57 protein-coding genes, 3 tRNA genes and 1 other RNA gene (1 of these 61 running past the window's edge) are annotated in these 55,864 nt (G+C 67.6%); 38 read left to right on the plus strand and 23 right to left on the minus strand.

Annotated features, from left to right (window positions below):
• From C0012_RS08725 to recO, 12 genes are all read left to right on the plus strand, one after another.
• Positions 1 to 172, plus strand: the 3' end of a protein-coding gene (locus tag C0012_RS08725; protein ID WP_110589004.1) for a DUF1990 family protein. 470 nt of this gene lie to the left of the window's left edge; only the last 172 of its 642 coding nucleotides appear in the window; its start codon lies off the left edge, out of view; its stop codon occupies positions 170 to 172.
• Positions 173 to 185: 13 nt separating this feature from the next.
• On the plus strand, positions 186 to 1,406 hold the full coding sequence (gene hemW / locus C0012_RS08730; RefSeq protein WP_110589003.1) for a radical SAM family heme chaperone HemW: 1,221 nt from the start codon (positions 186 to 188) through the stop codon (positions 1,404 to 1,406).
• Between the two features lie 67 nt (positions 1,407 to 1,473).
• Positions 1,474 to 2,517 (plus strand): heat-inducible transcriptional repressor HrcA, encoded by a 1,044-nt coding sequence (hrcA, locus tag C0012_RS08735; RefSeq protein ID WP_110589002.1) that lies wholly within the window; start codon positions 1,474 to 1,476, stop codon positions 2,515 to 2,517.
• A 60-nt stretch (positions 2,518 to 2,577) separates the two neighbouring features.
• Positions 2,578 to 3,690: a molecular chaperone DnaJ gene (gene dnaJ, locus C0012_RS08740; protein WP_110589001.1), complete on the plus strand. Its 1,113-nt coding sequence runs from the start codon at positions 2,578 to 2,580 to the stop codon at positions 3,688 to 3,690.
• Positions 3,691 to 3,698: 8 nt separating this feature from the next.
• Positions 3,699 to 4,430, plus strand: coding sequence for a 16S rRNA (uracil(1498)-N(3))-methyltransferase (locus C0012_RS08745; protein ID WP_110589000.1), 732 nt, complete (start codon positions 3,699 to 3,701; stop codon positions 4,428 to 4,430).
• A gap of 28 nt (positions 4,431 to 4,458) precedes the next feature.
• Positions 4,459 to 4,806: an HIT domain-containing protein gene (locus C0012_RS08750; RefSeq protein ID WP_110588999.1), complete on the plus strand. Its 348-nt coding sequence runs from the start codon at positions 4,459 to 4,461 to the stop codon at positions 4,804 to 4,806.
• Positions 4,807 to 4,849: 43 nt separating this feature from the next.
• Positions 4,850 to 5,866, plus strand: coding sequence for a PhoH family protein (locus C0012_RS08755; protein ID WP_110588998.1), 1,017 nt, complete (start codon positions 4,850 to 4,852; stop codon positions 5,864 to 5,866).
• Entirely contained in the window at positions 5,863 to 6,330 is a 468-nt protein-coding gene (ybeY, locus tag C0012_RS08760) for an rRNA maturation RNase YbeY (RefSeq protein WP_110588997.1), read from the plus strand. The genes C0012_RS08755 and ybeY overlap by 4 nt, the downstream gene beginning before the upstream one ends.
• Positions 6,327 to 7,718 carry a hemolysin family protein gene (locus tag C0012_RS08765; protein ID WP_110588996.1) on the plus strand — a complete coding sequence of 464 codons (1,392 nt, stop codon included), beginning with the start codon at positions 6,327 to 6,329 and terminating at the stop codon, positions 7,716 to 7,718. The genes ybeY and C0012_RS08765 overlap by 4 nt, the downstream gene beginning before the upstream one ends.
• A complete protein-coding gene (gene era / locus C0012_RS08770) occupies positions 7,711 to 8,610 on the plus strand; it encodes a GTPase Era (protein ID WP_110588995.1) in 900 nt (299 codons plus the stop codon). Before C0012_RS08765 ends, era begins: the two co-directional genes overlap by 8 nt.
• A 210-nt stretch (positions 8,611 to 8,820) precedes the next feature.
• A complete protein-coding gene (gene leuA / locus C0012_RS08775; RefSeq protein ID WP_110588994.1) occupies positions 8,821 to 10,575 on the plus strand; it encodes a 2-isopropylmalate synthase in 1,755 nt (584 codons plus the stop codon).
• A gap of 46 nt (positions 10,576 to 10,621) precedes the next feature.
• Positions 10,622 to 11,341 carry a DNA repair protein RecO gene (gene recO / locus C0012_RS08780; RefSeq protein ID WP_110588993.1) on the plus strand — a complete coding sequence of 240 codons (720 nt, stop codon included), beginning with the start codon at positions 10,622 to 10,624 and terminating at the stop codon, positions 11,339 to 11,341.
• A gap of 96 nt (positions 11,342 to 11,437) precedes the next feature.
• On the opposite strand, the gene C0012_RS08785 is transcribed toward recO, so the two are convergent.
• The gene (locus C0012_RS08785; RefSeq protein ID WP_110588992.1) at positions 11,438 to 12,229 is read right to left on the minus strand and encodes an isoprenyl transferase; all 792 of its coding nucleotides are present in this window, start codon (positions 12,227 to 12,229) and stop codon (positions 11,438 to 11,440) included.
• 18 nt (positions 12,230 to 12,247) lie between these two features.
• The gene (locus C0012_RS08790; protein WP_110589392.1) at positions 12,248 to 12,745 is read right to left on the minus strand and encodes a glutathione peroxidase; all 498 of its coding nucleotides are present in this window, start codon (positions 12,743 to 12,745) and stop codon (positions 12,248 to 12,250) included.
• Between the two features lie 104 nt (positions 12,746 to 12,849).
• On the opposite strand from C0012_RS08790, the gene dusB reads away from it, so the two are divergent.
• From dusB to C0012_RS08825, 7 genes are all read left to right on the plus strand, one after another.
• Positions 12,850 to 13,983 (plus strand): tRNA dihydrouridine synthase DusB, encoded by a 1,134-nt coding sequence (gene dusB / locus C0012_RS08795; RefSeq protein ID WP_110589391.1) that lies wholly within the window; start codon positions 12,850 to 12,852, stop codon positions 13,981 to 13,983.
• Between the two features lie 4 nt (positions 13,984 to 13,987).
• Positions 13,988 to 15,316, plus strand: coding sequence for a deoxyguanosinetriphosphate triphosphohydrolase (locus tag C0012_RS08800; protein WP_232527839.1), 1,329 nt, complete (start codon positions 13,988 to 13,990; stop codon positions 15,314 to 15,316).
• The gene (dnaG, locus tag C0012_RS08805; RefSeq protein ID WP_110588990.1) at positions 15,316 to 17,160 is read left to right on the plus strand and encodes a DNA primase; all 1,845 of its coding nucleotides are present in this window, start codon (positions 15,316 to 15,318) and stop codon (positions 17,158 to 17,160) included. Before C0012_RS08800 ends, dnaG begins: the two co-directional genes overlap by 1 nt.
• Positions 17,161 to 17,175: 15 nt before the next feature.
• Positions 17,176 to 17,958 (plus strand): ATP-binding cassette domain-containing protein, encoded by a 783-nt coding sequence (locus C0012_RS08810; protein WP_110588989.1) that lies wholly within the window; start codon positions 17,176 to 17,178, stop codon positions 17,956 to 17,958.
• 93 nt (positions 17,959 to 18,051) lie between these two features.
• Positions 18,052 to 18,123, plus strand: a tRNA-Asn gene (locus C0012_RS08815).
• Positions 18,124 to 18,269: 146 nt separating this feature from the next.
• Positions 18,270 to 19,529 (plus strand): MFS transporter, encoded by a 1,260-nt coding sequence (locus tag C0012_RS08820; RefSeq protein ID WP_110588988.1) that lies wholly within the window; start codon positions 18,270 to 18,272, stop codon positions 19,527 to 19,529.
• A complete protein-coding gene (locus tag C0012_RS08825) occupies positions 19,522 to 20,325 on the plus strand; it encodes a MerR family transcriptional regulator (RefSeq protein WP_110588987.1) in 804 nt (267 codons plus the stop codon). Before C0012_RS08820 ends, C0012_RS08825 begins: the two co-directional genes overlap by 8 nt.
• 199 nt (positions 20,326 to 20,524) lie before the next feature.
• Here the strand turns inward: C0012_RS08825 and C0012_RS08830 are convergent, their stop codons facing one another.
• Both C0012_RS08830 and def read right to left on the minus strand, forming a co-directional pair.
• Entirely contained in the window at positions 20,525 to 21,061 is a 537-nt protein-coding gene (locus C0012_RS08830) for a septum formation family protein (RefSeq protein ID WP_110588986.1), read from the minus strand.
• Between the two features lie 108 nt (positions 21,062 to 21,169).
• A complete protein-coding gene (gene def, locus C0012_RS08835) occupies positions 21,170 to 21,736 on the minus strand; it encodes a peptide deformylase (RefSeq protein ID WP_110588985.1) in 567 nt (188 codons plus the stop codon).
• Positions 21,737 to 21,864: 128 nt separating this feature from the next.
• Between def and C0012_RS08840 the strand changes: the two genes are divergently transcribed.
• The 3 genes from C0012_RS08840 (at position 21,865) to C0012_RS08850 (ending at position 23,610) form a co-directional block, all read left to right on the plus strand.
• Positions 21,865 to 22,878, plus strand: a complete 1,014-nt coding sequence (locus C0012_RS08840; RefSeq protein ID WP_232527840.1) for a DMT family transporter — start codon at positions 21,865 to 21,867, stop codon at positions 22,876 to 22,878.
• Positions 22,879 to 22,891: 13 nt separating this feature from the next.
• Positions 22,892 to 22,966: transfer RNA gene (locus C0012_RS08845), tRNA-Ile, on the plus strand.
• A 146-nt stretch (positions 22,967 to 23,112) separates the two neighbouring features.
• A complete protein-coding gene (locus tag C0012_RS08850) occupies positions 23,113 to 23,610 on the plus strand; it encodes a DUF3145 domain-containing protein (protein WP_110588984.1) in 498 nt (165 codons plus the stop codon).
• A 58-nt stretch (positions 23,611 to 23,668) separates the two neighbouring features.
• Here the strand turns inward: C0012_RS08850 and C0012_RS08855 are convergent, their stop codons facing one another.
• From C0012_RS08855 to aceE, 6 genes are all read right to left on the minus strand, one after another.
• Positions 23,669 to 24,910: a beta-ketoacyl-[acyl-carrier-protein] synthase family protein gene (locus C0012_RS08855; RefSeq protein WP_111466944.1), complete on the minus strand. Its 1,242-nt coding sequence runs from the start codon at positions 24,908 to 24,910 to the stop codon at positions 23,669 to 23,671.
• A 76-nt stretch (positions 24,911 to 24,986) separates the two neighbouring features.
• Positions 24,987 to 25,235 (minus strand): acyl carrier protein, encoded by a 249-nt coding sequence (locus C0012_RS08860; RefSeq protein WP_110588982.1) that lies wholly within the window; start codon positions 25,233 to 25,235, stop codon positions 24,987 to 24,989.
• A gap of 81 nt (positions 25,236 to 25,316) precedes the next feature.
• Positions 25,317 to 26,318: a beta-ketoacyl-ACP synthase III gene (locus C0012_RS08865; protein ID WP_110588981.1), complete on the minus strand. Its 1,002-nt coding sequence runs from the start codon at positions 26,316 to 26,318 to the stop codon at positions 25,317 to 25,319.
• Positions 26,319 to 26,340: 22 nt separating this feature from the next.
• A complete protein-coding gene (locus tag C0012_RS08870; protein WP_110589390.1) occupies positions 26,341 to 27,264 on the minus strand; it encodes an ACP S-malonyltransferase in 924 nt (307 codons plus the stop codon).
• 93 nt (positions 27,265 to 27,357) lie between these two features.
• The gene (locus tag C0012_RS08875; RefSeq protein ID WP_232527841.1) at positions 27,358 to 28,587 is read right to left on the minus strand and encodes a PucR family transcriptional regulator; all 1,230 of its coding nucleotides are present in this window, start codon (positions 28,585 to 28,587) and stop codon (positions 27,358 to 27,360) included.
• Positions 28,588 to 28,657: 70 nt separating this feature from the next.
• Complete coding sequence (aceE, locus tag C0012_RS08880; protein ID WP_110588979.1) at positions 28,658 to 31,387, minus strand: pyruvate dehydrogenase (acetyl-transferring), homodimeric type; 2,730 nt, start codon at positions 31,385 to 31,387, stop codon at positions 28,658 to 28,660.
• Positions 31,388 to 31,559: 172 nt separating this feature from the next.
• Here aceE and C0012_RS08885 point away from each other — a divergent pair.
• The 5 genes from C0012_RS08885 (at position 31,560) to rnpB (ending at position 34,892) form a co-directional block, all read left to right on the plus strand.
• Positions 31,560 to 31,632 (plus strand) — tRNA-Val (locus C0012_RS08885).
• A gap of 1 nt (position 31,633) precedes the next feature.
• Positions 31,634 to 32,365: a zinc ribbon domain-containing protein gene (locus C0012_RS08890; protein ID WP_110588978.1), complete on the plus strand. Its 732-nt coding sequence runs from the start codon at positions 31,634 to 31,636 to the stop codon at positions 32,363 to 32,365.
• On the plus strand, positions 32,362 to 32,835 hold the full coding sequence (locus tag C0012_RS08895; RefSeq protein WP_232527842.1) for a reverse transcriptase-like protein: 474 nt from the start codon (positions 32,362 to 32,364) through the stop codon (positions 32,833 to 32,835). Before C0012_RS08890 ends, C0012_RS08895 begins: the two co-directional genes overlap by 4 nt.
• The gene (locus C0012_RS08900; protein ID WP_232527843.1) at positions 32,819 to 34,516 is read left to right on the plus strand and encodes a bifunctional 3'-5' exonuclease/DNA polymerase; all 1,698 of its coding nucleotides are present in this window, start codon (positions 32,819 to 32,821) and stop codon (positions 34,514 to 34,516) included. The genes C0012_RS08895 and C0012_RS08900 overlap by 17 nt, the downstream gene beginning before the upstream one ends.
• A 23-nt stretch (positions 34,517 to 34,539) precedes the next feature.
• Positions 34,540 to 34,892, plus strand: an RNA gene (rnpB, locus tag C0012_RS08905) — RNase P RNA component class A.
• Positions 34,893 to 34,923: 31 nt separating this feature from the next.
• On the opposite strand, the gene ppgK is transcribed toward rnpB, so the two are convergent.
• From ppgK to C0012_RS08920, 3 genes are all read right to left on the minus strand, one after another.
• Positions 34,924 to 35,679: a polyphosphate--glucose phosphotransferase gene (ppgK, locus tag C0012_RS08910; protein ID WP_110588976.1), complete on the minus strand. Its 756-nt coding sequence runs from the start codon at positions 35,677 to 35,679 to the stop codon at positions 34,924 to 34,926.
• Between the two features lie 91 nt (positions 35,680 to 35,770).
• A complete protein-coding gene (locus C0012_RS08915) occupies positions 35,771 to 36,172 on the minus strand; it encodes an RNA polymerase-binding protein RbpA (RefSeq protein WP_110588975.1) in 402 nt (133 codons plus the stop codon).
• A 195-nt stretch (positions 36,173 to 36,367) separates the two neighbouring features.
• Positions 36,368 to 37,150, minus strand: coding sequence for a glycerophosphodiester phosphodiesterase family protein (locus tag C0012_RS08920; protein WP_110588974.1), 783 nt, complete (start codon positions 37,148 to 37,150; stop codon positions 36,368 to 36,370).
• Between the two features lie 113 nt (positions 37,151 to 37,263).
• Between C0012_RS08920 and C0012_RS08925 the strand changes: the two genes are divergently transcribed.
• A complete protein-coding gene (locus C0012_RS08925) occupies positions 37,264 to 38,034 on the plus strand; it encodes an SDR family oxidoreductase (protein WP_110588973.1) in 771 nt (256 codons plus the stop codon).
• A 30-nt stretch (positions 38,035 to 38,064) separates the two neighbouring features.
• Here C0012_RS08925 and C0012_RS08930 read toward each other — a convergent pair whose 3' ends face one another.
• Complete coding sequence (locus C0012_RS08930; protein ID WP_110588972.1) at positions 38,065 to 38,988, minus strand: AEC family transporter; 924 nt, start codon at positions 38,986 to 38,988, stop codon at positions 38,065 to 38,067.
• Between the two features lie 74 nt (positions 38,989 to 39,062).
• Between C0012_RS08930 and C0012_RS08935 the strand changes: the two genes are divergently transcribed.
• Positions 39,063 to 41,429 carry an ATP-binding cassette domain-containing protein gene (locus tag C0012_RS08935; protein WP_110589388.1) on the plus strand — a complete coding sequence of 789 codons (2,367 nt, stop codon included), beginning with the start codon at positions 39,063 to 39,065 and terminating at the stop codon, positions 41,427 to 41,429.
• A 40-nt stretch (positions 41,430 to 41,469) separates the two neighbouring features.
• Here the strand turns inward: C0012_RS08935 and C0012_RS08940 are convergent, their stop codons facing one another.
• Positions 41,470 to 41,913: a MarR family winged helix-turn-helix transcriptional regulator gene (locus C0012_RS08940; RefSeq protein ID WP_162621837.1), complete on the minus strand. Its 444-nt coding sequence runs from the start codon at positions 41,911 to 41,913 to the stop codon at positions 41,470 to 41,472.
• A 48-nt stretch (positions 41,914 to 41,961) separates the two neighbouring features.
• Between C0012_RS08940 and C0012_RS08945 the strand changes: the two genes are divergently transcribed.
• Complete coding sequence (locus tag C0012_RS08945; RefSeq protein WP_110589387.1) at positions 41,962 to 42,444, plus strand: DUF1990 family protein; 483 nt, start codon at positions 41,962 to 41,964, stop codon at positions 42,442 to 42,444.
• 217 nt (positions 42,445 to 42,661) lie between these two features.
• The gene (locus C0012_RS08950) at positions 42,662 to 43,060 is read left to right on the plus strand and encodes an MOSC domain-containing protein (protein ID WP_332835680.1); all 399 of its coding nucleotides are present in this window, start codon (positions 42,662 to 42,664) and stop codon (positions 43,058 to 43,060) included.
• A gap of 108 nt (positions 43,061 to 43,168) precedes the next feature.
• Here C0012_RS08950 and C0012_RS08955 read toward each other — a convergent pair whose 3' ends face one another.
• From C0012_RS08955 to C0012_RS08965, 3 genes are all read right to left on the minus strand, one after another.
• Positions 43,169 to 43,804 (minus strand): GNAT family N-acetyltransferase, encoded by a 636-nt coding sequence (locus C0012_RS08955; RefSeq protein ID WP_232527844.1) that lies wholly within the window; start codon positions 43,802 to 43,804, stop codon positions 43,169 to 43,171.
• A 118-nt stretch (positions 43,805 to 43,922) separates the two neighbouring features.
• A complete protein-coding gene (locus C0012_RS08960; protein ID WP_110589385.1) occupies positions 43,923 to 44,366 on the minus strand; it encodes a GNAT family N-acetyltransferase in 444 nt (147 codons plus the stop codon).
• A gap of 109 nt (positions 44,367 to 44,475) precedes the next feature.
• The gene (locus C0012_RS08965) at positions 44,476 to 44,976 is read right to left on the minus strand and encodes a GNAT family N-acetyltransferase (protein WP_110588969.1); all 501 of its coding nucleotides are present in this window, start codon (positions 44,974 to 44,976) and stop codon (positions 44,476 to 44,478) included.
• 523 nt (positions 44,977 to 45,499) lie between these two features.
• Here C0012_RS08965 and trpS point away from each other — a divergent pair.
• Positions 45,500 to 46,555, plus strand: coding sequence for a tryptophan--tRNA ligase (gene trpS, locus C0012_RS08970; RefSeq protein WP_110588968.1), 1,056 nt, complete (start codon positions 45,500 to 45,502; stop codon positions 46,553 to 46,555).
• A 119-nt stretch (positions 46,556 to 46,674) separates the two neighbouring features.
• Here the strand turns inward: trpS and C0012_RS08975 are convergent, their stop codons facing one another.
• The gene (locus tag C0012_RS08975) at positions 46,675 to 47,469 is read right to left on the minus strand and encodes an HAD family hydrolase (protein ID WP_110588967.1); all 795 of its coding nucleotides are present in this window, start codon (positions 47,467 to 47,469) and stop codon (positions 46,675 to 46,677) included.
• Positions 47,470 to 47,530: 61 nt separating this feature from the next.
• Here C0012_RS08975 and C0012_RS08980 point away from each other — a divergent pair, with 61 nt between their 5' ends.
• Positions 47,531 to 47,968, plus strand: coding sequence for a VOC family protein (locus tag C0012_RS08980; RefSeq protein ID WP_110588966.1), 438 nt, complete (start codon positions 47,531 to 47,533; stop codon positions 47,966 to 47,968).
• Between the two features lie 107 nt (positions 47,969 to 48,075).
• A complete protein-coding gene (locus tag C0012_RS08985) occupies positions 48,076 to 48,573 on the plus strand; it encodes a pyridoxamine 5'-phosphate oxidase family protein (protein WP_110588965.1) in 498 nt (165 codons plus the stop codon).
• Positions 48,574 to 48,582: 9 nt separating this feature from the next.
• On the opposite strand, the gene C0012_RS08990 is transcribed toward C0012_RS08985, so the two are convergent.
• Positions 48,583 to 49,272, minus strand: a complete 690-nt coding sequence (locus C0012_RS08990) for an aspartate/glutamate racemase family protein (protein ID WP_110588964.1) — start codon at positions 49,270 to 49,272, stop codon at positions 48,583 to 48,585.
• 107 nt (positions 49,273 to 49,379) lie between these two features.
• Between C0012_RS08990 and C0012_RS08995 the strand changes: the two genes are divergently transcribed.
• Genes C0012_RS08995 through C0012_RS09005 form a run of 3 tightly spaced genes read left to right on the plus strand, consistent with a single transcriptional unit; the run spans position 49,380 to position 51,359 of the window.
• Complete coding sequence (locus C0012_RS08995) at positions 49,380 to 49,991, plus strand: GrpB family protein (protein ID WP_110588963.1); 612 nt, start codon at positions 49,380 to 49,382, stop codon at positions 49,989 to 49,991.
• A 55-nt stretch (positions 49,992 to 50,046) separates the two neighbouring features.
• Complete coding sequence (locus C0012_RS09000) at positions 50,047 to 50,691, plus strand: class I SAM-dependent methyltransferase (RefSeq protein WP_232527845.1); 645 nt, start codon at positions 50,047 to 50,049, stop codon at positions 50,689 to 50,691.
• Positions 50,688 to 51,359: an HAD family hydrolase gene (locus tag C0012_RS09005; RefSeq protein ID WP_232527846.1), complete on the plus strand. Its 672-nt coding sequence runs from the start codon at positions 50,688 to 50,690 to the stop codon at positions 51,357 to 51,359. Before C0012_RS09000 ends, C0012_RS09005 begins: the two co-directional genes overlap by 4 nt.
• Positions 51,360 to 51,392: 33 nt before the next feature.
• Here the strand turns inward: C0012_RS09005 and C0012_RS09010 are convergent, their stop codons facing one another.
• The 3 genes from C0012_RS09010 to C0012_RS09020 form a co-directional block, all read right to left on the minus strand.
• Entirely contained in the window at positions 51,393 to 52,436 is a 1,044-nt protein-coding gene (locus tag C0012_RS09010; protein ID WP_110588961.1) for an alpha/beta hydrolase, read from the minus strand.
• Positions 52,437 to 52,511: 75 nt separating this feature from the next.
• Positions 52,512 to 53,108 (minus strand): tetratricopeptide repeat protein, encoded by a 597-nt coding sequence (locus tag C0012_RS09015; RefSeq protein ID WP_232527847.1) that lies wholly within the window; start codon positions 53,106 to 53,108, stop codon positions 52,512 to 52,514.
• Positions 53,108 to 54,919, minus strand: coding sequence for an HNH endonuclease signature motif containing protein (locus tag C0012_RS09020; protein ID WP_162621836.1), 1,812 nt, complete (start codon positions 54,917 to 54,919; stop codon positions 53,108 to 53,110). The genes C0012_RS09015 and C0012_RS09020 overlap by 1 nt, the downstream gene beginning before the upstream one ends.
• 143 nt (positions 54,920 to 55,062) lie before the next feature.
• Between C0012_RS09020 and C0012_RS09025 the strand changes: the two genes are divergently transcribed.
• On the plus strand, positions 55,063 to 55,848 hold the full coding sequence (locus tag C0012_RS09025) for a class I SAM-dependent methyltransferase (RefSeq protein ID WP_110588959.1): 786 nt from the start codon (positions 55,063 to 55,065) through the stop codon (positions 55,846 to 55,848).
• Positions 55,849 to 55,864 lie beyond the last annotated feature (16 nt).

Raw genomic sequence — 55,864 nt, forward strand, 5'->3', positions numbered from 1 at the left:
TGAGGTGCTGTTCAGCGTCGAGTGGCGGGACGACGACGAGGTGTGGTTCGAGGTGCGTGCCTTCGACATTCCCGTGCTGTGGTCACATCGTCTCTTCCGGAGACTCGTGAAGCGCCGCCGCCGCCTGCTGAACGCCGCGTACCTCCGCGCCGTCTCGCCGCTCTTCGCGTGATCGGGGCGCGTTAATGCCCGGCGCCCTGCCGCTCGGAGACCCCGCCCCCGCAGACGGGCGTCTGCCCGACGAGCACGCTCCGCGCGAAGAGGTCGACTTCGGTGTCTATCTGCACGTGCCGTTCTGTCGTGTGCGCTGCGGCTACTGCGACTTCAATACCTATACGGCAACAGAGCTGCGCGGCGCACGGCAGGATCAGTACGCCGACACGCTACTGCAGGAGATCGACCTGGCGCGCACGGTGCTTGGGGATGCCGCACCGCCCCGACCCGCGCAGACAGTCTTCTTCGGCGGTGGCACGCCGACCCTGCTCCCTGCGGGCGATCTTGCTCGCATGCTCGACGGCGTGCGCGAGGCGTTCGGCATCGCGGACGGCGCGGAGGTCACCGTCGAGGCGAATCCCGACACCGTCACCGACCGGATCGCGCAGGATCTCGCCACCGCAGGCGTGACGCGCATGTCGATCGGCATGCAGTCGTCCGTCCCGCACGTGCTCGCGGCGCTCGATCGCACCCACACGCCCGAGAACGTCGGATCCGCGGTGCAGGCTGCCAGGAATGCGGGGCTTGGTGCGAGCCTCGACCTCATTTACGGCGCGCCGGGGGAGAGCCTGGACGATTGGCGGGCGTCACTCGAGACGGCCCTCGCGCACAAACCCGATCACATCTCGGCGTACGCCCTCATCATCGAGGAGGGCACGAAGCTCGCCCGACAGATCTCCCGTGGCGAGATGCCCGCGCCCGACGACGATCTGCAGGCGGATATGTACGAGCTCGCCGACGAGCTCCTCGCCGTCGCCGGATACGAGTGGTACGAGGTGTCCAACTGGGCGACGAGCGAGGCACACCGATCGCGCCACAATCTCTCCTACTGGCGGGGATCCGATTGGTGGGGATTCGGTCCCGGGGCGCACAGCCACGTCGCGGGGCTCCGTTGGTGGAACGTGAAGCATCCGGCCGCCTATGCGCAGCGTCTCTCGCTCGGCGAATCTCCCGCGGCGGGGCGCGAGACACCCGACGCCGAGCAGCGGGCGCTCGAGCGCGTGCTGCTCGAGACGCGGATCCGCGAGGGTATGCCCGTGTCGGATCTCCCCAGCTCCCGCGCGCGCACGGCGGTCGCGGGGCTCATCGCAGACGGGCTCATCGACGGATCCGCCGCGGTCTCAGGCCGCGTCGTACTCACCCGACGGGGCCGGCTGCTCGCCGATGCGGTCGTGCGTCGGCTCACGGAGTGAGACCTCAGAGACCACCGAGTAGAATTGGCACTCGACATCAGGGAGTGCCAGCACGAGAGGAGCGCACATGGTCTCGGATCGCGGACTGCAGGTACTGCGCGCCATCGTGCGCGATTTCGTCGACACGCATGAGCCCGTCGGCAGTCGCGCGATCGTTGAGCGCCACGCTTTCGGCGTCTCGGCCGCCACGATCCGCAACGACATGGCGCTTCTCGAAGAAGAGGAGCTCATCGCTCAGCCCCACACCTCATCGGGGCGCGTGCCGACCGACAAGGGATACCGTGCCTTCGTCGATCATCTCGCCGATGTGCGCCCGCTCTCGCCGGCGCAGCGTTCGGCGATCGAGTCTTTCCTCGCCGATCCCGCCGACTTGGACGATCTGCTCGCGCGCACGGTGCGCCTGCTGACTCAGCTCACGGGACAGGTCGCTCTCGTCCAGTACCCCTCCTTCGCCCGCGCGACGCTGACGCATGTACAGCTCGTCGCTCTCGACACGCGGCGCCTACTCGTCATCATGGTGACCGACACGGGCCGCGTGTCTCAGCGGATCGCGATCCTTCCTGCCGAGATCACCGACGCTGACGCTGACGCTGACGCGGTGAGCACGCTCCTCGAGCCGCTCATTGTCGGCTACCCGGTCGGAGACGCGGCCGAGCGCGTGGAGGCGGCGGCTTCGGGGCGGACGGGTCCGCCGACGGCGCGCGAGGGCGCCCTGCTCGCCGTCTTCGCGGCCGTGGCAGAGGAGCTCGATGAGTTTCGGCAGAACCGTCTCGTGATGGCGGGCGCAGCGACGCTCGCGCGCCGCGAGGATGATTTCCGGGGCAGCATTCATCCGCTCCTGGAAGCCATCGAAGAGCAGGTCACCCTGCTGCGTTTGATGAGCGAAATGGCGGCCGATGACAACGGCCTCGCGACGAGCATCGGCCGGGAGAACGCGGCCTTCGGGCTCGGCGAGGCGTCGATCGTCGCGAGCGAATACGACGCAACGGTCGGCCGCGCCCGGGTCGGGCTGATGGGACCGACGCGCATGGACTATCCGCGCAACCTCGCGGCGGCGCGTGCCGTGGCGCGGTATCTGACGCGGGTGCTCGAAGAAGACGAGAATCGATGAGTTCCCGGCCTGAGGCCGGTCAGTGACGCAGATCGCGGAATCTCCGCGGAAAGGCGAGAAGTGGCAGACCACTACGAGGTACTCGGCGTGTCGCGCGAAGCGAGCGACGACGAGATCAAGAAGGCATATCGCAAGCTCGCGCGCAAGCTCCACCCCGACGTGAACCCCACGGAGGAGGCTGCGGAGCAGTTCAAGAGCGTGACGCACGCGTACGAGGTGCTGAGCGACCCCGAACAGCGTCGTCGATACGACATGGGCGGCGACACAGGCGGCTTCGGAGGCGGCGGCTTCGGCGGCTTCGGCGACGTGTTCGAGGCGTTCTTCGGCGCGGCGGGCGGCGGATCCCGTGCGGGGCGCCCCAGGTCGCGACGCGAGCGCGGCGAGGACGCGCTCGTGCGGCTCTCTCTCGAGCTCGGCGACGTCGTCTTCGGAACGCACCGCGAGGTCGAGATCGACACGGCCGTCCTCTGCGAGACGTGCAACGGCTCCTGCTGTCAGCCGGGGACCGAGCCCGAGCGATGCGATATCTGTGGTGGCTCCGGGCACGTGCAGCGCCAGGTGCGCAGCCTGCTCGGGAACGTCGTCACGCAGCAGCCCTGCGGTTCCTGCCAGGGCTACGGCACGCGTATCCCGCACCCCTGCACCGCGTGTCAGGGCCAGGGCCGCGTACGTTCACGTCGCACGGTCGGCCTCGACATCCCCGCCGGCGTCGAGACGGGGTTGCGTCTGCAGCTTCCCGGATCGGGCGAGGTGGGGCCCGCGGGCGGCCCGAACGGCGATCTGTACGTCGAGGTCCACGTCGAGCCGCACCCTGTCTTCAGCCGCGAGGGCGACGATCTGCTCGCGACGCTCGAGGTATCGATGACCGATGCGATCCTCGGTACGGAGACGTCGATCGACGGCCTCGACGGTGCCGTCGATCTCGAAGTGCGAGCGGGCGTGCAATCGGGTGATGTCCTGAAGATCGGCGAGCGCGGCATCACGGGCCTGCGGAGCAAGCGTCGCGGGGACCTGCGTGTCGCGATCCAGGTCGTCACCCCCACGAAGGTCGACGGCCGCACCCGCCAGCTCGTCGAGGAGCTCGCCCAGCGCACGAAGGCGCCCGAGCCGCGCCTCTCAGAGCATCCGCAGGGCCTGTTCTCGAAGATCCGCGACAAGTTCCGCGGGGCCTGAGAGCACGCGTGGCGCTGCACTTCATCGCTGACGACGCCTCGGGTGCGGGTGAGGGAGACACGATCTCCCTCACCGGCACAGAGGCGCACCACGCGTCCTCCGTACGACGAGTGCGCGTCGGCGAGCGTGTCACTCTGACGGATGGCCGCGGAACGTGGCTCGACGGAGAGGTCACGGAGGCGCAGCCTAAGCGCGTCGATGTGCGGATCTCCGCGCGCGAGCAGCGCGAGGCCCCACGCCGGCGGATCCTGCTCGCGCAGGCGCTCGCGAAGGGCGACCGCGACGAGCTCGCGGTGCAGGCGGCGACGGAACTCGGCGTGGACGGGATCCTGCCGTGGCAGGCCGCGCGCAGCATCTCCCGCTGGCAGGGCCCGAAGGCCGAGAAGGGACGTCAGCGATGGGCGACGATCGTCCGGGAGGCCGCCAAACAGGCGCACCGCGCGTGGATCCCCGTCGTCGAGCCCGTCAGCACGACTGCCGAGCTGGCCGCTCGCTCCGCGGACGCACGTATCGTCGTCCTGGATCCGTGGACCGACGCGCGCCTGTCGGCGCTCGATACCGATGACGACCGTGATGTCGTCCTCGTCGTCGGTCCCGAGGGCGGGATCGAGCCCGAGGAACTCGCCGCGCTCGACGAAGCAGGAGCGACGCGCGCGCGTCTCGGGGAGAGTGTCCTGCGCACCTCGACGGCCGGGCCCGCGGCGATCGCGCTCCTCAACGCGCGCCTCGGCCGCTGGTGACTTCGGTGGCACACTCTAGACTGGACCCATGACGGAGCCCAGCGTGTTCACACGCATCATCCGCGGCGAGATCCCGGCAGACGTCGTTGCCGAGACCGACCGCGTTCTGGCCGTGACCGACATCAACCCGCAGGCGGCGGTGCACGTCGTCGTCTTCCCGAAGACGGGCGAATACCGCGACGTCTCCGAGCTGGCCGCCGCCGAGCCCGATCTGCTCGCCGAGCTCGTCTCGGTCGCGAAGGCCGTCGCCGCAGAGAAGGCGGGCGGGGAGTACCGTCTCATCTTCAACACGGGAGCGGGCGCGGGGCAGACCGTTTTCCACGTTCACGCCCACGTACTCGCGGGCAATCTGGAAGAGAAGAGCCTCGTTGGCTGATACACCCCAGACCACTGTCACCATCCGCGCCGACGGCGTCGCCATGGTGCAGCTCCTCGGTCCGCAGGACAAGCTGCTGCGCATGGTCGAGAGCGAGCATCCGGATGTCGATGTGCACGTACGAGGCAACGAGATCACGCTCTCGGGATCCGAGGACGACGTACGCGCCGCCCGTGCGCTTGTCGACGAGCTGCTCGAGATGACTCGCAAGGGTCACGACGTCGGCCCGGCGGACGTGCGCACGTCGAATCGCGTTCTCCAGGAATCGGGCGAGCGCCCGAGTGAGGCCCTCGGTGAGGCCATCCTGCAGACGCGCGGCAAGCTGATCCGCGCAAAGACGATGGGACAGCGCGACTACGTCGAGGCGATCGACCTGAACACGATCGTGTTCGGCATCGGGCCGGCAGGCACGGGAAAGACGTATCTCGCGATGGCCAAGGCCGTCCAGGCCCTGCAGCGGCGCGAGGTCAGCCGCATCATCCTCACGCGGCCCGCCGTCGAGGCGGGGGAGCGGCTCGGCTTCCTGCCGGGAAGCCTCACGGACAAGATCGACCCGTATCTGCGCCCGCTGTACGACGCGATCAACGAGATGATGGATCCGGAGGTCGTGCCGAAGCTCATCGCAACGGGCACGATCGAGGTCGCGCCGCTCGCCTACATGCGTGGGCGCACTCTCAACGACTCGTTCGTCGTTCTCGACGAGGCGCAGAACACGACGCCCGAGCAGATGAAGATGTTCCTCACGCGCCTGGGCTTCGGCACGAAGATGGTCGTCACGGGCGACATCACACAGGTCGATCTGCCCGGAGGCACGAGCGGACTGCGTGTCGTCAACAAGATACTCACGGGCGTCGACGACATCCACTTCGCTGAGCTGACGAGCGACGACGTCGTGCGTCACACGCTCGTGGGGCGGATCGTCGACGCGTACAGCGAGTACGACGAGAAGCGCACGGCCCGCCGCGCCGAGCTGGACGAGGCGCGCGAATTCGCGAACCGCGCCGAGCGGCGCCGAGGCATGACCCCCCGCGACAGGTCTCCGAAGCGAGGACGTTCATGATCGAGATCAACAACGAATCAGGCGTCGACATCGACGCCGACGCCCTGCTGCGCCTCGTGCAGCACGACCTGAATGCACTACATGTCAGCCCCGATGCTGAGCTCGCGATCGTTCTCGTCGACGAGGGCGCGATGGAGCAGCTGCACGTGCAGTGGATGGACGAACCGGGCCCCACCGACGTGCTGAGCTTTCCGATGGACGAGCTGCGCCCCGGATCCGCCGATATGCCGACCCCGCCGGGGCTTCTCGGCGACATCGTCGTCTGCCCGCAGGTCGCCGAGAACCAGGCGGAGACGGCGGGTCACTCGCTTCTCGACGAGATGTTTCTGCTCACGACGCACGGCCTACTCCATCTCCTCGGCTACGACCATGCTCTGCCCGAAGAGGAACGTCGTATGTTCGGTCTGCAGCGCGAGCTCCTCAGCTCCTTCGCGGCGAGTGAGAGGCGGCGCCGCCGCGCATGATCGAGGCACTTCTCATCCTCGGCGCCTTGGTGCTCGTCGCCGTCGCCGGCCTCATGACCGCCCTCGACTCCGCCCTGGCCGTGACGTCCACGGCGGATCTCGTCGACATGGCGGCGGAGGGGCGCAACACGCGATCCCTCGCCCACATCGCGCGCGATCGCGATGCGCATGACAACGCGCTGACTCTCCTGCGCGTGCTGTGCGATGTCGGGGCTGTCGTGCTCATGAGCTTGGCGTTCTCGCTGCTCTTCGAGAGCGCGCTGTGGGGCGTTCTGACGACCGTCATCGTCATGTCGATCCTCATCTACGTCGTCGTCGCCTCGGCGCCCACGACCGTCGGCCGGCGATACGCCGAGGGCCTTCTCGCATTCGGAGCGCCGGCGATCCGGGCCGCTCGCCTCGTCCTGGGGCCGATCGCGAAGCCGTTCGCGGCCGCGAGCGCGCGGGTGATCCCGGGGGCGCGGCGTCGCGGATTCGAGTCCGAGGAGCAGCTGCTCTCGATCGTCGACGAGGCCGCGACGCATGCTCTCATCGAGGACGACGATCGCGAGCTGATCCACTCGGTCTTCGACTTCACGGACCAGATCGTCCGCGCCGTCATGGTGCCGCGGACCGAGATGGTCACGGTCGACGCGGACGCGACCGCATCGGAGGCCGTGGACGCGTTCCTTTCCAGCGGCCTCTCGCGCCTTCCCGTCGTCGACGGCGACGTCGACAACGTCGTCGGAGTTCTCTACCTGAAGGACCTCATCCAGCACGCGTTCCGTGAGACACCGGGATGGCGTGCCGCGGCGGTGCGGGCGTTCGCACGTCCGGCACTGTTCGTGCCGGAGCAGATGCGGGCGGAGACGCTGCTGCAGCAGATGAAGACCGACCAGGTGCACGTCACTCTCGTCGTGGACGAGTACGGGGGCATCGCCGGCCTCGTGACGCTCGAGGACATCCTCGAGGAACTCGTCGGCGACATCGCGGACGAATATGACGCCCGTTCGAACGAGATCGTCGAGCTTCCGGATGGAAGCTTCCGCGTGAGCGCGGCGCTCGGCGCCGAGGAGGTCGGTGAGCTCTTCGGAATCGAGATCGATGATGAGGACGTCGACTCGATCGGAGGGCTCATGGCGAAGGAGCTCGGGCATATGCCGCAGCCGGGCGAGCAGGCGGAGGTGTCGGGCCTCGTCTTGACGGGAGGCACCTCGCGTGGCCGCGGGCGCGGGATTGCGACCGTCTTCGTCGACAGGACGCCCGCGCGGCGTGCCGTCGACGACGTGCTGGGTCGCAGCCCGCGCACGGGCGAGCTGAATCTCCCGGATCCGGATGAACTCGACCAGGCCTCCGGCTCCCGCCGGGGACAGCGGAAGACAAGCAAGAAGGGCGGCCACGATGAGTGACGCGCAGCGATCCGGATTCGTCACATTCGTCGGACGGCCCAACGTCGGCAAATCGACCCTCATGAACACGCTCGTGGGGGAGAAGGTGGCGATCACGAGCGAGAAGCCGCAGACGACGCGGCGCGCGATCCGCGGGATCCTGAACCGTCCCGGGGGTCAGCTCGTCGTCGTCGACACACCGGGCGTGCACCGGCCCCGTACGCTGCTCGGGCAGCGTCTCAACGATCTCGTCGAGACGGTTCTCGGCGACGTCGACATGATCGCGTTCTGCGCCCCCGCGAACGAGAAGGTCGGCCCGGGTGATCGCCGCATTGCCGAGTCCCTTTCTGGCTATCCGCGGGCGAAGAAGGTCGCGCTCGTCACGAAGACCGACGCGGCGAGCCGCGATCAGGTCATGGAACGACTGATGGAGGTCGATGCGCTTCGGGACGACTGGGCGGCCGTGATTCCGCTGTCGAGTGAGACCGGCGACCAACTCGATGTGCTGGCCGACGAGGTTCTCGCCCTGATGCCCGAAGGACCCGCGCTGTATCCCGAGGACGTCGTGACCGACGAGTCCCTTGAAGACCGCGTCGCAGAGATCATCCGCGAGTCTGCACTGGAAGGCGTGCGCGACGAGCTGCCCCACTCGATCGCGGTGCAGGTGCAGGAGATCGCGGCCCGCGACGAGGATCCGGAGCTCACCGATGTGTTCGCCGATATCGTCGTCGAGCGCGACAGTCAGAAGGCGATCATCATCGGGCGGAAGGGTTCGCGCCTGAAGGACGTCGGCTCTCGCGCTCGCGCGGGAATCGAGCCGCTCATCGGCACGCGCGTGTACCTGTCTCTGCACGTGCGCGTCGCGAAGGAATGGCAGCGAGACCCCAAGCATCTGGGGCGGCTGGGCTTCTGATCCGGCCTCGCCCTCCGCTGGATCTGAGCAATCTGCGCAGGCGCGGCGGATCATGGCGGTGCGCAGGCGAGCATCCTGCGTGCTATCGTGGCCACGTGCGACAGTTCGGTCTGCTTCTCCTTATCTGCCGCGACGAGACCTCGTAGTCAGGGCCTTCTCGTCGCGGAGCTTCGCGTGGCCCCTCCCACGTTTCGAAGGAACGAGAAGACAATGCAGAACAACCAGAAGCCGAGCGGCATGCCGATCCACAAGTACGTGCCGTTCCACGACCAGATCACGGTCGACCTGCCCGATCGCACGTGGCCCACGAAGCGCATCGAGAAGGCACCGCGGTGGTGTGCAGTCGATCTGCGAGATGGCAACCAGGCTCTCATCGACCCGATGACGCCCGACCGCAAGCGCATCATGTTCGAGCTGCTCGTCAAGATGGGCTACAAGGAGATCGAGGTCGGGTTCCCCTCGGCGAGCCAGACCGACTTCGACTTCGTGCGACAGCTCATCGAAGAGGATCTGATCCCCGACGACGTCACGATCCAGGTGCTGACACAGGCGCGTGAGCACCTCATCGCCCGCACGTACGAGTCGATCCGCGGCGCCAAGCAGGCGATCGTGCACCTCTACAACTCGACGAGCGTGCTGCAGCGCGAGGTCGTCTTCCGCACCGATGAGCAGGGAATCATCGACATCGCGCTCGAGGGTGCGCGCGCCTGCAAGAAGTACGAGCAGACGATCCCCGAGACCACCGTCTACTACGAGTACTCGCCCGAGTCGTACACGGGCACCGAGCTCGAGTTCGCGGTCGAGATCTGCAATCGGGTGATGGAGATCCTCGTCCCGACGCCCGAGCGCAAGGTCATCCTCAACCTGCCCGCGACGGTCGAGATGGCGACGCCCAATGTGTACGCCGATTCGATCGAGTGGATGAGCCGCAATCTCGACAACCGCGAGAACGTGATTCTCTCGCTGCACCCGCACAACGATCGCGGTACGGCCATCGCGGCAGCCGAGCTGGGGTACATGGCGGGTGCCGATCGCATCGAAGGGTGCCTGTTCGGCAACGGCGAGCGCACGGGCAATGTCGACCTCGTCGCCCTCGGCATCAACCTGTTCACGCAGGGCGTCGATCCGCAGATCGACTTCAGCGACATCGACCAGGTCAAGCGAACGGCCGAGTTCTGCAACCAGCTGCCTGTCCCCGAGCGCAGCCCGTGGGCCGGCGACCTCGTCTTCACGGCCTTCAGCGGATCCCACCAGGACGCGATCAAGAAGGGCTTCGAAGCGATGGCCCGGGCGGCCGAGGAACGCGGCGTGTCGACCGAGGAGATCCCCTGGGGCGTGCCCTATCTGCCCGTGGATCCGAAGGACCTCGGTCGCAGCTACGAGGCGGTCATCCGTGTCAACTCGCAGTCGGGCAAGGGAGGCGTCGCCTATCTGCTCAAGGCCGACCACAAGCTCGACCTGCCGCGCAAGCTGCAGATCGAGTTCTCGAACGTCGTGCAGGAGCACACCGACAGCGAGGGCGGCGAGGTCTCGAGCGACGACATCTGGAACATCTTCCAGGACGAGTTCCTGCCCTCCGGCGCGCCGGACACGAGCTGGGGTCGATACGAGCTGCTCGGGACGACGACAACGCACGTCTCGAACGGCGAGAGCGAGCTGCGGGCGACGCTGCGCGATGGTGACGAGGAGGTCGTCGTGACCCGCACGGGCAACGGTCCGGTCGCGGCATTCCTCGATGTCATGCGCGAGCGGGGGCACGAGATCACGCTGTACGACTACTCCGAGCACACCCTCAGCGCGTCGGGAGACGCCGAGGCGGCTGCGTACGTCGAGCTGCAGGTCGACGACCAGCGACTCTGGGGGGTCGGCGTCGACGGTGATATCGCGACGGCCTCGCTGAAGGCGATCATCTCGGCGGTGAACCGCTCGGTGCGCGTGCGCGACGAGGAGCTCGTCGAGGCGTGACCGCCTTTCGCGCTGCATCCCCTTCGTCCCGCGGGATAATGGCACGGTGCCCACATACCGTGACGACGCCGTCGTGCTTCGCACCCACAAACTGGGTGAAGCCGACCGGATCCTGACGCTGCTCACGAGGCAGCACGGCAAGGTCCGCGCGGTGGCGAAGGGGGTGCGGCGCACATCGAGCAAGTTCGGCGCGCGGCTCGAGCCATTCATGGCGGTCGACGCGCAGCTGTACGTCGGGAGAAACCTCGACATCGTTCAGCAGGTCGACCAGCTCGGCGCGTACGGTGCCGCCATCGCGGCCGATTACGACCGGTACATGGCCGCGAATGCGATGGCCGAGGCGGCCGACCGGCTTGTGGGGGAGGGCGACGCGCAGCCGCAGCAGTTCTTCCTTCTGGTCGGCGCGCTGCGTTCCCTGTCGCGGGGCGAGCATCCCGCGGGGGCGACGCGCGACTCGTATCTGCTCCGTGCACTCGGGCTGAGCGGGTGGACGGTGCAGCTCGACGCGTGCGCGCGGTGCGGGCTTGCGGGGCCTCACGACCGTTTCTCCGCGCCGACGGGCGGCGTCGTGTGCGACTCCTGTGCGCCGGCCGGCACGCCACGGGCCGACGCCGAGACGGTCGAGTTGCTTGCGGCGCTACTCGAGGGAGACTGGCCGAGGGTCGACGCCGCCGACCCGAGCGATCTCGATCGCGCCGGGGGCTTCGTCGCCGCCTACGCGCAGTTCCACCTCGAGCGCGCGATCCGTTCGCTCGGCAGGCGCTGACGGGCGCCGAGGATCTGAGTTCGTCCCGAGATACTGACGGTTCGGGGACTTTCGTCAGACGCTCGCGGAAGTCTCAGATCCTCGCGGCCCTGCCCGTCAGGCCTTGTCGATCGCGCCGCCGTAGCGGCGATCACGGCTGTGGAAGGTCTGGATCGCACGCCACAGGTTCTTGCGCGTGAACTCGGGCCACAACGCGTCGTCGAACACCATTTCGGCGTACGCGGCCTCCCACATCATGAAGTTGCTGGTGCGCTTCTCGCCCCCCGAGCGGATGAACAGATCGACGTCGGGCATGTTCGGCAGGTAGAGGCTCTTCGCGACGGTCTTCTCGTTGATGGCCGACGGCTTGAGACGTCCGGCCTGCACGTCCTCGGCCATCTTCCGCATCGCGTCGACGACCTCCCAACGCCCGCCGTAATTGATGCACATCGCCAGCGTCATCGTCGTGTTGTCGCGGGTCAGCTCTTCCGCGACTTCCAGATCCTTGATGACGGATCCCCACAGCTTCGGGCGCCTCCCGGCCCACCGCACGCGCACGCCCCACTCATTCAGCTGATCGCGGTGTCTGTGCAGCACCTCGCGGTTGAAACCCATGAGGAAGCGCACCTCGGCGGGCGAGCGCTTCCAGTTCTCGGTCGAGAATGCATACACCGAAAGGTGCTTCACGCCTGCCTGCACGGCGCCGGCGATGACGTCGAGCATGGCGTCGACGCCGACGCGATGTCCGTCGGTGCGGGGAAGGCCCTGCTGGTTCGCCCAGCGCCCGTTGCCGTCCATCACGATGGCGACGTGGTTCGGCACCGGTCCCGCGAATGCGGGTGGCTCCAGGCCCGTCCAGTTCAGAGGCTTGAACGGCACGGCGTCCGGATGCGTGTACGGCTTCGGCATCCCGCCATTATCGCGCGCCTAGCGCGGAAGGTTCTTCTCGATCAGCTCGACGATCGCGGGATCGTCGGGCGTCGTCTTCGGGCGGAAGCGCTCGACGTCGCCCGAGGGGAGGATCACGAACTTCTCGAAGTTCCAGGCGACTGGGCCCGCGAGCCCCGCGTGGTCCTTCGTCTTCTTGAGTGCTTTGTAGAGGGGAGCCGCGTGGGATCCGTTGACGCGCACCTTGTCCGCGATCGGGAACGACACGCCCCATGTCGTTGCGCAGTAGTCGAGGATCTCCTCCACCGATCCGGGCTCCTGACCCATGAACTGGTTGCAGGGAAAGCCGACGATCTGCAGGCCGCGATCGCCGTAGCTGCGCTGGAGCGCCTCGAGCTGCTCGTACTGCGGCGTGAGCCCGCACTTGCTGGCGACATTGACGACGAGAATCACGCCATCGCCGAAGTCTGCGAGGGTCTTCTCGGCGCCCTGGGCATCGGTGAAGGCGATTGTCCGGGGGTCGTTCTGGGCAGTCATGTCCACAGGCTACGACCCTTCGGCACCACCCAGGCGAAGAATGAGAGAATGAGCGTGTGACGATCGCCCTCGACGAAGCCCGCCCCGCGCCCCCCGTGCGCGACATGCCGTCCCTTCGCATCGGTCCGCTCACTCTCGACGTCCCCGTCGTTCTCGCACCGATGGCCGGAGTGACGAACATGGCGTTCCGCCGTCTGTGCCGGGAGTACGGCATCGGTCTCTACGTGACCGAGATGATCACGACCCGTGCGCTCGTCGAACGCAATGACGTGACGATGCGCCTCATCCAGCATCACGAGTCCGAGACTCCGCGCTCGATTCAGCTGTACGGCGTCGACCCGCGCTACACGGGCGAGGCGGCGCGGATCATCGCCGGTGAAGATCACGCCGACCATATCGACCTCAACTTCGGCTGCCCCGTTCCGAAGGTCACGCGCAAGGGCGGGGGATCCGCGCTGCCGTGGAAGCGCGATCTCTTCCGCGACATCGTGAAGAGCGCCGTCGACGCCGCGGGGGATGTCCCCGTCACGGTGAAGATGCGCAAGGGCATCGACGACGAGCACCTCTCCTTCCTCGAGGCCGGCCGCATCGCCGAAGACGTCGGGGCCGCAGGCGTCTCCTTGCACGCACGCACCCTCGAGGAGTCCTACTCGGGCACGGCAGACTGGTCGGCCATCGGCGAGCTCAAGCAGCACGTCACGAGCATCCCGGTGCTCGGCAACGGAGACATCTGGAGCGCTGACGACGCTGTGCGCATGGTGGACGAGACCGGGTGCGACGGCGTCGTCGTCGGCCGCGGGTGCCTCGGCCGGCCGTGGCTGTTCGGCGAGCTCGCGCGAGCGTTCGGGGGCGATGCCCCCCACGTCGATGCGACACTCGCGTTCGTCGCTCAGGCATTCCGCAGGCACGCCGAGCTGCTCGTCGAGTTCTACGAGGACGAGCTGCGCGGGTGCCGCGACATCCGAAAGCACGCGGGTTGGTACTTCAAGGGCTACCCCGTGGGCGGCGAGATGCGGGGTCGCTTCACGAAGGTCGATTCACTCGCGCAGATCGACGACCTCATCGCCGAGCTCGACCTCGACGCGCCCTACCCGGGCGAGCCCGTCGAGGGCCCGCGCGGCCGCTCGGGGCGCGCCCGCAGGCCGGTCCTGCCCGAGGGGTGGCTGGCCTCGCGCTCGATCGACGGGGCGGCTTCGGCCGAACTGCAGCACGCGGAACTGGACACCAGTGGCGGGTGAGCGCGTGCCCGTCCGCACGCCGGCCGGGTACACCGATCACGACACGCAGCGTTACGTCACCGAGCGGCACCGTTCCGCCCGCGGACACTTCGCGCGCGACCGCGCCCGCGTCCTGCACTCGGCCGCATTGCGGCGCCTGGCCGCGAAGACGCAGGTCCTCTCGCCCGCGAGCGACGCCGACTTCGCCCGCAATCGGCTGACCCACTCGCTCGAGGTGGCCCAGGTGGGCCGGGAGCTTGCGATGGCGCTCGGCCTCGACGAGGACGTCGTCGATGCCGCCTGCCTCAGCCACGACCTCGGACACCCGCCGTTCGGACACAACGGCGAGCGCGCACTCAACGAGTGGGCGGCCGACATCGGCGGCTTCGAGGGCAACGCGCAGTCGCTGCGGATCCTCACGAGGCTCGAGGCCAAGGTGCTCGACGGAGAGACGTCGGTCGGTCTGAACCTGACGCGCGCGACGCTCGACGCGACGTGCAAATACCCGTGGACGGTCGCGGATCCGGTCGCCGATCCGGGCGGGCGCCTGAAGTTCGGCGTGTACCCCGAGGACGAGGAGATCTACCGCTGGATGCGTGCCGGAGCGCCGGAGCGCGTGCGCTGCATCGAGGCCGAGGTCATGGATCTCTCCGACGACATCGCCTACTCGGTGCACGACTTCGAGGATGCCGTCGTCAACGGGTACGTCGACGTCGCTCGTCTCGCCGATCCTGTCGAGCACCATCCGCTCGTCGGCAAGATCCAGGCGTGGGTCGGCTACGACTACAGCCGCGACGAGCTCGCAGACGCGTTGTATCGCCTGACACGGCAGCCGATGTGGCTGACGTCCTTCGATCGTTCGCGACAGGCGCTCGCGCGCCTGAAGAATCTCACGAGCGATCTGATCGGGCGCTTCGCGAGTACGGCCGTCGCGGCCACGCGCGCGGCGTATCCGGGCGACACGCTCACGCGGTATGCCGCGCACGTCGTCGTCCCCCGGGAGATCGAACTCGAGATCGCTGTCCTCAAGGGCATCATGGGTGCCTCGATCGTGACGATCGACGCACGGCGCAGCGTGTACGCCGAGCAGCGCCGCGTCCTCACCCGCATCGCCGACGCGCTGTGGGCCGCTGACACCCTGTGGTCGTCGGGGGCGGATCAGCTCGATCCGGCGTTCGCCGCTGACTTCGTCCACGCGGGGAGTGACGCGGAGCGGAAGCGCGTCATCGTCGATCAGGTTGCGAGCCTCACCGACCAGACGGCCGTCGCCTGGCACGCGCGTCTCGTCGGCGAGATCGACCCCGCCGAAGTGGGAATCCGGATGCGGGCCGCTCAGCCGGCCGAGGTGTTCTGATGCCGCGCATCCGGCAGGCCGACATCGACGAGGTGAAGGCCCGCACGAACATCGCCGACATCATCGGCGAGCGCGTGGCGCTCAAATCAGCTGGCGTCGGATCGCTCAAGGGGCTCTGCCCTTTCCACGACGAGAAGAGCCCGAGCTTCAATGTGCGGCCCAGCCAGGGCTTCTACCACTGCTTCGGGTGCGGTGAATCGGGCGACGTCTACACCTTCCTCCGCGAAATGGACCATCTGACGTTCTCCGAGGCGGTGGAGAGGGTGGCACAGCGGGTCGGCTATCAGCTCACCTACGAGGAGGGCGGTCCGGCGCCCGAGACGAGCGGTCGGTCCCGGCTGTACGCCGCGCACACACAGGCGGCCGAGTTCTTCCGGCAGCAGCTGCTCTCGCCCGAGGCCGAGCCGGCGCGCGCCTTCCTCGGGCAGCGCGGCTTCGATCCGGGTGCCGCATCGCACTTCGGCGTGGGGTATGCGCCGCGGGGCTGGGACGGGTTGCTGACGCACCTGACGGGGCAGGGGTTCTCTCGCGATGAGCTCGTCACCGCGGGCCTCGTCTCGACGAACCAGCGCGGCGGAGTCTACGACCGTTTCCGCGGCCGTCTCGTGTGGCCGATCCGCGATGTGACCGGGCAGACGATCGGCTTCGGGGCACGTCGGCTCTTCGAGGACGACAAGGGACCGAAATACCTCAACACCCCCGAGACGCCGATCTACAAGAAGAACCAGGTGCTGTACGGCCTCGATCTCGCCAAGCGGGACATCTCGCGCGGCGACCCGAAACGAGTCGTGGTCGTGGAGGGGTACACCGACGTCATGGCGTGTCACCTCGCGGGGCTCACGACCGCGATCGCCACGTGCGGTACGGCTTTCGGCAGCGAGCACATCCGCACCCTGCGCCGCGTGATGGGCGACGACTCGGCGACGGGCGAGGTGGTCTTCACGTTCGACGGTGACGAGGCCGGCCAGAAGGCGGCCCTGCGTGCGTTCTCCGACGCGGATCGCTTCTCGGCGCAGACCTTCGTCGCGGTCGCGCCCGACGGGCTGGATCCCTGCGATCTGCGCCTCGAACGGGGTGACGCGGCCGTGCGCTCGCTCCTCGACCATCGGACCCCGATGTTCGAGTTCGTCATCGACCGCAAGATCTCGGGTTTCCCGCTCTCGAGCGTCGAGGGTCGCGTGGGTGCGCTCCGAGCGGCCGCGCCCATCGTGGCCGAGATCCGGGACCGTCTCATCCGCCCGGGCTATGAGCGCGTCCTCGCGCAGCGGCTCGGGATGGATCCGACGGACGTCCACCGCGAGGTCGAGCGCGCCGCGCGCGGTGAGGGGCGTCGCGAGGAGAGGGCGGCACCGCCCGATCCCGGCGCGGCGGCCGCGCCTGCCACGACGCTCGCCACGCTGCCGCGGACGAGGGACGTTGCGATCGAGCGCGACGTGCTCACGGGGATCCTCCAGTACGGGCACCGAATCGAGCCCGCGCTGCTGCATCAGGCGCTGCATGCCGCCTTCCGCACGCCGGCGCTCGACGCCGTGCGCGGTGCGATCGCGTCGGTCGACCGCACGCGCCCTGGATGGGGACAGGCGGCGATCGACCAGCTGCCACAGGCTCTGCGACAGCTCGGTGGCGAGGTGCTGATGCGCGACTTCCCGGCGCGCGACGAAGAGCATGCGGCGCTGTCGGCGAACGACCTGTGCCGACGGATCATCGTGCGCGCGCTCGACGCCGAGAAGCACGAACTGCTCGGCGCGGTGCAGCGGGTCGCGCCGGAGTCGGAGGAAGGGCGCGCCGTGCGCATGCGTCTGCGCGATCTCGACCAAGAGCGTCGCCGTCTCGTCGACGAGTGAGGGCAGGATGGAACCATGCGCATTCCAGAGCTGACCGAGTGGGCCGTGCGGGCCGATGATCTGAGCATCGCACGGGGACGCGGTGCCGACGCCGTGCGCGCCGTCGACGGCGTGACGACCGAGCTGCCGTTCGGGGGCGCACTCTGCGTTTCGGGGTCGACCGGATCGGGGAAGTCCTCGCTGGCCGCGGCCCTCGCAGGCGTCGGAGGCGACATGCGCGTCGTCGGGGGAGAGGCGACGGTCTGCGGCATTCCGGTGCGCAACCCTGGCCGATCGCGCAGCGTGCTGACCTATCGCGTCGGGTATCTCGCGCAGGACGCGGGCCCCACGCTCGATCCGGACCTCACGGTCGGCGAGTCGATCGTTCTGCCGATCGTGGCACGCGAGCCGCGTGTCAGCCGGCGAGGTCTCGAGGTGCGTGTATCGAATCTTCTCGACGAGGTGCGCCTGCCACTCGGTGCGTCCGGGAAGTTCCCGCATGAGCTCAGTGCGGGCATGCGTCAGCGTGTCGCCCTCGCGCGGGCGCTCGTCATGGATCCGCGCCTGCTCATCGCCGACGAGCCGCTGACGGGCATCGACGTCGAGGTGCGCCACGTGGTGCGAGACGCGATTCTGCGCCGCCGAGACGAGTGGCAGATGTCGGCGCTCGTCGTCGCGAACGATTCGTCCTTCGCCGAGGAGATCGGAGCCGATCGCATCGTGCTCGACCAGGGGGCCGTGGTGACGCTGCGTCGTGCGGGAGAGGATGCGGTCGTCACGCCCGGCGCGGAGGAGTCCCTCGCCTTCCTGGAGGCGTGAGGAGTCGCGACGCGCCCGGCCGTGCGCGCGGTTTCGAGGACGGCGCGCGCGTTTGCTAAGCTTTTCGAGTTGCGCGATGCGCAGCCCGAATGATCCTCGGTAGCTCAATGGCAGAGCAGCCGGCTGTTAACCGGCAGGTTATTGGTTCGAGTCCAATCCGGGGAGCAAGTCGAAACCCCCGGATCCCGTGGAAACACTGGGATCCGGGGGTTTTCGTCTTGATAGGCGGTCCGGTGAGCGGGCCCCGTGGACGTAACTTGCGGGCCGTTCCCGCTTGACCCCGACGCGGCGTCATAGTTTTAGCTCATCCCATGACGCTTCTTGCTGCTACATATCTGTCTTCCTACACGCTTTCGGCGCTCGGGAACTCCATCGCAGCCATCGTGCTGCCCCTGCTGGTGCTCCAGTCAACAGGCAGCGCGCTGGCGGCAGGCACCGTGGCAGCCGCCACGATCGTGCCCGCCGTCTTTGCTGGAATCTTCATGGGTGTGGTCATCGACAGGATCAACCGACGGACCTCGTCGGTGCTGACGGACCTCGTCTCCGCTCTCGCCATGGGAGCCCTTCCCCTCGTCGACATGATCACCGGTCTCTCGGTGGGTTGGTTCGTCCTGTTCGGAATCATCGGCGCCATCGGAGATGTCCCAGGGATCACCGCACGGGAAGCGTTGCTCCCTGCCGTCATCCGACACGGCGGTGTCTCCGCAGAGCGCATCACAGGCGCGCGCGAAGCGCTCGGTGCGGTTGCCGTCCTCGTCGGCCCGGCGGCCGCAGCGTTCATGCTCACCGCCTGGGGTGGCGCCACTGCGCTCTGGGTCACAGCTGGCACCTCACTGGCCGCTGCCCTGCTGACCATGCTGATTCCCCACCACGTAGGAACCCTCGAAGAGACGACCGCAGTCAACGCGGCCTCAGGGCAGCGGGTCTGGGGGCAACTGCGAGAAGGGTGGACGGAGATGATCCACAACAAGTTCGTCCTGGTCACCACGATCCTGACCACCTCCGCGGTCATCGCCATCGGAGGCCTCCAGGGCATGATCCTGCCGTTCTACTTCACCGAGATCAATCGTCCCGGACTGCTTGGCCTGGTCATCAGTGCCATCGCGGCGGGCTCGCTGGTCGGTGGTGGGGTCTACGCCGTTGCCGGAACGCGCGGTTCTCGTCGCGGATGGTTCGTGACAGGCTCTCTCGGCAGCGTGCTCGGCCTCGCGATCGTGGCGTCACTGGTATCGGTCTGGACACTCTTCCTCGGCGCGTTCGTCCTGGGGTTCTCGGTCGGCCTCTTCGGAGCTCTGGTCGGTGTGCTCTCCATCGAGCGGATCCCAGAGGATAAGCGCGGACGTGTGCTGGGCACCCAGAACACGTTCGTCACAGCAGCCTCACCCTTGGGCATCTTCCTGGCCGGAGTGATGACGGAGCTCTTGGGGCTCCACACGGCGTTGGTGATGCTCGCCGCGATGTGGTCCCTGGGGCTCTTCGTGGCGTTGGGCGCCCGATCCATGCGTAACCTGGAGAGACCCGGATCCGCTCAAGACCAAGTCCGCGAGGTGAACGGGGCGCGTGATGCGTAGCAGCGACCTTGCCAGCCGTGCAGGCATCACCGTGCGAACTCTGCGGCACTATCACCAGATCGGGCTCCTCGCGGAACCAGCGCGGTCCAGCAATGGCTACCGCGACTACGACACCCATGCGCTGGTGCGAGTGCTGCGGATCCGTCGCCTGGCGGCACTCGGCTTCTCCCTCCCACAGATCGCGGCCATTCTCGATGGAAACGATCCACCGTCAGATGCTGTTTTCGACGCTTTGGACACGGAGTACGCGGCGCAGATCGAGCACCTGACCCGCCAACGCGAACTGCTCGCCCACCTCCGGCGCTACGGAGCATTCCCAGACCTTCCTCCGGAGATCGCCGCGTTCCACAGTGTCCTGCGAGACTCTGGTCTGCCCGCGGGGGCGGCGGCGACTGACCGGGATCACACTCTTCTGCTGATGCATCTCATCGGCCCGGAGGGAAAGGACTATCTGACATCGATCTATGAGCTGCTCAGTCGCCCGGACCGCGCCTCCGCCGTGGCGGCGGCCCTGACGGCCTGGGCGAGCCTCGATGGCGAGAGCACATCGGACGAGATCATGCATCTCGCCGACGAGCTCATCGATCTATTCCTGCCGGTCATTGCCGAACTGGCTGCGCTGACCACGGGCCTCGCGGACTTTCCAATGGCTCGAGAGCGCATCTTCCAACAGCACACCACGAACTATCTCACGCCGGCCCAGCAGACGGTCCTCGACAAGGTCCGCGCCGGTCTCGCTCACTCGGCTGATGTGGCCCAGCGGCGGCCTCAACACGACGCAGAAGGACAACAGTGAGCGCTCTCATCGTCACCGCCCGCACGACGACTCTTGTCAGCGTCGGCTGAGCCTCGATTCCCTCGTGGCCCCTGGAAGCACGTGGTGGCTGCCGGACGAGCATCTCTCGTGATCATCGTTGCCCTCGGCAACCGGGAGGATCAGTTTCGGAGAAGAGAGCACGACCCACTCGGCCCCGGACAATCGCCGGGGTGCTGTTTCAGCGCGCGGCGCCCTCGAGGCTTCCCTCGACCTGCACCACCTGCTGGCCGTTTTCGTCCGACGCCTCGTAGATCACGCACTGGATCACATCGTCGCCTGCAGCCCACGATTCCTCGCCGGGGGAGTAGTAGCTGAACCACAGCGTCGCCGAGTTCTGGAACGGGACGCCGACGAACGCCTCGAACTCGGCGTCGCACCGCTGCAGCGCGTCGTCGCTGATGGCCGCGTCTCCGGGCCATTCCTCTCCGAGATCGAGCGTGTACTCGTAGTACATCTCGTAGTCGTGCGGTTCCGCGCACGGCACGACCTCGATGTCGAAGATCTCATCGCCGGAGGTGTCGGGCTCGAGGAAGCAATCGCCGACCTGGACGTCGAAGACGGACTCGGTGCCGCCCTCCTGCACCTCGCCGGTTTCGGAGTCGCGCTCGGCGCCGCCGAGCAACGAGCTGACGTTGATGCACCCGGCGAGCGAAGAAGCGAGGAGAAGAGCACCGCCGGCAGCGGCGATGCGGAGGGCGCGGGGCCGAGAGAACATGCTGAGTCCAGTCTGTGTCGCTGTGTCGAGGCGTGCGGAGACGTCCCTCCGCCGCGGGACAGGCTACCGGAGCAGGATCCCGCCCGTGCTCCGATGACTTTCGGTGCGTCAGCCTTCGAGGTCGTCGATCCCGGGCGTCCAGCTCTCGCCCGGGCGGCCCCACCGGCGCTTCTTCGCGATCTTCTGCGCGGTCTTCCAATCGCCGTCTCCGAGGCGGTCGATGTAGAGCACGCCGTCGAGGTGGTCGAACTCGTGCTGCATGATGCGTGCGCGCCAGCCCGACACCTCGATCCGCACCGGGGCGCCCTCGAGGTCGGTTCCGGTCACGATCACGCGGTCGGATCGGCGCAGCGGGAAACTCTCCCCGGGGAACGACAGACACCCTTCCGATTCGGTGTCCTCATCCGGCTCGCCCGGTTCGGTCGGGACCATCCACAGCTCGGGGTTGATCACCTCGCCGCGCCACGGGGCCCCTTCGTCGTCCTCGTAGGTGTAGGTGTAGAGACGCAGCGCGACGCCGACCTGCGGGGCGGCGAGGCCGACGCCGGGAGCGGCGTCCATCGTCTCGTACATGTCGGCGACGAGCGTGCGGATCTCGTCGGTGATCTCGTCGACGGGCGCGGCGGGCGCGTGGAGGACGGGGTCACCCCAGATGCGAATGGGCAGGATCGGCATCCCTCCAGGCTACCGAGCGCGCCTGCGAGGGAAGCACACGCGGCGGGGTCGAGGCTCTCTCTGGCAGCCCCCTGAGATCGGCAGGGGTCTTCCGGGATCTGCAGGTGTGACGACTAGGGTGAACAACTGTGACGTGGGGAGAGCCGATCGGGGCGGCTGATATCTCGCCTGACGACTTCGTCGGGCTGTTCGACAATCCCGGGCTGCTGCTCGGGATCCCGTTGGCGATCGCCGGCGCCGTTTTCATGTCGCTTGGGGCGCAGTACCAGAGCCGAGGTGTGCGGAAGGTCGAGCGGCTCGCGGGAGCGACGGGGCGGACGGGGCTCGGTGCCGTCCACCTGACGCGCCTTGTGAAGCGACCGTCATGGGTGGCGGGGACGCTGCTGCTCGGCGCCGCGATCCTGTGTCAGCTGTCGGCGCTGGCGATCGCGCCGCTTATCGTCGTGCAGCCCCTGGGGGCGATCTCGCTCGTGATCACGACGCTTCTGAACGCGCAGGTGACGGGCCACACGCCGACGCGGGCGTCGTTGACCTCCATCGGGCTGTGTGTCGGCGGGATCTTCGTCTTCGTGTTCTTCGCCGCGCTCTACGCCGTCGAGCATCCGCTCGAAGACACGCAGGTGCTCGTGCTTCTCGTCATTCTGTTCGTCGTACTCATCGCCGTCGGGGCCGCCTGGCTTCTCTTCAAGGCGCGCGCGGGGGCATTGTTCTACATTACGGGCGCGGGGGTGCTCTACGGCTTCGTCGCGACTCTCGCGAAGGTGATCATCAAGCGGATCCAGGACGGCAACGTCGACCTGCTGACGATCGCCTGCGGCGTCGCTCTCGCGGCCGCGGGGGTCGCCGGCGCTTACTTCGTGCAGACGGCGTACTCGTCGGGCCCGCCCGATCTCGTCATCGCCGGGCTGACGGTCGTGGATCCGATCGTCGCCGTCGTCATCGGGGCGACGCTGCTCGGGGAGGCGGCGCGCGCACCGGTCTGGACGGTTGTCATCTGGACGCTCGCCGGCGCCGTTGCCACGGTCGGTGTCATTCTGCTCGCGCGCCACCATCCTCAGGTCGTCAGCGAGAGCCAGGAGCTCCCGATCGAGCGGGGCAGCGACAAGCGGCACGACGAGGATGATCGAGGCGACTACCGGTAGGCTCGATCTGCCCGGGGCGGTAGCCAAGATGGTCAAGGCAGCGAGCTCATAACTCGACGATCCGTGGGTTCAAGTCCCACCCGCCCCACACAATTCCGGGGGGTCAGATACATCGACCTTGTGTTTCGGCATTTCCTGAGCCAGAATACGGAGGGAAAGCCGAATACGTCAGATCGCCAGATCAGCGCCGTTCAGGTACGGAGGGGAAGCCGCACCTGACGAAACGGAGAGATCATGGCGACACCGGTTGCGCGCGGAGTGGTCTTCATCCACTCGGCCCCAAAAGCGCTGTGCCCGCATCTCGAGTGGGCGGTCGGGCGCTCGATCGGCAAGGCAGTGAATTTTGCCTGGCAGGACCAGCCTGTCCTCGGCGGATCGCGGCGTGCGGAGTTCGTCTGGGACGGTCCGGCAGGCACGGGGGCGGCGATCGCCACCGCGATCCGCGGCTGGGAGCACCTCCGATTCGAGGTGACGGAGGAGCCGACGCCTCGTTCGACCGGAGGCCGGTGGATGCACACGCCCGATCTCGGCATCCACTTCTCGCCGATGGATGCTTCCGGCAGCATCGTCGTGCCGGAAGAGCGTATCCGCGCGGCGATGGAGAACGTCGATCCGCTCGAGATGCGGCGCGAGCTCGACACGGCGCTCGGCAGCGCCTGGGACGACGAGCTCGAGATCTTCCGCACGGCCGGTGACGATGCACCCGTGGTCTGGCTGCACAAGGTCGGCTGAGCGCGCACAGAACAACGGCGGCCCCCGGAGAGTACTCCGGGGGCCGCCGTGATGTGTGTCAGTCGTCGTAGGACGCGAACGCGGCGACCGCGTTGTGCCCGCCGAAGCCGAACGAGTTGCTGATCGCGAGCTGACGCCCGTCGCCGAGCGAGCGCGCCTCGCCCGATGCGCTGACCGGGATCTCCGGATCCTGATTCGCGAGGTTGATCGTCGGGGGAGCGGTGCGCTCCTGAATCGCCTTGACGGTGAAGACCGATTCGATCGCCCCGGTGCCGCCCAGCAGATGCCCTGTCGACGCCTTCGTGGCGCTGACCGGGATCTCCCGCGCTCGGTCTCCGAAGACCGACGCAAGCGCCGTGAACTCCGAGGGATCGCCGACCGGGGTCGACGTCGCGTGAGCGTTGATGTGGGTCACGTCGTCGGGGGAGACGTCGGCCACCCGCAGAGCCGCCGTAATCGCGCGCGCGGCTCCCTGACCCGTGGGGTCGTTCGCCGTGATGTGGTGCGAGTCTGCCGTGACGCCCGTGCCGACGAGCTCGGCGTAGATGCGTGCGCCGCGCGCCTTCGCGTGTTCCTCGGTCTCCAGGACGAGGACGGCCGCGCCCTCTCCCATGACGAAACCGTCGCGGTCGACGTCGAACGGACGCGAAGCGGTGGCGGGGTCGTCATTGCGGCGCGACAGCGCCTGCATGGAGGCGAAAGAGGCGATCGTGATGGGGTGGATGGCCGACTCGGCACCGCCCGCGATGATCACGTCGGCCGCGCCGGACTGCAGGTGCTGATAGGCGCTGTCGAGCGACTCGACGCTCGACGCGCACGCGGACGCGACCGTACGTGCGAACGCGCGGGCCCCGAAGTGAAGCGACAGGAACCCGGCCGCCGAGTTCGGCATCAGCATCGGCACGGTCATCGGCATGACGCGCCGCGGGCCCTTCTCGCGCAGGGTGTCCCAGGCGTTGAGCAGGGTCCAGACGCCGCCGATCCCCGTTGCGAAGTCGATGCCGAGGCGTTCGGGCTCGACGTCCGGTTCGCCCGCGTCGCGCCATGCCTCCATCGCGGCGACGAGACCGAACTGCGTGGAGATATCAAGGCGCTTGGCCGTCGGGCGATCGAGGATCGTCTCCGGACGGACGGACGCCTCTGCGGCGAAGGTGACGGGGAGACTGTACTCGTCGACCCAGTCGTACTCGAGGGCGCGCGCGCCCGATACGCCGTCGAGGAGGTTCTTCCAGTTGTCTGCCACTGTGCCGCCGAGGGCGGAGGTGGCACCCATCCCGGTCACGACGATGCGCTTGGTCATTCGTGGTTCCCTTGCTCCGAGTTGATCAGTGATGACAGGGCGCCGCGTCGCTCACGCGACGCGGCGCCCGAATGCCTCACTCCGCGTTCGACGTGATGTAGTCGACCGCGTTCTTCACCGTCTTGAGGTTCTTGACCTCGTCGTCGGGGATCGTCACGCCGAACTTCTCCTCGGCGTTGACGACGATGGTCATCATCGAGATCGAGTCGATGTCGAGGTCGTCGGTGAACGACTTCTCCAGTGCGACCTCGCCGGCGTCGATTCCGGTCTCGTCGGTGATGAGCTCGGCCAGGCCCGCGAGGACCTCATCGGTGTTGAGTGCCATGGATTCTCTCCTTGATCGTGGCTGTTCGGGTTCGGTTGGCTCGGGAAACCGCCACTCAGTCTATGGGTGACGGAGCCGTGTTCATGGCAGGACGACGACCTGCGCGGCGTAGACGAGGCCCGCGCCGAAGCCGATCTGCAGGGAAAGGCCTCCCGAGAGCTCGGGCCGTTCCTGCAGGAGACGGTGCGTCGCGAGGGGGATCGAGGCGGCAGAAGTGTTGCCCGTCGTCTCGATATCGCGGCCGATCGCGACGGATTCGGGCAGACCGAGCTGCTTGGCGAACTCGTCGATGATCCGTCCATTGGCCTGATGGGGGACGAAGGCCGCAAGATCTTCGGGCGCGACGCCTGCGTCGTCGAGCGCCTTCTTTGCGACCTTCACCATGTCCCAGACGGCCCAGCGGAAGACGCTCGGACCCTCCTGGCGCAGCGTCGGCCACTCGGCCTCGCCGTCGCGGAACTGCGTGAGCGTGCCGTTCATGCCGACGAGCGCCGCCTTCGAGCCGTCGGATCCCCACTGCGAAGCCGAGACGCCCGGCGTCTCGCTCGGGCCGAGGACGGCTGCGCCGGCCCCGTCGCCGAGGAGGAAGGAGATCGAACGGTCGGTGGGGTCGACGACGTCACTGAGCTTCTCGGCGCCGATCACGACGGCGTACGTCGCGGCTCCGGTCCGGATGAGGGCGTCTGCCTGCGCGATTCCGTAGCAGTACCCGGCGCACGCAGCGTTCGTGTCGTAGGCCGCGGCGGGGGTCGCGCCGATGGCGTCGGCGACGAGCGCCGACATCGACGGCGTCTGCTGCATATTGCTGATCGTGGCGCAGATCACGAGACCGATCTGCGAGGGGTCGATGCCCGCCTTCTCCACGGCTTCCTTCGCGGCCGCGATCGCAAGATCTGTCGCGCTCGTCTCCTTCTCGGCGCGCGTGCGCGTCACGATTCCGGTGCGCTGACGGATCCACTCGTCGCTCGAATTGATCGGCCCGATGAGGTCGTCGTTGGGGACGGCACGTTCGCCTCGGGCGGCGCCCATGGCGAGGATCCGGGAATGGGCGTGAGTGGGGGCTTCGGTGAGGACGGCAGTCATCTCTTCTTCCTGCGGCCGGCGATCAATGGGCGGACTCGGCGAGAAGGTCGCGCGCCGCGGCCAGGTCGTCGGGGGTCTTCAGTGCGACAGCGGGAGTCCCGCGCAGGCCGCGCTTTGCGAGGCCCACGAGGGCTCCCGCGGGTGCGAACTCGATGAGGCCAGCGACGGACCCTTCCGAGAACGACGCCATGCACAGATCCCAGCGGACGGGGTTCTGCACCTGGTGGACGATGAGGTCGAGCGCGCGCGCTCCAGAAGGCACCTGAGATCCGTCGCTGTTCGTCCAGAGCGGCAGCACGGGATCGGCGACCGTCTCGATCGCGTCGACCGCGCCGCGAAGAGCGTCGCGCGCGGACTCCATGTAGCTCGTGTGGAATGCTCCGGCGACCTGCAGCGGGATCACGCGCGCGCCGCGCGGCGCGTTCTCCGCAAGAGAGGCAAGACCGGTGAGGGAACCCGCCGCGACGATCTGTCCGCCGCCGTTGTGGTTCGCGGGGGACAGGCCGGCATCTGCGATGGCGGCGAGGACCTGATCCTCGACACCGCCCACGACCGCGCTCATGCCGGATTCCGCGAGCGCGGCGGCCTCGGCCATCGCGCGCCCTCGCGCGCCGACAAGGCGCATGCCGTCGAGATCGCTGATGACGCCTGCGGCGACGAGTGCGGAGATCTCGCCGACAGAGTGGCCGGCTACGCCGCCGAACGCTCCGCGCTCCGAGTCGCTCAGCTGCTGCCAGGAGAGCAGGCTCGCGGCGACGATGAGCGGCTGAGCGACGGCCGTGTCACGAATCGCGTCGGCGTCCCACTCGGTGCCGGCGGCGACGAGATCGACGCCCGCGGCCTCCGAGTAGCGTTCGAGGCGCTCGCGGGCGCCGTCGAGTTCGAGCCAGGGAGTGAGGAACCCGGGGGTCTGGGAGCCCTGTCCGGGGAATGCGGCGACAATCACCCGATCCATTCTTCCCCCGCCCGCGTCGGCGCGGCTGGCGCCACTCTCACAAGAATCATCGAATGCGTTGTGTGGTTCACACGATTCACGGCGTCAGCGACGGTCGGTGCGTCGCGCTGCATGGCGGCGTCGGATGGATTCCGACGAGCCGATGGACCCGAGAATCAGTGAGGTCTGGAGGATGAGCGCCTCGCGCGGCCCGGTGGCGTCCCAGCCGATCACGTCGCTGACCCGCTTGAGTCGGTAGCGCACCGTGTTCGGGTGGACGAAGAGCTCGCGCGCGGTGGCCTCGAGTGAACGGCCGTTATCGAGATAGCTCCAGAGAGTCGTGACCAGGTCGGTCGAGTGCCCCTCGAGCGGCCGGTAGATCCGCTCGACGAGGGTCTGCTTGGCAACGACATCGCCCGCGAGGGCGCGCTCCGGGAGGAGATCATCGGCCTCGACGGGACGGGGCGCCCCGCGCCACGACGCGGCGACCGCGAACCCCGCAAGGGCGGCGCGCGCACTGCGGCTCGCGTCGACGAGCGCGTCCATCGTGGGGCCCAGCACCAGGTGTCCCGTGCCGAAGAACGGCTCGAGCTGCGTGGCGATGTCGTGGAAGCTGAGCGTGTCCTCTTCGGGTGTGTGCTCCTGGCCCGGCGGCTCCGCGCGTCCGAGAACGAGCACGAGGCGAGAGCCCTGCACTCCGATGAGCACGTCGACGCCGAGCTTGCGGGCGCGGCGGCGCACCTGGTCGACGTCGAACGATGGCGGGGTCGTGCCCACGAGCACGCAGACCTCGCCGTGCCCGTGCCACCCGAGCGCCGCGATCCGGCTCGGGAGCTCCTCATCCGTCTCGCCCGTGAGGATCGTGTCGACGACAAGCGCCTCAAGGCGCGCGTCCCACAGGCCGCGTGACTCGGCCGCCCGCGCGTACACATCAGCCGCCGTGAAGGCGACATCTCGCGAGTAGAGAAGGATCGCCTCGCGCAGATGATCCCCACGGCCGGCGACCTTCTCCTCCGTGACGTCGACCGTCACGCGGACGAGCTGGAGAGTCTGCTGCAGGCTCACGCTGCGCAGCAGCTCGCGCGGGGCGGCCGCGAAGATGTCCGCCGTGATCGTCGGCGCCTCGCTGGGATCCTCGTACCATTCGATGAATGAGGTGATCCCCGCCTGGGCGACGAGCCCGACGGCAGAGCGTCGCGCCGGCGGCATCTCCGAGTACCAGGGGAGGGTCTCTTCGAGCCGACGGAGCGTGGCCGTCGAGATATCTCCGGAGATCCTTCTGAGCCACGCGAGAGTGGCCTGCTTGTCCATGCTTGCACGGGTGCTGTCGGTCATGTCACTCCCTCGTGGGACAGCGGGGCGGGGCTCCGTGCCGGGAGCCCCGCCCATTCGGGTATCGGCGACGTCAGGCGTCGCCGCCCTCGTTGCCCGAAGTGCCCGAGTTGACGTCGTGCAGGCGGTACTTCTCGATGGCCTGAGCGACGACCGCACGGTCGACCTTGCCCTGCTCGGCCAGCATCTGCAGGGCCTTCACCGTCATGGATGCGCCGTCGATCTTGAAGAAGCGGCGTGCGGCAGCGCGAGTGTCGCTGAAGCCGAAGCCATCGGCGCCGAGCGTGCCGTACGGACCGGGGATCCACGGACGGATCTGGTCCTGCACGGCGTGGATGTAGTCGCTCGTCGCGACGAACGGCTGCCCCTCCGCGTGCTGCAGCTTCTGCGTCACATATGCAGTCTGCGGCTCTTCTCCGGGGTGCAGGAGGTTGTGCTCGTCCACGGCGAGGCCGTCGCGGCGCAGCTCGTTCCAGCTCGTCACCGACCACACATCGGCGGTGACGCCCCAGTCGTCCTTCAGGAGCTCCTGTGCCTCGCTCGCCCACGGCACGCCGACACCCGAGGCGAGCAGCTGCACGCGGGGCCCGTCGCCGGTTCCCTCGGACACGCGGTGGATGCCCTTGATGATGCCGTCGACGTCCACGCCCTCGGGCTCGGCCGGCTGCTTCATCGGCTCGTTGTACACCGTGAGGTAGTACATGACGTCGGGGTCGGGGTGGTTGCCCCCGTACATGCGCTCGACGCCCGACTGCACGATGTGCGAGACCTCGTAGCCGAACGCCGGGTCGTACGACACGACGGCGGGGTTCGTGGATGCCAGAAGCGGCGAGTGGCCGTCAGCGTGCTGGAGCCCCTCGCCCGTGAGGGTCGTACGCCCCGCCGTCGCGCCGATGACGAAGCCCTTCGCCATCTGGTCGCCCGCGGCCCAGAACGCGTCGCCCGTGCGCTGGAAACCGAACATCGAATAGAAGATGTACACCGGGATGAGGGTCTCGCCGTGCGTCGAGTACGACGTGCCCGTCGCCGTGAACGCCGCGGTCGCACCGGCCTCGTTGATGCCGACGTGCATGATCTGACCCTCGGGGCTCTCCTTATAGGCGAGCAGCAGGTCACGGTCGACCGAGAGGTAGTTCTGACCGTTGTGGTTGTAGATCTTCGCCGACGGGAAGTACGAGTCCATGCCGAAGGTGCGGGCCTCGTCCGGGATGATCGGCACGATGCGGTTGCCGAAGCCCTTCACGCGCATGAGGTCCTTGAGCATGCGGACGAACGCCATCGTCGTGGCGACCTCCTGGTTGCCCGACCCCTTCTTCGGCAGCGCGTAGTCCTTGTCCTTCGGCAGCTCGACCGGCACGTTCGTCGTACGGCGCTCCGGCAGGAAACCGCCGAGCTGGCGACGACGCTCGCGCATGTACTCGATCGTGTCGTCCTTCTCGCCCGGGTGGTAGTACGGCGGACGGTACGGGTCGTCCTCGAGCTGCTTGTCGGACACGGGGATCTGCATCGTGTCGCGGAACAGCTTGAGGTCGTCGAGCGTCATCTTCTTCATCTGGTGGGTCGCATTGCGGCCCTCGAAGTGCGGCCCGAGGCCATAGCCCTTGATCGTGTGGGCGAGGATGACGGTCGGCTGACCCTTGTGCTCCATCGCGGCCTTGTACGCCGCGTAGACCTTGCGGTAGTCGTGCCCGCCGCGCTGGAGCGCCCAGATCTGATCGTCGGTGTAGTTCTCGACGAGCTTCAGCGCGCGGGGGTCGCGGCCGAAGAAGTTCTCGCGGACGAACGCGCCGTCCTCCGTCTTGTACGTCTGGAAGTCGCCGTCCGGCGTCGTGTTCATCAGATTGAGCAGCGCGCCATCGACGTCCTGCGCGAGCAGCTCATCCCAGCCGCGGCCCCAGATGAGCTTGATGACGTTCCAGCCCGCTCCGCGGAAGTAGCTCTCGAGCTCCTGGATGATCTTGCCGTTGCCGCGGACAGGGCCGTCGAGGCGCTGCAGGTTGCAGTTGATCACGTAGGTCAGGTTGTCGAGGCCCTCGTTGGCGGCCACCTGAAGCTGGCCTCGCGACTCGACCTCATCCATCTCGCCGTCGCCGAGGAAGGCCCAGACGTGCGAGTCGGCGACCGGCTTGATGCCGCGCGCCTCGAGGTACTTGTTCGTCATGGCCTGGTAGATCGCGTTGATCGGGCCGAGGCCCATCGACACGGTCGGGAACTGCCAGAAGTCGGGCAGCATCCGAGGGTGGGGGTAGGAGGGCAGGCCGTGCGGCGCGGCCGACTTCTCCTGACGGAAACCGTCGAGCTGCTGCTCGGTCATGCGCCCCTCGAGGAACGCGCGAGCGTACATACCGGGGGAGGCGTGCCCCTGGTAGAAGATCTGGTCACCGCCGACGGCGTCGTCGAGCCCGCGGAAGAAGTGGTTGTGCCCCACCTCGTAGAGGGAGGCGGCCGAGGCGTACGTCGAGATGTGTCCGCCGACGCCGATGCCGGGGCGCTGTGCCCGGTGCACGGTGACCGCCGCGTTCCAGCGGATCCAATGGCGGTAGCGGCGCTCGAGCTCCTCATCGCCGGGGAAGTCGGGCTCGTCCTCCGCCGAGATCGAGTTGACGTAGTCGGTCGTCGGAACCATCGGAACGCCGAGGTGCCGCTCCTGCGATCGGCTCAGCAGGCTGAGCATGACCTCGCGTCCGCGCTGCGAGCCCTTGGCGTCGACGAGCTGGTCGAGGGACTCCTGCCATTCGGCGGTCTCCTCCGGGTCGCTGTCGACGGCGCCCTGCGAGTACGGATCCTGATCGTGAACTGCCACCGGGTGACCTTTCGTCGTGCGGGCAGATCGTGCCCGGAAAACTGGATCGGCGCGCGACGATTGGCACCGGGTGTGACCGGTCTGCGCCGCACGCATCTGGCCCCAGCCTATCGATAGTGAAGGCCGGGCGGTGCATCAGGTCGCACCGGATCCCGCGTAGACTCATCTGCACGGGTCTTTAGCTCAGCTGGTAGAGCACCTGGTTTACACCCAGGTTGTCGTCGGTTCGATCCCGGCAGGACCCACGTGAAAGCCGCTCCCGACGATCAACGCCTGCTCCTCGATCTCGTCCGCATCGATCTCGCCCTCGAGCGTGCGGAGGACGCGCGAAAGAACCCTCCGCAGACGGCGCGGGTGAAGGAGCTCATCGCGCAGCGCAACGAACAGGGACGCGAGCTGGTCCTGCGCACGAACGAGCGCGATGACCGGAAGACGGAGCTCTCCCGAATCGAGAGCGACATCGAGATCGCCCGCAAGCGGCGTGACCGGGATCGCGACCGTCTCAATCAGACGGCGATCGCGCGGGACGCGCGTGCGCTGGAAGGTGAGATCGAGTCGCTCGACACGCGCATCGACGGCCTTGAGACGCGTCAGCTCGAGCTCATGGAAGCACTGCAGGAGGCCGAGGCGGCCGTCGCGGCACAGCAGGCGACGCTCGATGAGACGACAGCCGAGGGCCAGCGTCTCAGCGCCGAAGGCAAGACGGCCGTGAAGCAGGCGAACGACGAGATCGCGGCGCTGACGAGGGATCGGGAGGCGATCGCCTCGCGGACTCCCGACGACCTGCTCGCCGACTACATGCGCATCGCGAGGCGCACCCCGGGGGCAGGCCTGTTCCAGCACGGCACGTGCGGCGGATGCCGTATGGCGATCTCACCGCGCGACCTGGCCGCGCTCAAGGCCCTCGCGGATGACGAGGTCGCGCACTGTCCTGAATGCGGGTGCATCATTGTGCGCACCGCGGAGTCGGGGCTGTGACGACCGACTCGCGATTGATCGTCGAGGCCGATGGCGGTTCGCGCGGCAATCCCGGGACGGCGGCGGGAGGCGCAGTCGTCATCGACTCCGCCACGGGCGATGTGATCATCGAGCTCGGTGTCTACGTTGGTGTGGCGACGAACAACGTCGCCGAGTACAACGGCATGATCGCGGGCTTGGAAGCCGCGCTCGAACGTGAGCCGGCGGCGGTGCACGTGCGGATGGACTCGAAGCTCGTGGTCGAGCAGATGACGGGTCGCTGGAAGATCAAGCATCCCGACATGCAGGTGCTCGCTCGCCGTGCACACGAGCTGATCGCCGGGCGCACAGTCTCCTTCGAGTGGGTTCCGCGGAACGACAACAAGCGCGCGGACGCCGCCGCCAACGAATCGATGGACGCGCGCGCGAGCTTCCGGCGAGACCTCGACTCGCCGGGATCCGACCGCCCCTCCGGTGTCCGTTTCGTCTGACGCCTTCCGGGCAGCGCGCACTATCGCGCTCGGGCGCTCCGACGAGCGCGTCATCGCCGTGGCTCTCGACGGCGCCGACGAGATCGGGCGCATCGAGCTTCCCGAGGCGGACGCTCCGCGGTGGATCGCAGAGATCGAGCGTGCGGTCGGACCCCGGTGGGTATGGAGTGACTCTCGAGACTGGGCGTCCTGGCTGCTCTCCGCCGACGTCGTCGTCGCACGCTGCCACGATCTTCGCCTGTGCCACAGGATCCTCGCTCCCGCCGGTGGCGATGCGTCGCGTTGGGATGACATTCCTGAAGAGCTGCCGGTCGATGACGGGCTCTTCCCTCCCGCGCGAATCGGTGCCGGGTACGACAGCATCGATGAGACGCTCGCCGAGTGGCGGCGGCAGGCGGACGCCCTGAGAGAGGCGGCGCGATCCGGCGCGCTGCGCCTGCTGCTGGCCGCCGAGTCGGCGGGATCCCTCGTCGCCGCCGAGATGCACGCGGCGGGACTGCCGTGGGATGTCGCGGGTCATGAGCGGATCCTCACGGCAGAACTCGGCGAGCGCGGCGCCGGCGGGCGCCCGAAACGGCTGGACGTGCTCGCGGCTCGCGTGCGTGAGGCGCTGGGCGACCCCACTCTGAGCATCGATTCGCAGCCTCGGCTGCTTCGCGCCCTCCGGGATGCCGGCGTCGGCGTCGACTCGACGAGCAAGTGGGAGTTGGCGGAGCATGACCACCCGGTGGTCGAGCCCCTGCTCGAGTACAAGCGGCTGGCGCGCCTGCTCAGCGCGAACGGCTGGGCCTGGCTCGACGAGTGGGTCTCGGACGGTCGCTTCCGCCCCGTGTACGTCCCGGGTGGCGTGGTGACGGGGCGGTGGGCATCGTCGGGAGGCGGGGCCCTGCAGCTTCCGCGGCAGCTGCGCGGCGCCGTGCGGGCGGATCCGGGGTGGCGGCTCGTCGACGCCGACGTCGCGCAGCTCGAGCCGCGCGTGCTCGCGGCAATGGCGCGGGACGCCGATATGGCGCGCGCTGCGTACGGACGGGATCTCTACGAGGGCATCGTCGCGAGCGGAGCCGTGTCGACGCGTTCCGAGGCGAAGATCGCCGTTCTTGGAGCGATGTACGGCGCGACGACGGGCGACTCGGGGCGTCTGGTGCCTCGGCTCCGCCGTGTCTTCCCGGCCGCAATGCGCCTCGTCGACGATGCGGCGCGCACGGGGGAGCGCGGCGGGGTCGTCTCGACATGGCTGGGACGCACGAGTCCTTCGCCCGACGATGCCTGGCGCGATGGGCAAGCACGCGCGTCGGTGATGGGCGCGGCACCGGGCGATGAAGCTCGTGCGCGGCGCGCGGCACGCGACCACGGTCGATTCACCCGCAACTTCGTCGTCCAGGGCACGGCCGCCGAGTGGGCGCTTGCCTGGATGGCGGATCTGCGCCTGCGTCTAGCGGCGCTTCCGCTCGCCCCGGAAGCTGAGGCAGCGCCGCGCTCGGGCCCCGTCTTCGCACGGCGGGCACACCTGGCGTTCTTCCTGCACGACGAGCTCATCGTGCATGCACCGGCGTCCCAAGCGGAGGCGGTCGCTGCGGCTCTGCGCGAATCCGCGGAGGCGGCGGGCCGCACGCTCTTCGGAGACTTCCCGATCGACTTCCCGCTCGATCTGCGGATCGCGGAGAGCCTCGAGGACGACTGAGCCCGATAGACTGCAGGGGCGAATGGGTCGGCCGGGCGGTCGCGTCGCGCGTGAGCGCGCCGAGGAACGTCCGGGCTCCGCAGAGCAGGGTGGTGGGTAACACCCACCCGGAGAGATCCGCGAGAAAGTGCAACAGAAAGCAGACCGCCGGCTTCGGCCGGTAAGGGTGAAACGGTGGTGTAAGAGACCACCAGGGGCCGTGGTGACACGGCTCGCTGGGTAAACCTCGCCCGGAGCAAGACCAACAGGGGGCGATGAGGCTGCTCGCCGAGTCCCCGGGTAGGTCGCTGGAGCGGCACGGCAACGTGTCGCCGAGAGAGATGGCCGTCCAGGGAGAGATCCCAGACAGAACCCGGCGTACAGGCCGGCCCATTCGCATGAACCGGCCTGTACGAGCGTCAGCGCGCTTACGTCAGGACGAGGCTCGCCGCGCCGATGATGCCGGCGTTGTTGCGGTGCTCGGCGGTGACGATGGGGGCGCGCGTCTCGATGCGCGGCAGGAACTTGTCGGGGTTCTTCGACACGCCTCCGCCGACGATGATCAGGTCGGGGGAGAAGAGGAACTCGACGTGTGCGTAGAACTCCTGGAGGCGCTCCGACCACTCCTTCCAGGAGATGTCGTCGCGCTCGCGGGCCGAGGCCGAGGCCCACCTTTCGATGCTCTCGCCCTGACGCTCGAGGTGACCGAGCTCGGAGTTCGGCACGAGCTTGCCGTCGAACAGGAACGCCGATCCGATTCCGGTGCCGAGCGTCGTCATGATCGTCAGGCCCGGCTCGCCCTTGGCCGCGCCGAACTTCAGCTCGGCGAGACCGGCTGCGTCGGCATCGTTGACGAAATGGATGTCGCGGCCGAGTGCCTTGCTGAACAGCTCGTCGGCGCCGAGGCCGATCCACTCGTCCGACACATTCGCGGCGGAAAGCGTCACACCGTTCTTGACGATCGCGGGGAAGCAGACACCGATGGGCAGCCCCTCCGCGTCGGGGCCGAGGAGCTCGACGAGCTCCTTCGCGGTGGCGAGGACATCGGGCGGGGTGGCGCCCTTCGGGGTCGGGATGCGGACGCGCTCGCTCGCGAGGGTGCCCTCGGTGAGTTCGACGATGCCGGCCTTCATGCCGGTCCCGCCGATGTCGATGCCGATCGCGCGCTCAGGTGCCTTCGTCATGCCACACAGCTTACGGGGATCTGCGCGCACACAACGACGCCGAGCATTCCTGGGAAGGAATACTCGGCGTCGTTGTGCATCGCGCGTGATGTCAGGCGCTCTTCTTGCCCTTCTTGCCCTTGGACTCCTTGGTCGGGTCCTGGCCCTCGCCGCGCCGCTCACGGATGTACTCGAGGCGGTCGGCCAGAAGCTGCTCGAGCTCCGGGACGGACCGGCGCTCAAGGAGCATGTCCCAGTGGGTGCGGGGAGTCTTGTCGTTCGTGCGGTCGACCTCGGCAGCGCCCTTCGGCGTCTGGAGGACTGCCTCGGCGCCGCACGTGCGGCACTCCCATGCGGCGGGCGGCTCAGCGTCGGCCGCGAACATCAGGGTCGTCTCACGGCCACAGGCGCTGCAGAGGTATGTGTGCTCCTTGCGCTCCATGAACACGACGCCCTCTTCGCTCTGAAGGCTCTGGGCGCCGAGACGGATGCCGCGAAGGCTGCGATCTGCCATGTTCGTGTCCTCTCGTCGGGTGTCAGGTCTAACGTCCTGCGCTGGGCGGATCATCCGAAACGGATGGTGAACGCGGTCTTTCTCAGCGGATCCCCAGTCGCTCCCGAGACGGCGTCACGGGCGGGGAGAGGCACCCTCTTCACCGCGCAAGCTAGCGCGGGGCGGGGCGCGGGTCAACGGGGTGCCGCGAACCGCTCAGCCGCGGAGGGTTTCGATCGCGAGATCTGCGCGATCGGTGACGATTCCGTCCACGCCGAGATCGACGAGTCGGTGCATCTCGCCAGGGTCGTTCACAGTCCAGATATGGACCTCGACGCCGAGCCGGTGAGCGGCCGAGAGCAGCCGGGGTGTGAGGATCGGGAGGATGCCCTGTCGTGCGGGGATCTGCAGGGCATCGACGTCTCTCAGAGCCCAGGCGACAGGACCGCCGAAGGGCAGAAGCGACGCCACGAGCGACGATGCGACGACGGTGCGTCCGCCGGAGGAGGCGGGAGCACCGCCCGCCACACGCGCCGCCTGCAGCACGCGACGGCGGCGGGCGTCGGAGAAGCTTGTGAGCAGGACCCGGGCGGCGTGCGGGGCCACGATGCGTCCCGCGCGTTCCGCTGCGGCGTCGGCCTTGACGTCGATGTTGAAGCGCATTCCGGGAAACGCCTCGAGCCCCTGCGCGAGCGTCGCGAGTCCGCCTCGCTCGGCCATGAGGTCTTCGAGCTCGGCGACTTCGATCTGTGCGATCCGGCGCGAATCGCCGAAGAGACGCGAGAGATCGGCGTCGTGGAAGAGCACGACCTCGCCGTCGGCTGTGAGGTGGCAGTCGGACTCGACGTACTCGACGCCCGCGGAGTGGGCGGCAGCGATCGCGGCGAAGGAGTTCTCGAGGATCCCCTCCTCGCGCATCTCGGGTGTCACGAGCCCCCGATGCGCGAGGATGCGCGGAGAGTTCGCGCCGAGGAAGTAGGCGTGCGCGGGGGTCGTCATGCCCGGAACCTATCACCGCTGATCTCCTCGACGCGCACGGCGTCGGGCGGCCACGGATGAGGGGCGTTGTAAGGTCGGTAGGCCCGCGTTCGCACCACCCAGGAGTCACACTCGTGTCGCAGCCGCTTCCCGCCGGATCCCTCGCCGGCAAGACCGCCCTCGTCACCGGTTCCTCGCGCGGCGTCGGCGCCGACACCGCACGTTTCCTCGCCGCCGCGGGCGCGAACGTCGTGATCAACTTCCGCAACAAGGCGCCGCGTGCGGAGAAGCTCGCTGGTGAACTGCGTGATGCGCATGGCGTGAAGACGCTCGTCGTCGGGGCTGACCTGACGGATGCCGACTCGCTCGCGTCGATGATGGATGCGGTGAAGGACGCGTTCGGTGGTCTCGACCTGCTCGTGCTCAACGCCTCCGGTGGCATGGAGCAGAACATGGGCGAGGACTACGCGATGCGGCTGAACCGCGACGCGCAGGTGGGCACGCTCGATGCCGCGCTCCCGCTGCTCGGCGAGGGCTCGCGCGTCGTTTTCGTCACGAGCCACCAGGCGCATTTCATCCGGACGACGCCGACGATGCCCGAGTACGAGCCCGTCGCTCTGTCGAAGCGGGCCGGGGAGGACGCACTGCGCGAGCGCATCCCGGAGCTGGCAGAGAATGGCATCGAGTTCGTCGTCGTCTCAGCCGACATGATCGAGGGCACAATCACGGCGACCCTCCTCAACCGCCTGAATCCCGGCGCGATCGATGCGCGTCGTGAGGAGGCGGGCAAGCTGCTCAATGTGGCCGAGTTCGCGGCGGAGATCGCCCGGGCGGCGATCGATCCGATCCCCGAGGACAACGAGCGGATCTGCGGCGACGTCTCGAGCTTCACCCCGATCGACTGACGTCTGCTGCGCGTCCCTGTCGATCGCGGTTCAGAGGCCCAGCAGCAGTGCGGCCGCGAACAGCACGGGGACGCAGCCGACCGTCGTGAGAAAGACCGTGTCACGTGCGAGCACGTAGCCGATGCCGTACCGCTGCGCATAGTTGAAGACGTTCTGCGCCGTCGGGAGCGCGGCCAGCACGACGACGACGGCGAGCGCGTGGTCGTCCAGCCCGAATGCGAACCGCGCGAGGAGATATGCCGCGAGCGGCATGGCGAGGGTCTTGAGCCCCGTCGCGACGAGGACGTCCCGCCGGCTGCCGATCTCGGTCAGTACGCGCTGGCCGTGCAACGACATTCCGAAGCTGATGAGGATCACCGGCACGGCGGCGCCCGCAACGAGGCTGAGCGGTTCGTACAGCAGGGGCGGCAGGTCGATGCCGCTCAGCGCGACGGCCAGGCCCAGCAGGGATCCGATCACCATGGGATTCCGGAACACCCGCACCAGCGCGCGCCACCACCTCGTCTCTCCGCTCGAGACGGCATCCAGGACGGCGAGGGTGATCGGTGTGAGAGCAACCTGTTGCAGGAGGATGATCGGCGCCGCGTACGCAGCGTTCCCGAGAAGATACGTCGAGATCGGGATCCCGATGTTGTTGGCATTGACCTGGCCCGATGACAGGGCACCCATGACCGTATCGCCCCACCTCCGGCGCCACACGAGCTTCGCGATGATCCCGTAGATGAGGAAGACGACGCCAGCCGCGGCTGCCGACGCCGGGAGAAGGGACGAGAACAGCATTCCGACGTCGGCGTCGCTGAGCACGACGAACATGAGGATCGGATTCAGAACGAAGAACGCGAGCCTCGCGAGCACGGGGCCGCCGTTGTCACCGAGCAGCCCGACGCGCCCGACGATGTATCCCGTGAGGATCGCGACGCCGACGACGGCGAAGCCCGTGAGCGCGCCGCTCATGCCGTGATCGGGCGGCGGGATGGGCAGCGGAGCATGTCTCCCATCTCACCACGGGTCGTGGGACGATCATGATCATGGCCGACACGATCGTTCACCCCGCCGACCGCCACGACACCATCCGCGTCCGCGGCGCGCGGGAGAACAATCTCCGAAACGTCGATCTCGATCTCCCGAAGCGTCGGCTGACGGTCTTCACCGGCGTCTCCGGCTCAGGCAAGAGTTCGCTCGCCTTCGAGACGATCGCGAGCGAATCGCAGCGCATGATCAACGAGACGTACAGCGCGTTCGTGCAGGGATTCATGCCGCAGCTGGCTCGGCCCGATGTCGACTCCCTCGAGGGCCTGACGACGGCGATCCTCGTCGATCAGGAGCGGCTGGGCGCGAATATTCGCTCGACCGTCGGCACGGCGAGCGATGCGAACGCGCTGCTGCGCACCCTCTTCAGCCGCGTGGGGGAGCCGCGGATCGGCCCGCCGAACGCGTTTTCGTTCAATACGCCGTCGGTGAAGGCATCGGGTGCGATCCTCGTCGAGCGCACGGGGAGCGCGAAGCGTGAGCGTGCCGAGTTCAACGTGCTCGGCGGCATGTGCGCCAGCTGCGAGGGAACGGGGCGCGTGAGCGACCTCGACGTGACAGAGCTGATCGACGACTCTCTCTCGCTGAACGAGGGTGCGATCACGATCCCGGGGTATAAGCCCGGCGGCTGGTCGGTGCGGATGTACGCGGAGTCGGGGTACTTCGACCCGGATGTGCCGGTTCGCGACTTCACGGACGCGCAGACGCAGGATCTCCTCTACAAGGAGGAGACGAAGGTCAAGATCGGCGGCATCAATCTCACCTACCAGGGGCTCGTACCGCAGGTGCGCAAGTCGATCCTGTCGAAGGATCGGGAGGCGATGCAGAAGGGGATCCGTGCGTTCGTCGATCGCGCCGTCACCTTCCGAACATGCCCGGACTGTAGCGGCACACGGCTCGCGGAGCCCGCGCGGACGTCGAGGATCGCGGGGATCCACATCGGTGAGGCGTGCGCGATGCAGGTGACGGACCTGCTCACGTGGGTACGCGCGATCAATGAGCCGGGCGCCGGACCCGTGCTCGACGCGCTCGCAGATCTTCTGTCCTCCTTCGTCGAGATCGGCCTCGGATACCTCTCGCTCGACCGCGCTTCCGGAAGCCTCAGCGGGGGAGAGGCTCAGCGGCTGAAGATGATCACGCATCTCGGCTCGCCGCTCACCGACGTCACCTATGTCTTCGACGAGCCGACGGCGGGGCTGCACCCCCACGACATCCGCCGGATGAACGATCTGCTCGTGCGCCTGCGCGACAAAGGAAACACGGTGCTCGTCGTCGAGCACAAGCCCGAGACGATCGCGATCGCTGATCACGTCGTCGATGTGGGGCCGGGGGCCGGATCCGCGGGCGGCGAGATCTGCTTCGCGGGCACCGTCGCCGAGCTGCGGGCGAGTGGCACGATCACGGGTCGCCATCTCGATGACCGGGCGCGGACGAAGCCCCAGGTGCGAGAGCGGACCGGTGCGGTCGGGATCCGCGGCGCGACGCGGAACAATCTACGCGATGTCGACGTCGACGTCCCGACGGGCGTTCTCGTCGCGTTGACGGGCGTCGCCGGATCCGGGAAGAGCTCGCTCGTCGACGAGCAGCTGGCGGGACGCGGGGGCGTCGTGTTCGTCGACCAGAGCGCGATCAAGGGATCCATCCGGTCGAATCCGGCAACCTACACGGGTCTTCTCGATCCGATCCGCAAGGCCTTCGCGAAGGCTACGGGAACGAAGCCGGCGCTGTTCAGCTCGAACAGCGAGGGCGCCTGCCCGACGTGCAAGGGCAACGGCGTCATCACGACCGAGTTCGGCTTCATGCAGGGCGTCACGACGCCGTGCGAGGACTGCGGCGGGCGTCGGTTTACAGCCGATGTGCTCGAGCTGACGCTGGCAGGCCGCAGCATCGCCGACGTCTTCGACATGTCGGTGTCGGCGGCGCTCGAGTTCTTCGGTGAGGGCGAGGCGCGCCTGCCGGCTGCGGTGCGGATCCTGCAACGGCTCGACGATGTGGGGCTCGGATATATCAGTCTCGGCCAGTCGCTCTCGACCCTGTCAGGCGGTGAACGCCAGCGCCTGAAGCTCGCGGCGCAGATGGCCGACGGCGCCGAGATGTACGTCCTCGACGAGCCCACGACGGGGCTCCACCTCGCCGATGTCGAGAAGATGCTGGAGATGCTCGACCGTCTCGTCGACGGCGGCACATCGGTCGTCGTCATCGAGCATCATCAGGCGGTCATGGCGCATGCCGACTGGATCATCGACATGGGCCCGGGCGCCGGCCACGACGGCGGCACCGTCGTTTTCGAGGGAACGCCCGCCGATCTCGTCTCGGCGCGGTCGACGCTGACGGGGGAGCACCTCGCGGAGTATGTCGCGGGCTGAGGGGTTCTCCTCGAGGGGGCGCTGCCGACGCGCTGCCTGATCAGGGCTGCAGCTTGCGCAATGCGGCGACGAACGATTCGCGTTCATCGAGGTTCAGGGGCGCGAGCAACTCATCCTGCGCCGCCCGGAGGGCCGCCCCGATCTGCGTGACGCGCGTGCGACCGTCGTCGGTGATCCGCACGATCTTGCGTCGGCCGTCCGCAGGATCCGGCTGCCGCGCGACGATGGCCTCGGCTTCGAGCTCATCGATCGCGACGGAGAGATCAGCGCGGTCGAGCTCCGCCAGCTGTCCGATCGTGACCTGGGGGAGCGGCCCGTGTTCGACGAGCACCGAGAGGACCCGCAGATGATGTCGCCGCGCGCCGACGGCGTCGAGGTGCTCCGTCACGAGCTGATGGGCGCGATGGCGGGCGCGGGTGAGCAGCCAGGACGGGTTCTCGGAGAGGAAGAGCAGGTCGTGGTCTGAAGAGGTGTCGGACGTCACGACGACTACGGTAGTTGGTGTGCACCAACGATTCACGCCTGCGCACTCATGATTCCCCTGAGGCACGGGGAGTGGCTGCCGGACGACGGCAGCGCCCATGAGCGATCCGAAGTGTCGGCTGTGGTCGGGCGCGGCGATACGGCCTGGGCGCGCGCGTCACGCGACCTCCTGCGGTGGCGCGTGAAGACGCGCAGCGGTTTCTCGGTGAACGACGATGGCCCCGTTCAGGTCGGTGCCCGCCCGACGATCACCTTCCGAATCCTGGGCGCCACGATCCGGGAGCCCGTCGAGGTCGTCGACGTACTCGAGTCGACCGATCGCGTCGGCTTCTCGTACCGGACGCGGCCCGGTCATCCGGTGTCAGGGGAGGAGGCCTTCATCGTGTGGCGAAGCGGCGATGACGTCGTGCTCTCGGTTCGCTCTCTCACAAGAGCCTCGGCGCGGCAGCCGTGGCGTGCGGCGTTCCCGCTGCTCCGGATCGCTCAGCGCGTTGTACGTCGGCGGTACCTGCGCGCTCTGCGGGTGGTGTGAAGGCGTCGGTGTTGTGGGGAGTTCGGCAGGCTCTCGCGGGCCTTCGCGCCGCAGCTCGGCGTGGAAGAATGAGCGCATGCCGCCTCGGGTTGCCGCCGTTCATTCCAGTGCCACGCATAGCTTCAGCAAGGCGACGCGTGAATCGATCACGCTACTTGAGGGCCTCGGCGTCGAGGGGGACGCCCACTGCGGCGCAACTGTGCAGCACCGTTCGCGAGTGGCAGCCGACCCATCGCAGCCGAATGTGCGGCAGGTGCACCTGATCCATGGCGAGCTGTTCGACGCGTTGCGCGCAAGTGGTCACACGGTTGAGGCCGGCCAGCTCGGCGAGAACATCACGACCCGAGAGATCGACCTACTCGCGCTTCCGGTCGGCACCCGGCTTCGCTTCGGAGACGCGATGGTGACGATCACGGGGCTGCGCAATCCGTGCCAGCAGATCAACGACTTTCAGCCCGGTCTGCTCAAACAGGTGATCCGGACCAGCGGCGAGGGCCACGTCATCCGACTTGCCGGGGTCATGGGCATCGTGTCCCGAGGCGGACGAGTGATGACTGGGGACACGATCGACATCGAGATGCCTCCGTTGCCGCACTTTCCGTTGACGCGTGTGTGAGGCCCGACGAAGCACATTCATCAGTGTGGTTGAGGACGATGCTGGACGAGTCGCTCACTGAGCGCGAGTGAACGGCTGCTTCGTGGGCACGAGGAACGCGCAGGCCGCCTAACGCACCATCCTGATTTCGACGATCCCGTTGAGGTCGGGGTCGACGAATTCGGAGCCGTCCTCGCGGAATCCATGCCGTTCGTAGAACGCGCGGGCGCGTTGGTTGCCGCTGAGCACCCAGAGCTGTGCGGGATGATTCTCGAGGACGGCATCCAGGAGGCTGCTCCCGATGCCCGCGTCGTGCTCGTGTGCGAGAAGGTAGATCGAGTAAAGATTCAGGTCGCGTGCTGGTGTGACACCCTTCGTGGCATCGGGGTGATCAGACGGGGCAGCGAAAGCGAATCCGACCACCTGACCACGGCGCTCAGCGACGGCGATTGCACCCGGGAGCGGATCGCGGCTGAGAATCGATCCCCACATGCGTTTCCTTGCCGCCAGTGCATCGGCGCCCATGAAGCGATCGGGGATCACTCCGGAGTACGTCTCGCGCCACGACTGGACGTGGACATCGGCGATCCCATCGGCGTCGCTGAGTTCTGCGGGGCGCACACGGATCGAAGGGATATCCATGTTGCGACGATACCGTGGGCCGCTGAGGAGGTAGAGATCCGTCGCGTTGTCGACCCAGGAGACGATCGTCTCGCAGTCGCTTTCGGTGCGCCGTCGGAGGTGCAGGGGAGCGGTGGGAACCACGTTCGAGAGCGTACCCGCCGCGGAAGGCCGGGTGATCGGGTCGTGGCGCGGTTCCTGATGGGAACGTCCGATGTCCACTTCTCCACCAGTCGAGCCGCTGGACGCCGATTCTTGTCATTCACTCCGGTGTTGGCATGTACCTGAGAACGTTCGTTTCTCGGCGCTCAAACCCGACGGATTCGTAGAGCCTCAGTGCTGACTCGCGCGACGGGCGAGAGGTGAGATCCAGCGTGCGGAGATGCCGACGGGTCGCTTCTTCGGTGACGGCTTCGAGCAACAGGCGAGCGATGCCGCGGCCGCGTACCTGATGATCAACCACGACATCCTCGACGATCCCGCGCCAGCCGGTCACCAGAGGGAAGATCACAAGAGTCGCCATTCCGACCATGTAACCGGCATCGCGCGCGACGAAGAGAACTGTACCCGGCGCGTCAAGAAGCGCGAGCACTCGATCGGAATCGAAGGTGGCGGTGGACGACAACTGCGAGAGGAGCTCGTCCATCCGTCTGAGGTCGTCGTTCGTCAGCGTCCCAACAATTGCAATGTCTATGTCGTCGGTCATGGTCGCGAGCCTAGGGCAGGCCATTGCGTCGACCTTGACCTGACATAATGTGCATTATCGGCAATACCGCAACGGGCGTGTGCTGGATACAGCTCCAGTCTGACTGGCGTCAATGAGCGAGATCATCCTGCAGCTCGGGGTCTTCGAGACGCTTGCGCATCTTCACGCTCGTCGTCTCGTATCCCAGGGAGTCGTACAGTGCTCGGGCGGTCGCGTTGAAGCCGAAAACACTGAGCCCAAGCGTGCGCGCGCCACCAGCCTGAGCGTAGGTCTCAGCGAGTTGCATCGCGGCTCGCCCGTAGCCCTTCCCCCTGTGCTCAGGCTCCACGACCACATCCCAGACCCACCAGGATGTAGGGTCCCCTGAGTTGTCATGGCCAAGCCAGAGATAGCCGACCGCATCTCCAGAGTCGTCGGTGAGATCGAAGACGGCTTGGCCGTCCATGGGCGCCTGCTCTGGAAAGGCGCGAGCAAGAGCTTCGGTGGCGTGTCGAAGAGCTGACTCTGGCGTCTCTCCCGAGGCGACCAGGTCTGCGACGTACTCGTCTCGGCTTCGCTCGAGCCAGGTAGAGAACCGCTCCGCGGCGACAGGGGTGAGCTCGATCGTCATAGGCGTATTCTGCCAGCGCAGGACGCCCCAACCCCCGTCATAAGCCGCCTCCACACCGCACGACACGGAGCGCTGAAACTGCTTTTGCGTCAGATTCGTGGAGAACGATCGCAGCGACCGCTGATGTGCCGACGACTGGTTGGGCCACGAGGGAAGGCCGAGCTCGTCGTGGCCGCGCGTAACGATCGTCTCCGTCTCCCCTGTCGGGTGCTCTACGAGCGACGACTCCGAAGTCGTACCCGGAGCGCTTCGCGCTCGCGCTGCTCGGCGAGTTTACGAAGCAACCGATCGGTTTCAGGGTCCTTGGAACCGAACACCATGCGGGACCCCCCTGGCGATGTCGCGACGCGGCATCCGTTGACGTACACTCGCCGGCATGATGATTCACACTGCACAGTGGTGGTGGCCGACCGAATAGGCGGCCGCCGACATCATCACGACCCATCGAGCCGCCTTCGGGCGGCTCGAGTCATGAGTGTCATCGACTCGTGTCGGCCTGAGGGCTCAACCTTCAGGAGCAGTCATGCCAAACACCGCAGCCTCAATAGCCGTTGAGCATAGCCGCGAAGTCGGAGCGTCGATCGAGCGAGCGCCTGGTGAACATCGCATGCTTACGGGCGACCGACCGACGGGCGACCTCCACATTGGTCACTATCTGAGCAGTCTGCGGACACGGGTTGCGATGCAGGAACGAGGTGTCGACCCGTTCGTTCTGATCGCCGACTATCAGGTCATCATGGATCGCGATTCCGTCGGGCGAATCAAGGAGAACGTGCTCTCCCTGCTCGCTGACTACCTTGCGGCCGGGCTTGACCCGAACCGAGCCACCATCTTTGCCCATTCATCCGTCCCTCAGCTCAATCAGTTGATGTTGCCGTTCCTCAGTCTCGTCACGCACGCCGAGCTGCAGCGCAATCCAACGGTCAAAGACGAACTCGGCGCGAGCGGACGACCGCTGTCGGGACTCCTGTTCACCTACCCGGTTCATCAGGCCGCCGACATCCTGTTCTGCAAGGCGGATGTCGTCCCCGTCGGCGGGGATCAGCTCCCCCATATCGAACAGACCCGACTCATCGCCAGACGTTTCAACGCCCGATACGCAGCGGGGTCCGAGGTGTTTCCCGAGCCCGCTCCACTGCTGAACGACGGTCAGCGGATTCTCGGCGTCGACGGGCAGAAAATGTCGAAGAGCCGCGGCAACACGATTCGACTTGCCGCCACAGCAGACGAGACCGCGAAGGCGATCCGGAAAGCACGGACGGATTCTGAGCCCACGATCACGTACGAGCCCGAGCGTCGGCCCGAGGTGGCGAATCTGCTGACGATCGCGTCTGGATTCACCGGCAGATCCCCCGAGCTCCTCGCCGCCGAAGTTGGGGACGGCGGGGGAAGTGCGCTCAAGGCCCTCGTGATCGAGTCTGTCAACGAGGGGCTGCGCACGCACCGGACACGGCGCCAAAGCATCGCGGCCGATCGAGAGTATCTGCTACAGATCCTCCGAACCGGCAACGCGAAGGCCGAGGCTGTCGCCGGCGCAACGCTCGCCGAAGTCCGTGAGGTGATGTCAATGGACTACTGACTCCCTGTCGTCCCCGCAGGCGCTGCGGCGCCAAACAAGGCGATCAGACCGACGACACATCCCACCCCTCCCCTGGGATCCAGTCGCTGCCCAGGATCCACCGGATCCGACGCGTCGCCTCAGACCGCCTCCGTCGCCGTCGCGACCAGGCCCTCGAGAACCCGCGCGACGCCCTCTTCTGCGCAGGCGGCCGCTGTGTGGTTCGCGACGGCGCGCACGCTCTCATGCGCGTCTGCGACCGCGTACGCGGTTCCTGCCCAGGTGAGCATCGGGATGTCGTTCGGCATGTCGCCGAACGCGATCACGTCGGCCGCATCGATTCCCCTCGAAGCGCAGAGGGACGCGAGCGCGGTGGCTTTCGTGACTCCACGCGAGCTGATCTCGACGAGCCCCGGGACGGACCACGTTGCGGTGGCCCGCTCCCCCACGATCTCCGCGACGCGCTCGTGAAGCTGCACGGGATCCGTCGTGGGGTCCTGCACGAGGAGCTTCACCGCCGGATCTGTCCAGATCTCCTCGAGCGGTCCGCGTGGCGCGCCCGCCATCGGGAACGTCTCGTCGAAATCGTTCGCGAGCCGGATCCCCTCGACGCATTCGATCGCGAATTGTGCCCGCGGGACGGCACGCGCGATATCTCGGCAGATCGGGAACCCGTCTTCCGCGGGGATCCCCAGCACGCTCTGCGCGCGCCCTGCACGGAGGTCGTAGGTGACGGCGCCGTTCGAGACGATCGCGAGTCCGTGGCGCCCGATGTGCCGGCGAAGCGACTCGATCCAGCGCAGCGGCCGCCCCGTGACGAACACGACGGGGATGCCGCTCGCGTCGAGGTCGCGCAGCACGCGGGCAGTGTAGTCCGGGATCACCCCGCTGTCGGGCGGGACGAGCGTCCCGTCGAGATCCGTCGCCACGAGCATGGAGTGAGCCTACCGGGCCCCTGTGGTTCCACGGCCGGGACGGGATCCCTAGTCTGTCCGCATGACCATCAGAATGGACAACGTCGGCATCGTCGTCGAGGATCTGAACGCGGCCATCGACTTCTTCCGCGAGCTCGGCCTCGAGCTCGAAGGCCGCGGCACGGTGGACGGCGACTGGGCGGGCCGCGTCACGGGTCTCGGCGAGCAGAACGTCGAGATCGCCATGATGCGCACGCCTGACGGCCACAGCCGGATCGAGCTCTCACGTTTCGTCACCCCGAGCGTGATCGCCGACCACCGGACGGCGCCCGTAAACGCTCTGGGCTATCTTCGCGTCATGTTCGCGGTGGAGGACATCGACGCGACGCTCGCGCGGATCCGCGAACGCGGCGCCCAGCTCGTGAGCGAACAGGTTGTCCGCTACGAAGACGCGTACCGGCTCTGCTACGTCCGAGGCCCCGAGGGCATCCTCATCGGGCTCGCACAGGAGATCGGCTGACTCGCGGGGAAAGCTCATCGGCTTGTCGTCTGAGCGGAGGGGGTGTACGTCGCGGGGAGAGCCATGGACAATGGGCCCGTTCGTCCCGGTCCGACGAGGGAGAGACAGTGGACACCGCCGAGATCGCCCGCATCCTCAGCCAGCCGTACAGCGAACAGCTGCTCGCGCGCGACATCCTCCGAATGGCGTACGTCGCCAAAGACGGCTCGCCACGCAACGTTCCGATGGGATTCGTATGGAACGGATCCGACATCGTCGTCTGCACGTCGACGAACGCACCGAAGCTGCGCCACCTGCGGGCGAATCCCGGAGTCGCCCTCACGATCGATACCGAAGAGTTCCCGCCAAAGATCCTGCTGGTCCGCGGCGACGCGGACCTGGAACTCGTCGACGGGATCCCCGACGAGTACATGACGGCCAACAACGTCATGTCGATGACACCTGAGCAGCGGTCGGCCTGGGAAGAGGAAGTGCGATCGCTCTACCAGCAGATGGTGCGGATCCGGATCACGCCGACATGGGCGAAACTCATCGATTTCGAGACGACGCTTCCCTCCGCCGTTGCGGAGCTCATCGAGGAGCGCGCGGCGCGCGAGGGGGCCTGACGGATCCCCTCACGCGAGCGCCGCATCGACGATCGCGCGCGCGTGCAGCGACGTCGATGCGAACGAGGGCGCAGCGACGTCCTCCGGGCGGATGAGGAGTTCGATCTCCGTGCACCCCAGGATCACGCCCTCGGCGCCGTCGGAGACGAGGCGCTCGATGATCGCCCGATAGGCCTCGCGAGACTCGTCGCGCACGATCCCCCTCACGAGTTCGTCGAAGATCACGTGGTCGACCGCAGCTCGAGAAGGAGCGTCGGGAATGAGCGTCTCGACGCCCCGAGCGCGCATCCGATCGCGGTAGAAGATCTCCTCCATTGTGAATCGCGTGCCGAGGAGGGCGACGGTCTTCACTCCCGCCGCGCGGACCGCGTCGGCCGTCACGTCGACGACGTGGACGAACGGGACGCTGATCGCGTCCTCGACTGATCCGGCAACCTTGTGCATCGTGTTCGTGCACAGTGCGATCACCTCGGCGCCGGCCCTCTCGAGCGCACGAGCTTCGTTGGCGAGGACCTCCCCTGCCCGTGTCCACTCCCCCGCGACCTGCATACGCTCGATGTCCGCGAAGTCGACGGATCCCATGACGCAGCGCGCCGAATGCAGGCCTCCGAGGCGGTCGCGGACATCCTCGTTGATGAGCCGGTAGTACAGCGCCGAACTTTCCCAGCTCATTCCTCCGATGAGGCCGATCTTCTTCACGGTTCGCCTCCCCACGCGCGGCGCGCAGGGCGCGATTCGCCTTCGAATAAGCCTCGGAGCTGGTCTGCCATAGCACCACGCTAGTGAACTCCTGATTGACTGGTGCGATGCCCTCGATGCGCGACATCCTGACGTTCTCCAACGACGGACCGCCGGAGGGGGCGACGCCATGGGTCGTCGAGCCCCGGCCCGTGCCGATCGACGTAGTGGACCCGGATCCGCGCTGGCCCGAGACGTTCGACAAGGTCGCTGGACGCGTTCGCTCGGCGCTCGGGGCGCGGGTCCTCGCCCTCGAGCACGTCGGATCGACCGCTGTGCCCGGCCTTCCGGCGAAGCCCATCGTGGACATCGATCTGATCGTTGCGGATCCGTCCGACGAGGCCGGCTGGGTGCCGCCGCTCGAGCGCGAGGGCTTCGTGCTGACGGTGAGGGAACCGTGGTGGCACGAGCATCGGGTCATGAAGCTCGCAGACCCCGCGACGAATCTGCACATCTTCTCCCCCGCCGCACCAGAGCCATGGAAGCACCGGATCTTCCGCGACCATCTGCGCCGCGACGAGCGGGATCGTGAGCTGTACGCGAGCGCCAAACGCGAGGCCGCAAGCGCGTCGACGAGCGCCGGCGAGACTGTGATGGCGTACAACGCCCGCAAGGAGCGGGTCATCCGGGAGATCTACGAACGTGCCTTTCGCGCCGCGGGGTTCGCGGAACGTGCCTGAAGGTGCGGCTCCGCCGCCCGAGCAACGGACCTCGGTACGGATGAGTGCGCCGCGCGTGCGTGACGCATATTCAGAGCGCTCCGCCGAGTACATAGAACTTCTCGGATCCGTCGACCAGATGTCACCGATCGACCGGGCCCGGATCGCGCGTTGGGCGGACGGGGTCCAGGGCAGAGTTCTGGACGCCGGGTGCGGTCCGGGCCACTGGACGGCGTTCCTGAACGAGCGGACGGTCGCGGCGGAGGGAATCGACATCGTCCCTCGTTTCATCGACAGAGCCCGGGACGCGTTTCCCGAGGTGTCGTATCGCGTCGCGTCGATGCAGGATGTCGGCGCGCGCGACGCCTCGTACGGCGGGGTGCTCGCGTGGTATTCACTGATCCACGCGGAGCCGGATCATGTCGCGTCGGCGCTGCGAGAGTTCGCACGGATTCTGCGCCCTGGCGGATCCGTCTTGATCGGGTTCTTCGACGGCGACGAGCTCGACATCTTCTCGCACGCCGTCACACCGGCGTATCGCTGGCCTCGCGGCCTGATGTGCGAGCTGCTCGAGAGTCTCGGCTACGACATCGTCGCAGAAGACGCGCGGACCGATCCCGGACAGCGTCCGCACGCGGCGATCGAGGCGCGGATTCCTTCGGTCCCGGGTCGAACGCCGGGCGGCGCGCATCGTCCTGATCTCAGTATCATCGACGCGTGACTCGGATCCGCGCCGTCCTCTTCGATCTCGACGGCACGCTCGTCGATCAGGAATCGGCGTCGGAGAGCGCTGTCGTCGAGTGGGCTGCCGAACTCTCGGTCACGACATCGGATCTCGCGGAGCGATGGCGCCGTATCTCGGCGCATCACTACGAGCGGTATCAGCGGCGTGATATCTCTTTCTCTGAGCAGCGACGCGAGCGCGTGCGCGAACTGCTCGGGAGTGACCTCGACTCTGCCGCTGCCGATCGGCTGTTCGCCGGCTATCTGCGTCGATACGAGGACGGATGGTCGCTGTTCGCGGATGCGATCCCCGCGCTCGAGCGAGCGCGCGGCGCGGGTTGCCGGCTCGGCATCCTCACGAACGGCGATCGGGAGCAGCAGATGCAGAAGGTCGGCCGGTTCTCGATCTCCGCGTACGTAGACGAGGTGGTGTGCTCATCTGAGCTCCCCGCGGCCAAGCCCGATGTGCGGGCGTTTCAGGCAGCTGTGGAGAGGATCGGCGCAGAGGCCGATGAGACGCTCATGGTCGGCGACCACGTCGATCACGACGTGCGCGGGGCGATCGCGGCGGGACTCCCCGCCGTCCTGGTAGATCGCGGACGGAGCCTGAGTGACGCCGGTGTGCCCCGCGTGACTTCGCTCGACGAGGTCTCGTTCGCATTGTGAGACGATGCGGATACGCCCTGACCGTGGCCTGAGTCAACCCCGACTGATCTTCTGAGGGTGACCGAGTGTGTCATCAACCCATCGCGCCAGACGGCGATAGGCGTCTTGTCGCGCATCGCGGTGCGAGACGAACACATCGTGGAGTGCGCCGTCGATCCGCACGATCGTCACGACGGGGCCGAGCTTGAGCGCAGCTCGTGCAACATCGTCGACGATGAGCACCGAATCGGCCTCAGTGAGGTCGTCCGACCAGCGGAGAGGCGGCGCCGATCGTGCCGAAAGGATGACGCAGGTCGGAACGTCAATCGAGAGGCCGTCGTCGACGCGCGCGTGTCCTTCGAGGACGGCGTGCAACCAGCCTGCGTGGACAGGCATCGTCTGCTCGGGGCGCCATTCGACGTTCACCTCGATCGGATCGTCAGGATCCGCGGACTCGCGTTGCGCGCGCGCATAGAAGCCGAAGTCGACCTGCGGCGCGCGATCGAGCGGATGACGTCGAGCCTGGAGGCCGACCAATGGGGCGATCGTCTCGCGTTGGAACCGAGGCAGTTGGAACTCGAGCCAGGGGCTGTTGAGGATCAATGCCGACGGAACCGTCGGGTGCCGGTCGGTCCACAGGCTGAGGATGAGGCCACCCAAGGAATGCCCCATGAGCACGAGGCGGCGATCGTCTCGAGGTTGTTCCGGATCCCAGCCCATCGCGTCGAGCGCACCGGCGATGTCTTCGTCGTAACTTGCGAGATCGTCGATGAACCCGGGCGTCTGCCCCTCGCGCAGGCTCCGGCCGAACTTGCGCAGATCGAGCGCGAAAAAGCGTGCGCCGCGGTCCGTGAAGAGGCGCGCGAGCCGCTTCTGGAAAAAGTAGTCGGACCAGCCGTGCACGTAGAGCACGTCGACATCATCAAGGGGCGGGGGGCCGTGCAGGGCGCGCCGGAGCCACGACCGCTTCGCGGGTAGCGCACGGACCAGGGCTGCCACGACGTCGCCTTCTTCATCCGATCCGAGCGGCAGGACGAGCTGCTCGAACTCGTCGCCGAGAACGTCGGGTCGCCACCCCGGATCCCCCGTGTCACTCATGGCGTCAGCATAACGATGACTCCCCGTGGCGCTCAGTCATGGGATCGCGTGCTCCGGCGCGGAATCGCCGTCTCGCTACTCCGCCGTGAGCTCGGCAACGTAGGCACGCACGGACCGACGGTACTGCGGCAGGGTCGGTTCGAGCGCCTCGATCGCGACGCGGAGCGCTTCGTCGTGTCGGCCCGCGGAGTGCAACGCGAGGGCGAGGAAGACGGCGGGTGCGGCCCCGACGGTGGCATGAGCCGGTGCGTCTCGCAGCATCGCGATCGCTTCGTTCTCTCTGCCGAGGTTGCGGAGGGTCGATGCGTGCTGGACCGCGAGCTGTGCCGCGCGGGCCACGTCGACGTCGGCAAGCCCTGCGTCGGCTGCAGCCTCGTACTGGGCGTGCGCCTCGAATTCGCGACCGGCCGAGTCGAACGCTCCGCCGAGTTCGAACGCGCCGAGCGCGGGGTGCGGTGCCTCGTTCGCGAGGGTCAGCATTGCTTCGATGCGTCCGTCGTCGCTCACGTCAGCGTCTTCCCACAGCTCGCCGATGCGGCGTTCCCATTCGTCCGGTGACATGGCTCCAGCGTACGGCGAGGCCGTGACGGCAAGAGGAGATCGCGCGGCCACCGCGTGGCGGGTGCGGATGGCCGGGTCGGCCGAGACTGGCTCGGTCTCTCCTGTCGACATCAGCGCACCTCGATCGGGGCGTCATCCTGGTCCCACCATTCGGCGGCGGGATCGGTGATCTCGCCTCTCACGAGGGCTGCGGCGAACGCAAGATCGCGACGATCATCCTCGGTGAGGTCCACCCTCCGCGCCTCGACGTCGTCGCGCATGTGACCCGCACGTTCGTGGTGCCGTCGCCGGTCGTAGAGAGCGGTGTGCTCCGGGGCGTGCGTCTCGGCGCGGTCTTGGTCCTGCCGAGTGCCGCGATCCTTGCTCCGCCTCGCGTCGTACTCCCGGTCGCCATGACGCTCGGGGGCTCCCGGTACTTCCTGGAAGAACACTCGCCCGAGCGGTTCGTCCGCATACACGCGCCCGGCCGGACTCGTCCATTCCAACACCCCGTCCGGCAACTGCCGTAGCCCCCACCCCGAGTGGTGCTTCATCATGTGATGCGACTCGCATAGATGCGCGAGATTCGACACCTCCGTCGGCCCGCCCCGCGCGTACTCACGCGTGTGATCAATGTCTGATCCTCGGGCAGGCGTCAAACACCCCGGGAACCGACACGTCACATCCCGCCCGATCAACGCACGTCTCTGCTCTCTCGATGGCCGATACCGATCCACCGCAACGACCTGCCCCGTCTCGGGCCGGATGAACAACCGGTCCCACCCGGACGCTCGCCCCGCGAGCACCCGCGCGGTCTCGGGCGCGATGAGCCCGCCCTCATCGACCCGGCTGCTGCCGGCATCCGGGTCGATGATCTGCGAGACCGGGATCGTCACCTGCACGACCGCGTCGATCCGCCCCAGAGCCTCGCCCGTGCCGGACGCGTGCAGCTCATGCCCGGTCGGAGCCGACGTGAGGAAGATATCGGCGAGGATGTCGGCCCGAAGCTGATCCATTGACCGCACATCCGTGACCGCCACCACGCCCGGACCGGACGCGAGCGGAGCGTCAGGACCGAACCCTCCATCCAGCGACGCCGGACCACCCACATGCACACCGGCCTCGGACTCCTCCGCGCCGAACACGGTTCCAGCATCGTCAGTGGTCTCCTCAGCCGCGGCGGTCGGGTCAGTCCCGCGAGGAACACCAGGGGCGGGAGTGTCGTCCCCCGACACCGCGCCCAGGGCAGCTCCGGCCGAGAACGCGGCTCGCGCCCGACGCCGGTCGGACTTCACCGTCCGCGCCATCTGCGTCACACGGTCATAGATCGCCCGCGCCTCCAGACTCGGCAGGAGCATCCACAACTCACTCATGCCGTCCGCGCACTCGGTCACCACCACCCGACGCTCCCGTCGCGCCCGCTCATGACGCTCCCGCAACGAGATCGGCGCCAGCTCGTCCGCCTGCACCTTCGCGATCCTCGCCACTTCCCCTGCTGTCCTCGTTACAGCGAACCCCACCGCGTGCGCGTCCAACGACGCCCGCCCGCCCGGGTCCAGACCCGCCCCGGCATCGACGATCACATCCGCATGACGTTTCGAGATCCGGCCCTCCGCAAGGGCCGCATGCGTGACAGGGAACCCGCTGGTGAGACGCTCCGCGGCCTCCATCCGGTTCTTCGCGGAAACGGGATGGACTCGCGTGGCCGCGGCGACCTCACCCGCCATCGCCCGACGGGCATACTCCACCCCCTCCGATGCGCCCTGCCGGAGACCATCCTCATGCGCGATGTGAGCGAGCTCTGCCAGCAGGACCGCTTTCTTACCCTCGGCCCGCGCGATCGACCGGTCACACTCCACGAGCTGATCGACAAGATCCCGGACGCGCGCCCGCTCGCCCGGGGTCAGCCCCTCGAACTGTTGCGCGAACCGATCGTCGTCCATGACCCGACAGTACGATCGACCCCCGACAAACGAAGGGGCGCCCGAGGAATCACCACCCCGGTCCCCTCCAACGGCCCGACGATCGCGCCGCAGAGCCATGAGCGCGCGAGGAACGCAGCCGTGGCGATCACTACCATCGAGTCATGAGCGCCGATACTCGCGTCCCCGCCGCGCGATCCTTCGAATCGGGCGCGGACGCGTACGAGGCTCACCGTCCTCCCTACCCCGCCGCGCTGTTCGACGACATCTTGCGCCGCCGAAGCAGGCGACCGGGCGGGCGGATCCTCGACATCGGATCCGGAACCGGCAGAGCCGCGATCGCACTCGCTTCACGCGGCGCGCTCGTCGACGCTCTCGAACCCTCGAACGACATGCTGAAAGTGCTCACGCGGCGGATTCAGCACGAGGGGGTCGCCGACCGAGTCACGGTGCGCAAGGCCGTGTTCGAAGACCTCTCCCCCGATGCGCGATACGACACGGTCGTCGCCGCGCAGTCATTCCACTGGACGGATCCGGACACGCGCTGGTCGCGTCTTGCGTCGCTGCTCGGATCCGACGGGCGCGCGTTCCTCTTCTGGAACGCGTGGAACCTGGATCCCGATCAACACGACCTCGACGCCGTTGCCGATGTCTACGCCGCACACGCCCCCGAGCTCCCGCCCGACCTCCCCCGCGATCTCGTCTCGCATATGTGGGCCGACGGGCAGATCGACGAACATCCCGACGTGCGACTCGACGACCGGATCACCTACGACTGGAACTCTCAGATGGAGTCTGCCGCGTACCTCAGACTCCTCGCGACGATCTCGCAGTATGCGATCGCCCCGGCCGCCCAGCGAGCGCGGTTGTTCGACGCCCTCGGGCCCGTCCTCGGTGAGGAGGTCCACCTCCACGGGACCACGCTCTTGCTCGTCGTCGCAGGAGCCTGAGCGAATCTCTCTGCTC

Source organism: Microbacterium suaedae, from assembly GCF_003254645.1.
Lineage (GTDB): Bacteria > Actinomycetota > Actinomycetes > Actinomycetales > Microbacteriaceae > Microbacterium > Microbacterium suaedae.

What these genes read in the sequence shown, in the direction of transcription:
- C0012_RS08750 (WP_110588999.1), top strand. Translation starts at nt 4,459, where the DNA reads ATGACGGAGCCCAGCGTGTTCACACGCATCATCCGCGGCGAGATCCCG.
- C0012_RS08965 (WP_110588969.1), bottom strand. Translation starts at nt 44,976, where the DNA reads ATGACGATCGAGCTCACCCCTGTCGCCGCGGAGCGGTTCTCTACCTGG.
- C0012_RS08825 (WP_110588987.1), top strand. Translation starts at nt 19,522, where the DNA reads ATGCGTAGCAGCGACCTTGCCAGCCGTGCAGGCATCACCGTGCGAACT.
- C0012_RS08935 (WP_110589388.1), top strand. Translation starts at nt 39,063, where the DNA reads ATGGCCGACACGATCGTTCACCCCGCCGACCGCCACGACACCATCCGC.
- C0012_RS08980 (WP_110588966.1), top strand. Translation starts at nt 47,531, where the DNA reads ATGACCATCAGAATGGACAACGTCGGCATCGTCGTCGAGGATCTGAAC.
- C0012_RS08995 (WP_110588963.1), top strand. Translation starts at nt 49,380, where the DNA reads ATGCCCTCGATGCGCGACATCCTGACGTTCTCCAACGACGGACCGCCG.
- era (WP_110588995.1), top strand. Translation starts at nt 7,711, where the DNA reads ATGAGTGACGCGCAGCGATCCGGATTCGTCACATTCGTCGGACGGCCC.
- C0012_RS08915 (WP_110588975.1), bottom strand. Translation starts at nt 36,172, where the DNA reads ATGGCAGATCGCAGCCTTCGCGGCATCCGTCTCGGCGCCCAGAGCCTT.
- C0012_RS08850 (WP_110588984.1), top strand. Translation starts at nt 23,113, where the DNA reads ATGGCGACACCGGTTGCGCGCGGAGTGGTCTTCATCCACTCGGCCCCA.
- C0012_RS08975 (WP_110588967.1), bottom strand. Translation starts at nt 47,469, where the DNA reads ATGCTCGTGGCGACGGATCTCGACGGGACGCTCGTCCCGCCCGACAGC.
- C0012_RS09015 (WP_232527847.1), bottom strand. Translation starts at nt 53,108, where the DNA reads ATGTCGACAGGAGAGACCGAGCCAGTCTCGGCCGACCCGGCCATCCGC.
- C0012_RS08755 (WP_110588998.1), top strand. Translation starts at nt 4,850, where the DNA reads ATGGTGCAGCTCCTCGGTCCGCAGGACAAGCTGCTGCGCATGGTCGAG.
- C0012_RS08920 (WP_110588974.1), bottom strand. Translation starts at nt 37,150, where the DNA reads ATGACGACCCCCGCGCACGCCTACTTCCTCGGCGCGAACTCTCCGCGC.
- hrcA (WP_110589002.1), top strand. Translation starts at nt 1,474, where the DNA reads ATGGTCTCGGATCGCGGACTGCAGGTACTGCGCGCCATCGTGCGCGAT.
- C0012_RS08810 (WP_110588989.1), top strand. Translation starts at nt 17,176, where the DNA reads ATGCGCATTCCAGAGCTGACCGAGTGGGCCGTGCGGGCCGATGATCTG.
- def (WP_110588985.1), bottom strand. Translation starts at nt 21,736, where the DNA reads ATGCCGATCCTGCCCATTCGCATCTGGGGTGACCCCGTCCTCCACGCG.
- C0012_RS08930 (WP_110588972.1), bottom strand. Translation starts at nt 38,988, where the DNA reads ATGAGCGGCGCGCTCACGGGCTTCGCCGTCGTCGGCGTCGCGATCCTC.
- C0012_RS08960 (WP_110589385.1), bottom strand. Translation starts at nt 44,366, where the DNA reads ATGACCGACGACATAGACATTGCAATTGTTGGGACGCTGACGAACGAC.
- C0012_RS09020 (WP_162621836.1), bottom strand. Translation starts at nt 54,919, where the DNA reads ATGGACGACGATCGGTTCGCGCAACAGTTCGAGGGGCTGACCCCGGGC.
- leuA (WP_110588994.1), top strand. Translation starts at nt 8,821, where the DNA reads ATGCAGAACAACCAGAAGCCGAGCGGCATGCCGATCCACAAGTACGTG.
- C0012_RS08765 (WP_110588996.1), top strand. Translation starts at nt 6,327, where the DNA reads ATGATCGAGGCACTTCTCATCCTCGGCGCCTTGGTGCTCGTCGCCGTC.
- C0012_RS08860 (WP_110588982.1), bottom strand. Translation starts at nt 25,235, where the DNA reads ATGGCACTCAACACCGATGAGGTCCTCGCGGGCCTGGCCGAGCTCATC.
- dnaG (WP_110588990.1), top strand. Translation starts at nt 15,316, where the DNA reads ATGCCGCGCATCCGGCAGGCCGACATCGACGAGGTGAAGGCCCGCACG.
- C0012_RS08820 (WP_110588988.1), top strand. Translation starts at nt 18,270, where the DNA reads ATGACGCTTCTTGCTGCTACATATCTGTCTTCCTACACGCTTTCGGCG.
- ppgK (WP_110588976.1), bottom strand. Translation starts at nt 35,679, where the DNA reads ATGACGAAGGCACCTGAGCGCGCGATCGGCATCGACATCGGCGGGACC.
- hemW (WP_110589003.1), top strand. Translation starts at nt 186, where the DNA reads ATGCCCGGCGCCCTGCCGCTCGGAGACCCCGCCCCCGCAGACGGGCGT.
- C0012_RS08875 (WP_232527841.1), bottom strand. Translation starts at nt 28,587, where the DNA reads ATGACCGACAGCACCCGTGCAAGCATGGACAAGCAGGCCACTCTCGCG.
- C0012_RS08945 (WP_110589387.1), top strand. Translation starts at nt 41,962, where the DNA reads ATGATTCCCCTGAGGCACGGGGAGTGGCTGCCGGACGACGGCAGCGCC.
- C0012_RS08865 (WP_110588981.1), bottom strand. Translation starts at nt 26,318, where the DNA reads ATGACTGCCGTCCTCACCGAAGCCCCCACTCACGCCCATTCCCGGATC.
- ybeY (WP_110588997.1), top strand. Translation starts at nt 5,863, where the DNA reads ATGATCGAGATCAACAACGAATCAGGCGTCGACATCGACGCCGACGCC.
- C0012_RS08855 (WP_111466944.1), bottom strand. Translation starts at nt 24,910, where the DNA reads ATGACCAAGCGCATCGTCGTGACCGGGATGGGTGCCACCTCCGCCCTC.
- dusB (WP_110589391.1), top strand. Translation starts at nt 12,850, where the DNA reads ATGCCGTCCCTTCGCATCGGTCCGCTCACTCTCGACGTCCCCGTCGTT.
- trpS (WP_110588968.1), top strand. Translation starts at nt 45,500, where the DNA reads ATGCCAAACACCGCAGCCTCAATAGCCGTTGAGCATAGCCGCGAAGTC.
- C0012_RS08790 (WP_110589392.1), bottom strand. Translation starts at nt 12,745, where the DNA reads ATGACTGCCCAGAACGACCCCCGGACAATCGCCTTCACCGATGCCCAG.
- C0012_RS08830 (WP_110588986.1), bottom strand. Translation starts at nt 21,061, where the DNA reads ATGTTCTCTCGGCCCCGCGCCCTCCGCATCGCCGCTGCCGGCGGTGCT.
- C0012_RS09025 (WP_110588959.1), top strand. Translation starts at nt 55,063, where the DNA reads ATGAGCGCCGATACTCGCGTCCCCGCCGCGCGATCCTTCGAATCGGGC.
- C0012_RS09010 (WP_110588961.1), bottom strand. Translation starts at nt 52,436, where the DNA reads ATGAGTGACACGGGGGATCCGGGGTGGCGACCCGACGTTCTCGGCGAC.
- C0012_RS08785 (WP_110588992.1), bottom strand. Translation starts at nt 12,229, where the DNA reads ATGCCGAAGCCGTACACGCATCCGGACGCCGTGCCGTTCAAGCCTCTG.